At 60.2% G+C, this 53,148-nt stretch carries 52 protein-coding genes, 5 tRNA genes and 1 pseudogene (1 of these 58 running past the window's edge); 37 read left to right on the forward strand and 21 right to left on the reverse strand.

The annotated features are described in order from the left end of the window. Both BFQ04_RS09690 and algW read right to left on the reverse strand, forming a co-directional pair. Positions 1-989, reverse strand: partial view of a TonB-dependent siderophore receptor gene (locus BFQ04_RS09690; protein ID WP_065950623.1) — the 5' end (the start) only. Its footprint begins 1,108 nt before the window's first position; only the first 989 of its 2,097 coding nucleotides appear in the window; the start codon lies at positions 987-989; its stop codon lies off the left edge, out of view. Positions 990-1,100: 111 nt separating this feature from the next. Then, positions 1,101-2,261 (reverse strand): Do family serine endopeptidase AlgW, encoded by a 1,161-nt coding sequence (gene algW, locus BFQ04_RS09695; RefSeq protein WP_057725862.1) that lies wholly within the window; start codon positions 2,259-2,261, stop codon positions 1,101-1,103. A 101-nt stretch (positions 2,262-2,362) separates the two neighbouring features. On the opposite strand from algW, the gene BFQ04_RS09700 reads away from it, so the two are divergent. From BFQ04_RS09700 to cysN, 4 genes are all read left to right on the forward strand, one after another. Next, positions 2,363-3,121, forward strand: a complete 759-nt coding sequence (locus BFQ04_RS09700; protein ID WP_065950624.1) for a Nif3-like dinuclear metal center hexameric protein — start codon at positions 2,363-2,365, stop codon at positions 3,119-3,121. Positions 3,122-3,368: 247 nt separating this feature from the next. Next, complete coding sequence (cysD, locus tag BFQ04_RS09705; RefSeq protein WP_017529888.1) at positions 3,369-4,286, forward strand: sulfate adenylyltransferase subunit CysD; 918 nt, start codon at positions 3,369-3,371, stop codon at positions 4,284-4,286. Between the two features lie 104 nt (positions 4,287-4,390). Then, positions 4,391-4,732, forward strand: coding sequence for a four helix bundle protein (locus BFQ04_RS09710; RefSeq protein WP_065950625.1), 342 nt, complete (start codon positions 4,391-4,393; stop codon positions 4,730-4,732). A gap of 53 nt (positions 4,733-4,785) precedes the next feature. Next, the gene (cysN, locus tag BFQ04_RS09715) at positions 4,786-6,684 is read left to right on the forward strand and encodes a sulfate adenylyltransferase subunit CysN (protein WP_065950626.1); all 1,899 of its coding nucleotides are present in this window, start codon (positions 4,786-4,788) and stop codon (positions 6,682-6,684) included. Between the two features lie 51 nt (positions 6,685-6,735). Here the strand turns inward: cysN and BFQ04_RS09720 are convergent, their stop codons facing one another. From BFQ04_RS09720 to BFQ04_RS09730, 3 genes are all read right to left on the reverse strand, one after another. Continuing rightward, positions 6,736-7,635 carry an acyltransferase gene (locus tag BFQ04_RS09720; RefSeq protein ID WP_065950627.1) on the reverse strand — a complete coding sequence of 300 codons (900 nt, stop codon included), beginning with the start codon at positions 7,633-7,635 and terminating at the stop codon, positions 6,736-6,738. After that, on the reverse strand, positions 7,636-9,735 hold the full coding sequence (gene pta, locus BFQ04_RS09725) for a phosphate acetyltransferase (RefSeq protein ID WP_065950628.1): 2,100 nt from the start codon (positions 9,733-9,735) through the stop codon (positions 7,636-7,638). A 79-nt stretch (positions 9,736-9,814) separates the two neighbouring features. Beyond that, the gene (locus tag BFQ04_RS09730; protein WP_065950629.1) at positions 9,815-10,105 is read right to left on the reverse strand and encodes a DUF3565 domain-containing protein; all 291 of its coding nucleotides are present in this window, start codon (positions 10,103-10,105) and stop codon (positions 9,815-9,817) included. Here BFQ04_RS09730 and BFQ04_RS09735 point away from each other — a divergent pair. After that, positions 10,104-10,589, forward strand: a complete 486-nt coding sequence (locus tag BFQ04_RS09735; RefSeq protein WP_065950630.1) for an FKBP-type peptidyl-prolyl cis-trans isomerase — start codon at positions 10,104-10,106, stop codon at positions 10,587-10,589. The two genes, BFQ04_RS09730 and BFQ04_RS09735, sit on opposite strands and share 2 nt — an antisense overlap. Positions 10,590-10,860: 271 nt before the next feature. Here BFQ04_RS09735 and rpsT read toward each other — a convergent pair whose 3' ends face one another. Continuing rightward, entirely contained in the window at positions 10,861-11,139 is a 279-nt protein-coding gene (rpsT, locus tag BFQ04_RS09740; RefSeq protein ID WP_003171647.1) for a 30S ribosomal protein S20, read from the reverse strand. Between the two features lie 253 nt (positions 11,140-11,392). Here rpsT and murJ point away from each other — a divergent pair, with 253 nt between their 5' ends. The 6 genes from murJ (at position 11,393) to ispH (ending at position 18,872) form a co-directional block, all read left to right on the forward strand. Next, positions 11,393-12,931 (forward strand): murein biosynthesis integral membrane protein MurJ, encoded by a 1,539-nt coding sequence (murJ, locus tag BFQ04_RS09745; RefSeq protein ID WP_065950631.1) that lies wholly within the window; start codon positions 11,393-11,395, stop codon positions 12,929-12,931. Positions 12,932-13,050: 119 nt separating this feature from the next. Then, positions 13,051-13,989, forward strand: coding sequence for a bifunctional riboflavin kinase/FAD synthetase (gene ribF, locus BFQ04_RS09750; RefSeq protein WP_065888011.1), 939 nt, complete (start codon positions 13,051-13,053; stop codon positions 13,987-13,989). 14 nt (positions 13,990-14,003) lie between these two features. Further along, positions 14,004-16,835, forward strand: coding sequence for an isoleucine--tRNA ligase (ileS, locus tag BFQ04_RS09755; RefSeq protein ID WP_065950632.1), 2,832 nt, complete (start codon positions 14,004-14,006; stop codon positions 16,833-16,835). Further along, positions 16,828-17,340 carry a signal peptidase II gene (lspA, locus tag BFQ04_RS09760; protein ID WP_065950633.1) on the forward strand — a complete coding sequence of 171 codons (513 nt, stop codon included), beginning with the start codon at positions 16,828-16,830 and terminating at the stop codon, positions 17,338-17,340. Before ileS ends, lspA begins: the two co-directional genes overlap by 8 nt. 7 nt (positions 17,341-17,347) lie before the next feature. After that, complete coding sequence (locus BFQ04_RS09765) at positions 17,348-17,785, forward strand: FKBP-type peptidyl-prolyl cis-trans isomerase (protein WP_175413270.1); 438 nt, start codon at positions 17,348-17,350, stop codon at positions 17,783-17,785. Between the two features lie 139 nt (positions 17,786-17,924). Continuing rightward, the gene (gene ispH, locus BFQ04_RS09770; protein ID WP_065950635.1) at positions 17,925-18,872 is read left to right on the forward strand and encodes a 4-hydroxy-3-methylbut-2-enyl diphosphate reductase; all 948 of its coding nucleotides are present in this window, start codon (positions 17,925-17,927) and stop codon (positions 18,870-18,872) included. Here ispH and BFQ04_RS09775 read toward each other — a convergent pair. Beyond that, positions 18,826-19,407: pseudogene (locus tag BFQ04_RS09775) on the reverse strand (GspH/FimT family pseudopilin). The gene ispH and the pseudogene BFQ04_RS09775 overlap by 47 nt on opposite strands. Before the next feature lie 206 nt (positions 19,408-19,613). On the opposite strand from BFQ04_RS09775, the gene pilV reads away from it, so the two are divergent. The 5 genes from pilV to thiO all read left to right on the forward strand — a co-directional run bounded on the left by pilV (position 19,614) and on the right by thiO (position 22,923). After that, on the forward strand, positions 19,614-20,099 hold the full coding sequence (gene pilV / locus BFQ04_RS09780; RefSeq protein ID WP_065950637.1) for a type IV pilus modification protein PilV: 486 nt from the start codon (positions 19,614-19,616) through the stop codon (positions 20,097-20,099). Continuing rightward, a complete protein-coding gene (locus BFQ04_RS09785; protein ID WP_065950638.1) occupies positions 20,096-20,803 on the forward strand; it encodes a PilW family protein in 708 nt (235 codons plus the stop codon). Before pilV ends, BFQ04_RS09785 begins: the two co-directional genes overlap by 4 nt. A 4-nt stretch (positions 20,804-20,807) precedes the next feature. Continuing rightward, on the forward strand, positions 20,808-21,338 hold the full coding sequence (locus BFQ04_RS09790) for a pilus assembly PilX family protein (protein WP_065950639.1): 531 nt from the start codon (positions 20,808-20,810) through the stop codon (positions 21,336-21,338). Positions 21,339-21,349: 11 nt separating this feature from the next. Then, the gene (locus BFQ04_RS09795) at positions 21,350-21,751 is read left to right on the forward strand and encodes a type IV pilin protein (protein WP_065950640.1); all 402 of its coding nucleotides are present in this window, start codon (positions 21,350-21,352) and stop codon (positions 21,749-21,751) included. Between the two features lie 62 nt (positions 21,752-21,813). Next, the gene (gene thiO, locus BFQ04_RS09800) at positions 21,814-22,923 is read left to right on the forward strand and encodes a glycine oxidase ThiO (RefSeq protein ID WP_065950665.1); all 1,110 of its coding nucleotides are present in this window, start codon (positions 21,814-21,816) and stop codon (positions 22,921-22,923) included. On the opposite strand, the gene BFQ04_RS09805 is transcribed toward thiO, so the two are convergent. Beyond that, a complete protein-coding gene (locus BFQ04_RS09805) occupies positions 22,910-23,143 on the reverse strand; it encodes a PP0621 family protein (protein ID WP_065950641.1) in 234 nt (77 codons plus the stop codon). The genes thiO and BFQ04_RS09805 overlap by 14 nt on opposite strands. A gap of 126 nt (positions 23,144-23,269) precedes the next feature. After that, a complete protein-coding gene (locus BFQ04_RS09810) occupies positions 23,270-24,295 on the reverse strand; it encodes an outer membrane protein assembly factor BamD (RefSeq protein WP_065932408.1) in 1,026 nt (341 codons plus the stop codon). Between the two features lie 149 nt (positions 24,296-24,444). On the opposite strand from BFQ04_RS09810, the gene rluD reads away from it, so the two are divergent. From rluD to BFQ04_RS09845, 7 genes are all read left to right on the forward strand, one after another. Further along, positions 24,445-25,407, forward strand: coding sequence for a 23S rRNA pseudouridine(1911/1915/1917) synthase RluD (gene rluD / locus BFQ04_RS09815; RefSeq protein ID WP_003188422.1), 963 nt, complete (start codon positions 24,445-24,447; stop codon positions 25,405-25,407). Then, positions 25,404-26,129: a peptidoglycan editing factor PgeF gene (gene pgeF / locus BFQ04_RS09820; protein WP_065950642.1), complete on the forward strand. Its 726-nt coding sequence runs from the start codon at positions 25,404-25,406 to the stop codon at positions 26,127-26,129. Before rluD ends, pgeF begins: the two co-directional genes overlap by 4 nt. Positions 26,130-26,264: 135 nt before the next feature. Continuing rightward, entirely contained in the window at positions 26,265-28,829 is a 2,565-nt protein-coding gene (gene clpB / locus BFQ04_RS09825) for an ATP-dependent chaperone ClpB (protein WP_057725840.1), read from the forward strand. A 303-nt stretch (positions 28,830-29,132) separates the two neighbouring features. Then, positions 29,133-29,208: transfer RNA gene (locus BFQ04_RS09830), tRNA-Asn, on the forward strand. A 9-nt stretch (positions 29,209-29,217) separates the two neighbouring features. Beyond that, positions 29,218-29,294, forward strand: a tRNA-Pro gene (locus BFQ04_RS09835). 5 nt (positions 29,295-29,299) lie between these two features. Further along, positions 29,300-29,375, forward strand: a tRNA-Lys gene (locus BFQ04_RS09840). A 94-nt stretch (positions 29,376-29,469) separates the two neighbouring features. Next, positions 29,470-29,546: transfer RNA gene (locus BFQ04_RS09845), tRNA-Pro, on the forward strand. A 116-nt stretch (positions 29,547-29,662) separates the two neighbouring features. Here BFQ04_RS09845 and BFQ04_RS09850 read toward each other — a convergent pair. From BFQ04_RS09850 to BFQ04_RS09860, 3 genes are read right to left on the reverse strand one after another with little or no spacing between them, the layout of a single operon-like run. After that, positions 29,663-30,961, reverse strand: a complete 1,299-nt coding sequence (locus BFQ04_RS09850; RefSeq protein ID WP_065950643.1) for an NAD(P)/FAD-dependent oxidoreductase — start codon at positions 30,959-30,961, stop codon at positions 29,663-29,665. A gap of 60 nt (positions 30,962-31,021) precedes the next feature. Further along, the gene (locus tag BFQ04_RS09855) at positions 31,022-31,195 is read right to left on the reverse strand and encodes a DUF3094 family protein (RefSeq protein WP_065950644.1); all 174 of its coding nucleotides are present in this window, start codon (positions 31,193-31,195) and stop codon (positions 31,022-31,024) included. A 53-nt stretch (positions 31,196-31,248) separates the two neighbouring features. Continuing rightward, entirely contained in the window at positions 31,249-31,878 is a 630-nt protein-coding gene (locus BFQ04_RS09860) for a DUF1780 domain-containing protein (RefSeq protein ID WP_065950645.1), read from the reverse strand. A 304-nt stretch (positions 31,879-32,182) separates the two neighbouring features. Here BFQ04_RS09860 and BFQ04_RS09865 point away from each other — a divergent pair, with 304 nt between their 5' ends. The 3 genes from BFQ04_RS09865 (at position 32,183) to BFQ04_RS09875 (ending at position 35,450) form a co-directional block, all read left to right on the forward strand. Next, a complete protein-coding gene (locus BFQ04_RS09865) occupies positions 32,183-33,097 on the forward strand; it encodes a LysR family transcriptional regulator (protein WP_065950646.1) in 915 nt (304 codons plus the stop codon). Positions 33,098-33,429: 332 nt separating this feature from the next. Continuing rightward, a complete protein-coding gene (locus tag BFQ04_RS09870) occupies positions 33,430-34,542 on the forward strand; it encodes an ornithine cyclodeaminase family protein (protein ID WP_065950647.1) in 1,113 nt (370 codons plus the stop codon). Between the two features lie 17 nt (positions 34,543-34,559). Then, complete coding sequence (locus BFQ04_RS09875; protein ID WP_065950648.1) at positions 34,560-35,450, forward strand: DMT family transporter; 891 nt, start codon at positions 34,560-34,562, stop codon at positions 35,448-35,450. Between the two features lie 40 nt (positions 35,451-35,490). On the opposite strand, the gene BFQ04_RS09880 is transcribed toward BFQ04_RS09875, so the two are convergent. Further along, positions 35,491-36,489: a fatty acid desaturase family protein gene (locus BFQ04_RS09880; RefSeq protein WP_065950649.1), complete on the reverse strand. Its 999-nt coding sequence runs from the start codon at positions 36,487-36,489 to the stop codon at positions 35,491-35,493. A gap of 315 nt (positions 36,490-36,804) precedes the next feature. Between BFQ04_RS09880 and BFQ04_RS09885 the strand changes: the two genes are divergently transcribed. Further along, positions 36,805-37,494 (forward strand): energy-coupling factor ABC transporter permease, encoded by a 690-nt coding sequence (locus BFQ04_RS09885; RefSeq protein ID WP_065950650.1) that lies wholly within the window; start codon positions 36,805-36,807, stop codon positions 37,492-37,494. A gap of 63 nt (positions 37,495-37,557) precedes the next feature. Next, complete coding sequence (locus BFQ04_RS09890; RefSeq protein WP_065950651.1) at positions 37,558-37,773, forward strand: hypothetical protein; 216 nt, start codon at positions 37,558-37,560, stop codon at positions 37,771-37,773. On the opposite strand, the gene yacG is transcribed toward BFQ04_RS09890, so the two are convergent. Genes yacG through BFQ04_RS09910 form a run of 4 tightly spaced genes read right to left on the reverse strand, consistent with a single transcriptional unit; the run spans position 37,770 to position 40,658 of the window. Further along, positions 37,770-37,970, reverse strand: coding sequence for a DNA gyrase inhibitor YacG (gene yacG / locus BFQ04_RS09895; protein WP_003188437.1), 201 nt, complete (start codon positions 37,968-37,970; stop codon positions 37,770-37,772). The genes BFQ04_RS09890 and yacG overlap by 4 nt on opposite strands. Continuing rightward, positions 37,967-38,590, reverse strand: coding sequence for a dephospho-CoA kinase (coaE, locus tag BFQ04_RS09900; protein ID WP_065950652.1), 624 nt, complete (start codon positions 38,588-38,590; stop codon positions 37,967-37,969). The genes yacG and coaE overlap by 4 nt, the downstream gene beginning before the upstream one ends. After that, the gene (locus tag BFQ04_RS09905; RefSeq protein ID WP_065950653.1) at positions 38,587-39,453 is read right to left on the reverse strand and encodes a prepilin peptidase; all 867 of its coding nucleotides are present in this window, start codon (positions 39,451-39,453) and stop codon (positions 38,587-38,589) included. Before BFQ04_RS09905 ends, coaE begins: the two co-directional genes overlap by 4 nt. Continuing rightward, positions 39,450-40,658, reverse strand: a complete 1,209-nt coding sequence (locus BFQ04_RS09910) for a type II secretion system F family protein (RefSeq protein ID WP_065950654.1) — start codon at positions 40,656-40,658, stop codon at positions 39,450-39,452. The genes BFQ04_RS09905 and BFQ04_RS09910 overlap by 4 nt, the downstream gene beginning before the upstream one ends. A gap of 198 nt (positions 40,659-40,856) precedes the next feature. Between BFQ04_RS09910 and BFQ04_RS09915 the strand changes: the two genes are divergently transcribed. The 3 genes from BFQ04_RS09915 to BFQ04_RS09925 all read left to right on the forward strand — a co-directional run bounded on the left by BFQ04_RS09915 (position 40,857) and on the right by BFQ04_RS09925 (position 41,889). Continuing rightward, positions 40,857-41,270, forward strand: a complete 414-nt coding sequence (locus tag BFQ04_RS09915) for a pilin (RefSeq protein WP_065950655.1) — start codon at positions 40,857-40,859, stop codon at positions 41,268-41,270. A gap of 64 nt (positions 41,271-41,334) precedes the next feature. Next, positions 41,335-41,410 (forward strand) — tRNA-Thr (locus tag BFQ04_RS09920). A gap of 173 nt (positions 41,411-41,583) precedes the next feature. Beyond that, a complete protein-coding gene (locus BFQ04_RS09925; protein WP_065950656.1) occupies positions 41,584-41,889 on the forward strand; it encodes a DUF6388 family protein in 306 nt (101 codons plus the stop codon). A gap of 15 nt (positions 41,890-41,904) precedes the next feature. Here BFQ04_RS09925 and BFQ04_RS30385 read toward each other — a convergent pair whose 3' ends face one another. After that, a complete protein-coding gene (locus BFQ04_RS30385; protein ID WP_371914494.1) occupies positions 41,905-41,973 on the reverse strand; it encodes a hypothetical protein in 69 nt (22 codons plus the stop codon). Next, the gene (gene nadC, locus BFQ04_RS09930; protein WP_065950657.1) at positions 41,970-42,818 is read right to left on the reverse strand and encodes a carboxylating nicotinate-nucleotide diphosphorylase; all 849 of its coding nucleotides are present in this window, start codon (positions 42,816-42,818) and stop codon (positions 41,970-41,972) included. Before nadC ends, BFQ04_RS30385 begins: the two co-directional genes overlap by 4 nt. A 243-nt stretch (positions 42,819-43,061) precedes the next feature. On the opposite strand from nadC, the gene BFQ04_RS09935 reads away from it, so the two are divergent. From BFQ04_RS09935 to BFQ04_RS09955, 5 genes are all read left to right on the forward strand, one after another. Continuing rightward, positions 43,062-45,218: a DUF1631 domain-containing protein gene (locus BFQ04_RS09935; RefSeq protein WP_065950658.1), complete on the forward strand. Its 2,157-nt coding sequence runs from the start codon at positions 43,062-43,064 to the stop codon at positions 45,216-45,218. 61 nt (positions 45,219-45,279) lie between these two features. Continuing rightward, entirely contained in the window at positions 45,280-45,843 is a 564-nt protein-coding gene (gene ampD / locus BFQ04_RS09940) for a 1,6-anhydro-N-acetylmuramyl-L-alanine amidase AmpD (RefSeq protein WP_065950659.1), read from the forward strand. Beyond that, positions 45,840-46,676, forward strand: a complete 837-nt coding sequence (gene ampE, locus BFQ04_RS09945; protein WP_065950660.1) for a regulatory signaling modulator protein AmpE — start codon at positions 45,840-45,842, stop codon at positions 46,674-46,676. Before ampD ends, ampE begins: the two co-directional genes overlap by 4 nt. A gap of 1,469 nt (positions 46,677-48,145) precedes the next feature. Then, positions 48,146-48,850 carry a methyl-accepting chemotaxis protein gene (locus tag BFQ04_RS30390; RefSeq protein WP_371914495.1) on the forward strand — a complete coding sequence of 235 codons (705 nt, stop codon included), beginning with the start codon at positions 48,146-48,148 and terminating at the stop codon, positions 48,848-48,850. Between the two features lie 125 nt (positions 48,851-48,975). Next, positions 48,976-49,404, forward strand: coding sequence for a hypothetical protein (locus tag BFQ04_RS09955; protein ID WP_065950662.1), 429 nt, complete (start codon positions 48,976-48,978; stop codon positions 49,402-49,404). Here the strand turns inward: BFQ04_RS09955 and BFQ04_RS09960 are convergent. Both BFQ04_RS09960 and cra read right to left on the reverse strand, forming a co-directional pair. Further along, positions 49,351-50,127, reverse strand: coding sequence for a TatD family hydrolase (locus BFQ04_RS09960; protein ID WP_065950663.1), 777 nt, complete (start codon positions 50,125-50,127; stop codon positions 49,351-49,353). The genes BFQ04_RS09955 and BFQ04_RS09960 overlap by 54 nt on opposite strands. Before the next feature lie 2 nt (positions 50,128-50,129). Continuing rightward, positions 50,130-51,125 carry a catabolite repressor/activator gene (gene cra / locus BFQ04_RS09965; protein WP_065950664.1) on the reverse strand — a complete coding sequence of 332 codons (996 nt, stop codon included), beginning with the start codon at positions 51,123-51,125 and terminating at the stop codon, positions 50,130-50,132. A 293-nt stretch (positions 51,126-51,418) separates the two neighbouring features. Between cra and fruB the strand changes: the two genes are divergently transcribed. Beyond that, a partial coding sequence (fruB, locus tag BFQ04_RS09970) for a fused PTS fructose transporter subunit IIA/HPr protein (RefSeq protein ID WP_139111910.1) occupies positions 51,419-53,148 on the forward strand: 1,730 nt, incomplete at its 3' end.

A 53,148-nucleotide genomic window follows, 5' to 3' on the forward strand; every position in this document is an offset into this window, starting at 1 on the left:
GTGTGGCCATCGGCATTCAGCGCACGGCTTTCCGACGCGTCGCCCCACAGGCTGCCTTGTTTGTAATGACTGGCCAGGCGCAGCTTCCAGGCATCGTTGAGGTGATGCTCGAGTGCCGCCTGGATGCGGTTGTTGTGGTTGCGGATATTGCCGTCGTCGGGCTCGCCGAGGAACGTGGAGCGGGACATGCCGGTGTTGGCGACCATGCCGCGGTCAAACGTGGAGTTGTGGCGCACGAACTCGCTTTCCACCAGCAGGCTGGTGTCCGGGTCCAGTTGCCAGCTGAAGGACGGTGCGACGAACACTCGCTTGGCGTCCACGTGATCGCGAAAACTGTGGTTGTCTTCAACCGCCAGGTTCACGCGTGACAGCACGCGGCCCTCATTGTCCAGCGGCGTATTCAGGTCCAGTGCGGTGCGGTAGCGATCCCAGCTGCCCGCGCTGGTTTGCAACGTGGTGAAGGCCTCGGGCTGGGGTTTCTTGCTGACGATGTTCACTGTGCCGCCTGGGTCGCCACGCCCGTACAGGCTGGCCGCAGGCCCCTTGAGCACTTCGATGCGTTCGATGTTCGCCGCGTCCGGCGTGCTCGGGTAGCCGCGGTTGGCGCTGAAGCCATCCTGGTAGAACTCGGAGGTGGTGAAGCCGCGCACGCTGTATTGGTAAAGGGTCAGGCCGCCGAAATTGTTTTGCTTGGAGACGCCGCCGGCAAACTCCAGGGCGCGTTCCACGCTGGTGCTGCCCAGGTCCTTGAGCACCGTGGCGGGAATCACGCTGATTGATTGCGGGATATCGCGCAGGGCGGTATCGGTCTTGGTGGCGCTGGCGGAGCGGGTCGCGCGGTAACCCTGCACCGGGCCGGTCGCCGACTCATAGGCGTCGGTGGTGACGCTGATGGTGTCCAGTTCCAGGGTGTTTTCTTCGGCGTAGGCAGGGTCGAGCAGCAAACCCAGGGTCAGCCCGGCCAGGGGCGCAAACTTTCGAGACGGCATGATAGAGCGTTCCAATGTCGATATTGAAACAATATAACATGTCTAATGAGAAGGATTGCTAGGTAATATCAATGCACCAGCGCCCACTGACGGGCACTGGTGCGCTGCCGCTTATTCCTCTTCCTTCACCGGCGCCGTGGCCGGCGGCGGGCGCAGGCCGATTTCCGCCGACAGCTTGATTTCCTTGCCGTTGCGCATCACCTGGATCGCCACCTTGTCGGTCGGCTTGATCCGCGCCACCTGGTTCATCGACTTGCGGCCATCACCGGCGGGTGCGCCGTCGATGCTGAGGATCACATCGCCCAGTTGCAGGCCGGCTTTCTGCGCCGGCCCGTCGCGGAAGATCCCCGCGACCACGATGCCCGGGCGTCCGGTCAGGCCGAACGACTCGGCCAGCTCTTTGGTCAAGGGCTGGACTTCAATGCCCAGCCAGCCGCGAATCACCTGGCCGTGTTCAATGATCGACTTCATCACCTCCATCGCCAGCTTCACCGGAATCGCAAAACCGATACCCTGGGAGCCGCCGGACTTGGAGAAAATCGCCGTGTTGATGCCTGTCAGGTTGCCGTTGGCGTCCACCAGCGCGCCGCCGGAGTTGCCGGGGTTGATCGCCGCGTCGGTCTGGATGAAGTCTTCGTAGCTGTTAAGGCCCAGTTGGTTACGCCCGGTGGCGCTGATGATGCCCATGGTCACCGTCTGGCCGACGCCGAACGGGTTGCCGATGGCCAGCGCCACGTCACCGACGCGCAGGCCGTCGGAGCGGCCGAGGGTGATCGACGGCAGGTCCTTCAGGTCGATCTTCAGTACCGCAAGATCGGTTTCCGGATCGCTGCCCACGACGCGGGCCAGGGTCTCGCGGCCGTCACGCAGGGCCACCACGATCTGGTCGGCGCCGGTGGTCACGTGATTATTGGTGAGGATGTAGCCTTCGGGGCTCATGATCACCCCGGAACCGAGGCTGGACTCCATGCGGCGCTGCTTGGGCCCGTTGTCACCGAAATAGCGGCGGAACTGCGGGTCTTCGAACAGGGGATGTGCCGGCTTGTTGATGACCTTGGTGGTGTACAGGTTGACCACGGCGGGGGCGGCGATGACCACGGCGTCCGCATAGGTCACCGGGCCTTGCACCACGGTACTGGTTTGCGGGGCCTGCTGCAGGTTCACATCCAGGCTGGGCAGGCCCACCCACTGGGGATAACGCTGAATGATCAGCATCGCGATCAGCACGCCAGCCAGCAATGGCCATCCAAAAAAACGCAGTGCCTTGAGCATCAAGTAAGTCCTGACAGGTTGCAGGGGGCGCGGGAGCGCCCATAATGTCGCGCATTATACGAGGCTGTGACGCCTGCGAACCGGATATTTAGGAGTCTTTTATGGCCGTCCCCCTTACCACCCTCGTCGAGGAAGCGGACCGCTACCTTGGCAGCCTGAAAATCGCCGACTACTGCCCAAATGGCCTGCAAGTCGAGGGCCGGCCCCAGGTGATGCGCATCGTCAGCGGCGTCACCGCCAGCCAGGCCCTGCTGGACGCCGCCGTCGAAGCCCAGGCCGACCTGATCCTGGTGCACCACGGGTATTTCTGGAAGGGTGAAAACCCCTGCGTCACCGGCATGAAGCAGCGCCGCCTGAAAACCTTGCTCAAGCACGACATCAGCCTGCTGGCCTACCACCTGCCATTGGACCTGCACCCAGAGGTAGGCAATAACGTGCAGCTTGCCAGGCAACTGGACATCACCGTCGAAGGCCCGCTGGACCCCGGCAATCCCAAAATCGTTGGCCTGGTCGGCTCGCTTGCCGAGCCGCTGTCACCGCGCGACTTTGCCCGTCGCGTGCAGGACGTGATGGGCCGTGAGCCACTGTTGATCGAAGGCGGCGAGATGATCCGCCGCGTCGGTTGGTGCACCGGAGGCGGCCAGGGTTACATCGACAACGCGATTGCCGCGGGCGTCGACTTGTTCATCAGCGGCGAAGCGTCCGAGCAGACCTTCCACAGCGCCCGCGAAAACGACATCAGCTTCATCGCCGCCGGCCATCACGCCACCGAGCGCTATGGCGTACAGGCACTGGGCGATTACCTGGCGCGACGCTTTGCCCTTGAACATCTGTTCATCGATTGCCCCAACCCGATCTAAACCTGTCGCAGGGCACAATGTGGGAGGGGGCTTGCCCCCGATTGCGGTGTGTCAGTCAGCACCTATTTCACTGTTCCACCGCTATCGGGGGCAAGCCCCCTTCCACACTCGAGGCCAAACTCAGGGGTATATTCATATACCGTTTCGATCTAGTTGGCGCCCTGAATAGAAGCAGGTGCTGTGCTAGCATGCCCCGCTCGAACACGGCCCGCTGGCCGTCCACAAGATCGTTTTTCCGTGAGTAGCCATGGTCGACAAACTGACGCATCTGAAACAGCTGGAGGCGGAAAGCATCCACATCATCCGCGAGGTCGCCGCCGAGTTCGACAACCCGGTGATGCTCTACTCGATCGGTAAAGACTCCGCCGTGATGCTGCACCTGGCACGCAAGGCCTTCTTCCCGGGCAAATTGCCGTTTCCGGTGATGCACGTCGACACCCGCTGGAAATTCCAGGAGATGTACAGGTTCCGCGACAAAATGGTCGAGGAGCTGGGCCTGGACCTGATCACCCACGTCAACCCTGACGGTGTGGCGCAGGGCATCAACCCGTTCACCCACGGCAGCGCCAAGCACACCGACATCATGAAGACCGAAGGCCTCAAGCAGGCCCTGGACAAGCATGGTTTCGACGCAGCGTTCGGCGGTGCCCGTCGCGATGAAGAGAAATCCCGTGCCAAAGAGCGCGTGTATTCATTCCGCGACAGCAAGCACCGCTGGGACCCGAAGAACCAGCGCCCGGAGCTGTGGAACGTCTACAACGGCAACGTCAACAAGGGCGAGTCGATCCGCGTGTTCCCGCTGTCCAACTGGACCGAGCTGGACATCTGGCAGTATATCTACCTGGAAGGCATCCCGATCGTGCCGTTGTATTTCGCCGCCGAGCGCGACGTGATCGAGAAGAACGGCACGTTGATCATGATCGACGACGACCGCATCCTCGAGCACCTGTCCGACGAAGACAAAGCCCGCATCGTCAAAAAGAAAGTCCGTTTCCGCACCCTTGGCTGCTACCCGTTGACGGGCGCGGTGGAGTCCGAAGCCGAGACGCTGACGGACATCATTCAGGAAATGCTCCTGACGCGAACTTCCGAGCGCCAGGGCCGGGTCATCGACCACGATGGCGCAGGCTCGATGGAAGATAAAAAACGTCAAGGGTACTTTTAAGCTTCGAGTTACAAGCGGCAAGCTGCAAGTTAAAGGCGGTATGCGTAATTTTGCAGTTTGGTGCTTGCAGCCGGTTGTTGCGAGCCGCTATTGAGTGACTCGTAATGGATTTCGAGAAGTTGGTTGTTTGGCAGAGAAGCAAATGTCTGGCGGTGGGAATTTATCGAGAGTTTGCGCAGTGTCGGGATTTTGGTTTCAAGGATCAGATTACGCGCTCGGCACTTTCGGTGCCCTCCAACATTGCTGAAGGCATGGAGCGTTGCAGTGCCAAAGAGAAGGTCCGTTTTCTTTGGATTGCTAAGGCTTCTTGTGGAGAGTTGCGTACGCAGATTCTCATCGGCAGCGACATCGCTTACATCGCTCAACCGCTGGCTGCCAACTGGATTACAGAAACTCGCGAGCTGTCTAAAATGCTCTGCGCCCTGATCAACAAAATTTCTGACTAGCTGTACGCCGACAAGCTTGCCGCTTGAAGCTTACAGCTCGGAGCTTGAACCCAATGAGCCATCAATCTGATTTGATCAGCGAGGACATCCTCGCCTATCTGGGCCAGCACGAGCGCAAGGAAATGTTGCGCTTCCTGACCTGTGGCAACGTCGACGACGGCAAGAGCACCCTGATCGGACGCCTGCTGCACGACTCCAAGATGATCTACGAAGATCACCTGGAAGCCATCACCCGCGATTCGAAGAAATCCGGCACCACCGGCGATGACATCGACCTGGCCTTGCTGGTCGACGGCCTGCAGGCCGAGCGTGAGCAAGGCATCACCATTGATGTCGCCTACCGCTACTTCTCCACCGCCAAGCGCAAATTCATCATCGCCGACACCCCAGGCCACGAGCAGTACACCCGCAACATGGCCACCGGTGCGTCCACCTGTGACCTGGCGATCATCCTGATCGACGCCCGCTACGGCGTGCAGACCCAGACCCGGCGCCACAGCTTCATCGCCTCGCTGCTGGGCATCAAGCACATCGTGGTTGCCGTCAACAAGATGGACATCAACGGCTTTGACCAGAGCGTGTTCGAGTCGATCAAGGCCGATTACCTGAAGTTTGCCGACGGCATCGCCTTCAAGCCGAGCACCCTGGCCTTTGTGCCGATGTCGGCGCTCAAGGGTGACAACGTGGTGAACAAGAGCGAGCGGTCGCCCTGGTACACCGGCCAGTCGCTGATGGAGATCCTCGAAACCGTCGAGATCGCCAACGACCGCAACTACACCGACCTGCGTTTCCCGGTGCAGTACGTCAACCGCCCGAACCTGAACTTTCGTGGTTTTGCCGGCACCCTGGCCAGCGGCATCGTGCACAAGGGCGACGAAGTCGTGGTGCTGCCGTCGGGCAAGAGCAGCCGCGTCAAATCCATCGTCACGTTCGAGGGCGAGCTGGAGCACGCAGGTCCCGGTCAGGCGGTGACGCTGACCATGGAAGACGAGATCGATATCTCCCGTGGCGACCTGCTGGTACACGCCGACAACGTGCCGCAAGTGACCGACGCCTTCGACGCCATGCTGGTGTGGATGGCCGAAGAGCCGATGCTGCCGGGCAAGAAATACGACATCAAGCGCGCCACCAGCTACGTGCCGGGTTCCATCACCAGCATCGTGCACCGTGTGGACGTGAACACCCTGGCCGAAGGCCCGGCCAGTTCCCTGCAGTTGAATGAAATTGGTCGGGTCAAGGTCAGTCTCGATGCCGCCATTGCGCTGGATGGCTATGACAGCAACCGCACCACGGGCGCCTTCATCGTTATCGACCGTTTGACCAATGGCACTGTGGCTGCGGGCATGATCATCGCGCCACCGGTCAATCATGGCGGTTCTGCGCAGCACGGCAGCCTCGCGCATGTGGCTACCGAAGAACGTGCCCTGCGCTTCGGCCAGCAGCCGGCCACCGTGTTGTTCAGCGGCCTGTCCGGCGCCGGCAAGAGCACCTTGGCTTATGCGGTCGAGCGCAAGCTGTTCGACATGGGGCGTGCGGTGTTTGTACTGGACGGCCAGAACTTGCGTCACGACCTGAACAAAGGTCTGCCGCAGGACCGCGCCGGGCGTACCGAAAACTGGCGCCGCGCCGCTCACGTGGCGCGCCAGTTCAACGAGGCTGGCTTGCTGACCCTTGCTGCGTTCGTCGCCCCGGATGCCGAAGGCCGTGAGCAGGCGAAGGCGTTGATTGGTGCTGACCGTCTGCTGACCGTCTATGTGCAGGCTTCGCCGCTGGTGTGTGCCGAGCGTGATCCGCAAGGCTTGTACGCTGCCGGTGGCGATAACATCCCGGGCGAGTCGTTCCCGTACGACGTGCCGTTGAATGCCGATCTGGTGATCGACACCCAGAGCCTGTCGCTGGAAGACAGCGTCAAGCAGGTGCTGGAGCTGTTGCGCCAGCGTGGCGCGATCTAAGCCAGTACTCGGTCAAATGTGGGAGGGGGCTTGCCCCCTCCCACATTTTGATTATCTTTTGTCTGGGAAATCGGTGTGCAGCTTGTCCAGCAATGCATCCTTGTCTTCCCACAGCTGGTTGATCCAGCCCTGGAACGCCAACCGATACTCCCCATCCTGCTCATAATTCTTGCCAATAAACTCGGCCGGAATCCGCACTTCTTCGAACTGCACCACCACGTCCTTCACATTCCCGCACAGTAAGTCCCAATACCCCGGACGCCCGCCAGGGTAGTGAATGGTCACATTCACCAGTGACTTCAATTGCTCACCCATGGCATCCAGCACAAACGCGATTCCGCCGGCCTTGGGCTTGAGCAGATAGCGAAACGGTGAATTCTGTTGCGCATGCTTGCCCGGCGTGAACCGCGTGCCTTCGGCGAAGTTGAAGATGCCCACCGGGTTGTCGCGAAACTTCGCACAGGTCTTGCGCGTGGTTTCCAGGTCCTTGCCTTTCTTTTCCGGGTGTTTTTCCAGGTACGCCTTGCTGTAGCGCTTCATGAACGGAAAGCCCAGGGCCCACCACGCCAGGCCAATCACCGGCACCCAGATCAGTTCCTGTTTGAGAAAGAACTTCAGCGGGCGAATCCGCCGATTGAGTACGTATTGCAGCACCATGATGTCGACCCAGCTCTGGTGGTTGCTGGTCACCAGATAGGAATGCTGATAATCCAGGCCTGCAAGGCCGCTCAGGTGCCAGCGTGTGCGCCGTACCAGGTTCATCCAGCCCTTGTTGTTGGTGACCCAGGCCTCGTGGGTGTGATTCATCAGCCATTCGCTGAAGCGCTTGGCGAAGGGCAGCGCCTTGAACAGCGCGACGATAAACAGGAACGAGCACAGCAGGATCGTGTTCAGCGCCAGCAGCAGGGAAGCGATTACCCCGCGCACGGCGGCAGGTAGAAAATCCAGCATTTAGATATCCATAGGTCGGTTGGCGGCTTGGATCGCGGTGAGGGCGATGGTGTATACGATGTCGTCCACCTGGGCGCCGCGTGGCAGGTCGTTGACCGGTTTGCGCAAGCCTTGGAGCATCGGCCCCAGGCTTACGCAATCGGCGCTGCGCTGCACGGCTTTGTAGGTGGTGTTGCCAGTGTTCAGATCGGGGAACACGAATACCGTGGCCTTGCCGGCGACCTGGCTGTTGGGCGCCAATTGCCGGGCCACGCTTTCGTTGGCGGCCGCGTCGTATTGCAGCGGGCCGTCGATCAGCAGTGAGCTTTGCTGTTCGTGGGCGAGCAGGGTGGCCTCGCGGACTTTTTCCACTTCTTCGCCACTGGCCGAATCGCCGCTGGAATAACTGATCATCGCCACGCGCGGGGCGATGCCGAACGCGGCCGCCGAGTCGGCGCTTTGCAAGGCAATTTCCGCCAGCTCCGCAGCGCTGGGGTGCGGGTTCATCACACAGTCGCCGTACACCAGCACTTGCTCGGGGAACAACATGAAGAACACCGACGACACCAGGGTGCAGCCCGGTGCTGTTTTAATCAGCTGCAGGGCCGGGCGGATGGTGTTGGCGGTGGAATGGATAACGCCGGAGACCAGGCCGTCCACTTCGTCCAGGGCGAGCATCATGGTGGCGATCACCACGGTGTCTTCCAACTGCTGCTCGGCCATCGGTGCGTTCAGGCTCTTGCTCTTGCGCAGTGCCACCATTGGCTCGACGTAGCGCTGGCGGATCAGGTCCGGGTCGAGAATCTCCAGGCCTTCGGGCAAATCGATGCCGTGGGCGCGAGCGACGGCTTCCACGTCCGCCGGCTTGGCCAGCAGCACGCAGCGCGCGATGCCCCGTGCCTGGCAGATCGCGGCGGCCTGCACGGTCAGCGGCTCGCTGCCTTCGGGCAACACGATGCGTTTATTGGCGGCCTGGGCGCGCTGGATCAACTGGTAGCGGAATACCGCAGGTGACAGGCGCATCTCCCGTGGCGTGCCGCAGCGTTGGTGCAGCCAGCGCGCATCGAGGTGGCTGGCGACGAAGTCGGTGATGATCTCCGCACGTTCGCGGTCATCGATGGGGATTTCCTTGTTGAGGCTATTGAGCTGGTTGGCGGTGTCGTAGGAACCGGTGCTCACCGACAGCACCGGCAACCCGGCCTGGAACGCACCGCGGCACAGGTCCATGATGCGCGGGTCGGGCAGGGTGTCGCTGGTCAGCAGCAGGCCGGCCAGCGGCACGCCGTTGATTGCAGCCAGGCTGACGGCGAGGATGATGTCGTCGCGATCGCCGGGTGTCACCACCAGCACGCCGGGCTTGAGCAGCTCCACGGTGTTGCGCATGGTGCGGGCGCAGATGATGATCTTGGTCATGCGCCGGGTTTCGTAGTCGCCGGCATTGAGAATCTGCGCGCCCATCAGGTCGGCCACGTCGCGGGTACGCGGCGCGTTGAGTTCGGGCTGGTAGGGAATGCAGCCGAGCAGGCGGAAATCCCCGCTGCGCAACAACGGCGAGTGCTCTTTGAGACGCGCCGAGAAGGCCTCCATGCTTTCGTCGGTGCGCACTTTGTTGAGGATCACGCCGAGTACTTTCGGGTCTTTCGGGCCGCCGAACAATTGCGCCTGCAGTTCCACGCGCCCGGACAGTTCGGTAAGCACTTCGTTTTCCGGGGCCGAGACCAGGATTACTTCGGCATCCAGGCTCTTGGCCAGGTGCAGGTTGACCCGGGCCGCATAACTGGCGCTGCGGGTCGGCACCATGCCTTCGACGATCAGCACATCCTTGCCCACGGCGGCTTGCTGGTACAGCGTGATGATTTCTTCGAGCAACTCATCCAGCTGGCCGTCGCCGAGCATGCGCTCGACATGGGCCAGGCCCAGGGGGTGGGGCGGTTTCAGGCCGTGGGTGCGCGCCACCAGTTCGGTGGAGCGCTCAGGGCCGGTATCGCCAGGATGTGGCTGGGCAATCGGTTTGAAAAAACCGACTTTCAGCCCGGCTCGTTCCAGGGTACGCACCAGCCCAAGGCTGATGGAGGTCAGGCCCACACCAAAATCGGTGGGCGCGATAAAAAAAGTCTGCATGCGAATTCTCTGGAGGTGCATGGCTGGGGTGGCGCTCTATGCTTGAGCGCCTACCGCGAATCAGGCGCCAAGGTTATCGTTATTCGTGCTGTTGCGCACACCAGCCGCAGGCAAAGGCTTGGCCTATTTTTTCAAGGCGTAGCGCGGGGTCGAGCACCCAGGCGCGCGACTGCCACGGCGGCTGGTGGCGCAGATGCTGGGTGTGGCCGCAGGACAGCTCGGCGACCCAGTGCAGGTCGTCGTCCTGGTGGAATCCGGTTATCGTCGAGACCGTTGGTCGGCCCCGTCCGTCCGGGTTCTGTTCGCTTTCGGGCAAATCCTTGTTTAGACTTGTCCGTTCTTCATTCTTATGCAAAAGGTCTCGCCCCATGACGATCGCCGCTAACAAGGCTGTCTCCATCGACTATACCCTGACCAACGACGCTGGTGAGGTCATCGACAGCTCAGCCGGCGGCGCGCCGCTGGTCTACCTGCAAGGCGCGGGTAACATCATCCCAGGCCTGGAAAAGGCGCTGGAAGGCAAGGCGGTTGGTGATGAACTGACCGTTGCCATAGAACCTGAAGATGCCTACGGCGAATACTCCGCCGAACTGGTCAGCACCTTGAGCCGCAGCATGTTCGAAGGTGTTGATGAGCTGGAAGTCGGCATGCAGTTCCACGCTTCCGCGCCGGACGGCCAAATGCAGATCGTGACCATCCGCGATCTGGACGGCGACGACGTGACCGTTGACGGTAACCACCCTCTGGCTGGCCAGCGCCTGAACTTCCAGGTGAAGATCGTTGCCATTCGCGACGCTTCCCAAGAAGAAGTGGCTCATGGCCACGTCCACGGTGAAGGCGGTCATCACCATTGATTGTGGTTTGATCAATCGGTAGCAAAAACGCCCCGACTGGTTCGGGGCGTTTTTTTATCTGAAATTCACCGCAATCCAAATGTGGGAGGGGGCTTGCCCCCGATGGCGGTGTGTCAGTCAAAGTATTTTTTACTGATACACCGCTATCGGGGGCAAGCCCCCTCCCACATTTTGATCTGTGTATTCCAGAAAACAAAAATGCCCCGGACCTTTCGGTACGGGGCATTTCTTAACTGTACGCAACCTGAGGTCGCGTGGCAGTTGTTACCACTTAGGCTGCAGCAGCAACGTTCAGAGCCTTGATGTGGCCATTCAGGCGGCTCTTATGACGAGCGGCCTTGTTCTTGTGGATGATGCCTTTATCGGCCATACGGTCGATAACTGGCACGGCCAGAACGTAAGCAGCTTGAGCTTTTTCAGCGTCTTTGGTGTCGATGGCTTTAACTACATTCTTGATGTAGGTACGAACCATGGAACGCAGGCTGGCGTTGTGGCTGCGACGCTTCTCAGCCTGTTTTGCACGTTTTTTGGCGGAAGGTGTGTTGGCCACCGTCGAGCTCCTCGAAAGACTTTTTAGGAAATAGCAAACAAAATAGGCCGCGAATCATGCCGATGACTTGATGGGTTGTCAAGGGCGGCTGATGCGAACTGCTGAGTGGTCGATCTGAAGAGGCGGGTGATTTATTTCCGGCGCTTGACCTGTAAACTCGCGAGCTTTGGCGCTGTGCTGTTGCAGGCGCGCAGTATCGCATAAGTAGGCGCTTTGTTCGCCTGCTCTTTATCTATAGGCGCAAACTCTTTCAATGAATCTGCTCAAATCGTTGGCCGCCGTCAGCTCTATCACGATGATTTCCCGGGTTTTGGGGTTTGTGCGTGACACCCTGCTGGCACGCATTTTTGGCGCCAGTATGGCCACGGATGCCTTCTTCATTGCCTTTAAACTGCCCAACCTGTTGCGCCGGATTTTCGCCGAAGGCGCGTTTTCCCAGGCCTTCGTGCCGATCCTGGCCGAATACAAGACGCAGCAGGGGGAGGAGGCGACCCGCACCTTTATCGCCTATGTCTCGGGCCTTCTGACGCTGGTGTTGATGCTGGTGACCGTGCTCGGCATGCTCGCCGCGCCCTGGGTGATCTGGGCCACGGCTCCCGGCTTTGCCAATACCCCGGAAAAGTTCGCACTGACCACTGATCTGCTGCGCGTGACCTTTCCTTATATATTGCTGATCTCGCTGTCATCGCTCGCCGGGGCGATTCTCAATACCTGGAACCGTTTCTCGGTGCCGGCCTTCGTGCCGACGCTGCTTAATGTCAGCATGATTATCTTCGCGCTGTTCCTTACGCCGTACTTCGATCCGCCGGTAATGGCCCTGGGGTGGGCCGTCCTGGCTGGCGGCCTGGCACAATTGCTCTACCAACTGCCGCATTTGAAAAAGATCGGCATGCTTGTACTGCCCCGGCTGAACCTCAAGGACACCGGCGTCTGGCGCGTGATGCGCAATATGCTGCCGGCGATCCTCGGCGTGTCGGTGAGTCAGATCTCCCTGATCATCAATACGGCATTCGCGTCGTTGCTGGTGTCCGGTTCGGTGTCGTGGATGTACTACGCCGACCGCCTGATGGAATTGCCGTCCGGCGTGCTAGGGGTGGCCTTGGGCACCATTTTGCTGCCGACCCTGGCGCGCACCTATGCGAGCAAGGACCGCCAGGAATACTCGCGCATTCTCGACTGGGGCCTGCGCCTGTGCTTCCTGCTGGTGCTGCCATGCTCCCTGGCCCTGGGAATCCTGGCCGAACCCCTGACAGTCTCGCTGTTTCAATACGGGCAATTCGATGCGCACGACGCCCTGATGACCCAGCATGCGCTGGTGGCGTACTCCGTGGGTTTGCTCGGCATTATCGTGATCAAAGTGCTGGCGCCGGGCTTCTATGCCCAACAAAACATCCGCACACCGGTGAAGATCGCGATTTTCACACTGGTCGTCACGCAACTGCTCAACCTGGTGTTTATCGGCCCGCTGGCCCATGCCGGCCTGGCGCTCGCGATCAGTGCCGGTGCCTGTATCAATGCCGGCCTGCTGTTTTATCAACTGCGCAAGCAGCAGATGTACCAGCCGCAGCCTGGCTGGGGGGCGTTCACCCTCAAGTTGCTGGTGGCGGTCGCCGCGATGTCGGCCGTGTTGATTGGGCTGATGCACGTGATGCCGGCCTGGGACCAGGGCCATATGCTGGAGCGCTTCATGCGCCTGGGCGTGCTGGTAGTGGCTGGCGTGGTGGTGTACTTCGGGATGTTGCTGCTGCAGGGTTTCCGCCTGCGCGATTTCAATCGCAAGTCGCTGGGGTAGAGAGTTTGCCGCGATAAAACGGCTGTTTTATCGAATCGATCCATTTGGCCTGCGGTGTTGCCTGTCGTCCGGGGCCGGGTGTGGTTATAATCGACCACTTTATGAGCAAGAAGCGCGTTATGCAGCTGGTTCGAGGTCTCCACAACCTGCGCCCCGAGCACCGGGGCTGCGTCGCCACTATTGGCAACTTTGACGGTGTTCACCGTGGCCACCAGGCTATCCTGGCCAGGCTGCGCGAGCGTGCGGTCGAGTTGGGCGTGCCCAGCTGCGTGGTGATTTTTGAGCCGCAGCCGCGGGAGTTCTTCACCCCGGAAACGGCACCGGCCCGGCTGGCCCGCCTGCGAGACAAGCTGCAACTGTTGGCTGAAGAAGGCGTAGACCGCGTCCTCTGCCTGGCTTTCAACCAGCGTCTGCAAAGCCTTAGCGCTGCCGAGTTTGTCGACCGCATCCTCGTCGATGGCCTCGGCGTGCAGCATTTGGAGGTCGGCGACGACTTTCGTTTCGGTTGCGACCGCGTCGGCGATTTCGATTTCCTGCAACACGCCGGCGTCAACCAGGGTTTTACCGTCGAAGCCGCGCAAACCGTCGAACTGGACGGCCTGCGCGTGAGCAGTACCCAGGTGCGTAACGCCCTGGCCGCTGCCGACTTCGCCTTGGCCGAGCGTTTGCTCGGTCGCCCGTTCCGCATTGCCGGGCGGGTACTGCACGGCCAGAAGCTGGCGCGCCAACTGGGTACGCCAACCGCCAACGTGCAACTCAAGCGCCGTCGTGTGCCGCTGACCGGGGTTTACCTGGTGAGTGTCGATATCGACGGCCAATCGTGGCCGGGAGTCGCCAACATAGGCGTCAGGCCCACGGTTGCAGGTGATGGCAAGGCCCACCTGGAAGTTCATCTTTTGGATTTTGCCGGTGACTTGTATGACCGGCGTTTAACGGTGGTTTTCCACCAGAAGCTGCGTGAAGAGCAGCGTTTCGCCTCCCTTGAGGCGTTGAAAACGGCGATCAATGCGGATGTCGCCGCCGCCCGTGCACTAGCCGCACCTAGCGCCCATCGCTAACCGAAGAGCCTTAAATGACCGACTATAAAGCCACGCTAAACCTTCCGGACACCGCCTTCCCAATGAAGGCCGGCCTGCCACAGCGCGAACCGCAGATCCTGCAGCGCTGGGACAGTATTGGCCTGTACGGAAAGTTGCGCGAAATTGGCAAGGATCGTCCGAAATTCGTCCTGCACGACGGCCCTCCTTACGCCAACGGCACCATTCACATCGGTCACGCGCTGAACAAGATTCTCAAGGACATGATCCTGCGTTCGAAAACCCTGTCGGGCTTCGACGCGCCGTATGTCCCGGGTTGGGACTGCCACGGCCTGCCGATCGAACACAAAGTCGAAGTGACCTACGGCAAGAACCTGGGCGCGGATAAAACCCGCGAACTGTGCCGTGCCTACGCCACCGAGCAGATCGAAGGGCAGAAGTCCGAATTCATCCGCCTGGGTGTCCTGGGCGAGTGGGACAACCCGTACAAGACCATGAACTTCAAGAACGAGGCCGGTGAAATCCGCGCCCTGGCCGAAATCGTCAAGGGCGGTTTCGTGTTCAAGGGCCTCAAGCCCGTGAACTGGTGCTTTGACTGCGGTTCGGCCCTGGCCGAGGCGGAAGTCGAGTACGAAGACAAGAAGTCCTCGACCATCGACGTGGCCTTCCCGGTTGCCGATGAGGCCAAGCTCGCCGAGGCCTTTGGCCTGGCATCGCTGGCCAAGCCGGCGGCCATCGTGATCTGGACCACCACGCCATGGACCATCCCGGCCAACCAGGCGCTGAACGTGCACCCCGAGTTCACCTACGCGCTGGTGGACGTTGGCGATCGCCTGCTGGTGCTGGCCGAAGAAATGGTCGAGTCGTGCCTGGCGCGTTACGAGCTGCAAGGTTCGGTGATCGCCACCACTACCGGCTCCGCGCTGGAACTGATCAACTTCCGTCATCCGTTCTACGACCGCCTGTCGCCGGTGTACCTGGCTGACTACGTCGAACTGGGTTCCGGCACCGGCGTGGTTCACTCCGCGCCTGCCTACGGTGTGGACGACTTCGTGACCTGCAAAGCCTACGGCATGGTCAACGACGACATCCTCAACCCGGTGCAGAGCAATGGCGTGTACGCGCCGTCGCTGGAGTTCTTCGGCGGCCAGTTCATCTTCAAGGCCAACGAGCCGATCATCGACAAGTTGCGCGAAGTCGGTTCGCTGTTGCACACCGAAACTATCAAGCACAGCTACATGCACTGCTGGCGCCACAAGACCCCGTTGATCTACCGCGCCACCGCGCAGTGGTTTATCGGCATGGACAAAGAGCCGACCCGCGGCGAAACCCTGCGCATACGCTCGCTCAAGGCCGTCGAAGGCACCAAGTTCGTCCCGGCCTGGGGCCAGGCGCGCCTGCACTCGATGATCGCCAACCGTCCGGACTGGTGCATCTCCCGCCAGCGTAACTGGGGCGTGCCGATCCCGTTCTTCCTGAACAAGGAAAGCGGCGAACTGCACCCGCGCACCGTCGAACTCATGGAGGTCGTGGCCCAGCGCGTTGAGCAGGAAGGCATCGAAGCCTGGTTCAAGATGGACGCTGCCGAACTGCTCGGTGATGAAGCGCCGCAGTACGACAAGATCAGCGACACCCTCGACGTATGGTTCGACTCGGGCACCACCCACTGGCACGTGCTGCGCGGTTCGCACCCGATGGGCCACGAGACCGGCCCGCGTGCCGACCTGTACCTGGAAGGTTCGGACCAGCACCGTGGCTGGTTCCACTCGTCGCTGCTGACCGGTTGCGCCATCGACAACCACGCGCCGTACCGGGAGCTGTTGACCCACGGCTTCACCGTCGACGAAAACGGCCGCAAGATGTCCAAGTCGTTGAAGAACGTGATCGAGCCGAAAAAGATCAACGAGACCCTGGGCGCCGATATCATGCGTCTGTGGGTCGCTTCGACCGATTACTCGGGCGAGATCGCCGTCTCCGACCAGATCCTGGCCCGCAGCGCCGATGCCTACCGTCGCATCCGTAATACCGCGCGCTTCCTGCTGTCGAACCTGACCGGTTTCAACCCGGCCACCGACCTGCTGCCGGCCGAAGACATGCTCGCCCTCGACCGTTGGGCCGTGGACCGCGCCCTGTTGCTGCAGCGCGAGTTGCAGGAACACTACGGCGAGTACCGCTTCTGGAATGTCTACTCCAAGATCCACAACTTCTGCGTGCAGGAGCTCGGTGGTTTCTACCTCGACATCATCAAGGACCGCCAGTACACCACCGGTGCCAACAGCAAGGCGCGCCGCTCGGCGCAGACCGCGCTGTACCACATCAGCGAAGCGCTGGTGCGCTGGATCGCGCCGATCCTCGCGTTCACCGCCGACGAATTGTGGGAGTACCTGCCGGGTGAGCGTAACGAGTCCGTCATGCTCAACACCTGGTACGAAGGCTTGACCGAACTGCCGGCCGACTTCGAACTGGGTCGCGAGTACTGGGAAGGCGTGATGGCCGTGAAGGTTGCGGTGAACAAGGAGCTGGAAGTGCAGCGCGCGGCCAAGGCCGTGGGTGGCAACCTGCAAGCCGAAGTCACCCTGTTTGCCGAGGACGGCCTGACCGCCGACCTCGCCAAGCTGAGCAACGAACTGCGCTTTGTGTTGATCACCTCCACCGCAAGCCTGGCCCCCTTCGCCCACGCTCCGGCAGATGCCGTGGCGACCGATGTGCCGGGCTTGAAGCTCAAGGTGGTCAAGTCGGCCTTCCCTAAATGCGCCCGTTGCTGGCACTGCCGTGAAGATGTCGGCGTGAACCCCGAGCATCCGGAAATCTGCGGTCGTTGCGTTGATAACATCAGCGGCGAAGGCGAGGTTCGTCACTATGCCTAACTCTGCCAGTCGTTTCGGGCGTCTTGGCTGGCTTGTATTGAGCGTGCTGGTCCTGGTCATCGACCAGGTCAGCAAGGCTCATTTCGAAGGCAGCCTGGAGATGTTCCAGCAAATCGTGGTGATCCCGGATTACTTCAGTTGGACCCTGGCCTACAACACCGGCGCGGCTTTCAGCTTCCTCGCCGATGGCGGTGGCTGGCAGCGCTGGCTGTTCGCGCTGATCGCCGTGGTGGTCAGTGCGGTGCTGGTGGTCTGGCTCAAGCGCCTGGGCCGTGACGACACCTGGCTGGCGATCGCGCTGGCCCTGGTGCTGGGCGGCGCGCTGGGTAACCTGTACGACCGCATTGCCCTGGGCCATGTGATCGACTTCATCCTGGTGCATTGGCAGAACCGCCATTACTTCCCGGCGTTCAACTTCGCCGACAGCGCTATCACTGTCGGTGCAATCATGCTGGCGCTGGACATGTTCAAGAGCAAGAAAACCGGAGAGACCGTCAATGACTGATCAGGTATTGGCTGAGCAACGCATCGGCCAGAACACGGAAGTCACTTTGCATTTCGCATTGCGCCTGGAGAATGGCGACACGGTCGACAGCACCTTCGACAAAGCCCCTGCTACCTTCAAGGTCGGTGACGGCAACCTGTTGCCGGGGTTTGAAGCGGCTCTGTTCGGCTTCAAGGCCGGCGATAAGCGTACCCTGCAGATTCTGCCGGAAAACGCCTTCGGCCAGCCCAACCCGCAAAATGTGCAGATCATCGCGCGTTCGCAGTTCGAAGGCATGGACCTGTCGGAAGGCCTGCTGGTGATCTTCAATGATGCGGCGAATACGGAATTGCCCGGTGTGGTCAAAGCCTTCGATGACACGCAAGTGACCATCGACTTCAACCATCCGTTGGCCGGCAAGACACTGACCTTTGACGTCGAGATCATCAACGTCAAAGCGCTCTAACTGACGATTTCAGCCTATTGTAGGAGCGAGCTTGCTCGCGAAGGTCTTCAACGATAATCCTGGCATCCTGCATGATCGCGGTGCCTGTGAAATTTTCGCGAGCAAGCTCGCTCCTACATGGCAAGACACGAGGCACAGCATGCAAATCAAACTCGCCAACCCCCGTGGCTTCTGTGCCGGTGTGGACCGGGCGATCGAAATCGTCAACCGCGCCCTGGAAGTTTTCGGGCCGCCGATTTACGTGCGGCATGAAGTCGTTCACAACAAATTCGTGGTTGAAGATCTGCGTGCTCGCGGCGCCATCTTCGTCGAAGAACTCGACCAGGTGCCTGACGATGTCATCGTTATCTTCAGTGCCCACGGTGTTTCCCAGGCGGTGCGCACCGAAGCGTCCGGCCGTGGCCTGAAAGTGTTCGATGCCACATGCCCGCTGGTGACCAAGGTGCACATCGAGGTGGCGCGCTACAGCCGTGATGGTCGTGAGTGCATTCTGATCGGCCACGCCGGTCATCCGGAAGTCGAAGGCACCATGGGCCAGTACGACGCCAGCAATGGCGGCGCCATCTATCTGGTGGAAGACGAAAAAGACGTCGCCAACTTGCACGTGCAGAACCCGGAGCGCTTGGCGTTCGTTACCCAGACTACCTTGTCCATGGACGACACCAGTCGCGTTATCGATGCGCTGCGCACGCGATTCCCGGCCATTGGCGGCCCACGCAAAGACGACATCTGCTACGCCACGCAAAACCGCCAGGACGCGGTCAAGCAACTGGCCGATGAGTGTGATGTAGTGCTGGTGGTCGGCAGCCCCAATAGCTCCAACTCCAATCGCTTGCGAGAGCTGGCCGAGCGTATGGCGACACCGGCGTACCTGATCGACGGCGCCGAGGATATGCAGCGTAGCTGGTTCGACGGCGTCGAGCGCATCGGCATCACGGCGGGCGCCTCGGCCCCGGAAGTCCTGGTGCGTGGCGTCATCCAGCAATTGCACGCCTGGGGGGCCACCGGCGCCGATGAATTGGCGGGGCGCGAAGAAAATATTACGTTTTCGATGCCCAAGGAACTGCGGGTGCGCTCGCTGCTCTGAACCCCTGGCGGCTTGATTAACCACGGCATAACGCCTGCTCGGTCTTGTCACTGCGCAGGCTGACACGCCCGCTCGGCGCCAGCACCACCTGATACAGGCTCTGCGCGTGCATCGTGTCGCACACATGCACGGTGCCGGCACGAAACCCGCCGCCGGCAAACACCGGTTCTCCCAAAGCGTTGAAACGGACCTGGCTGCTGACCGGGCCATTACCTGCCATCGGCACCCGCCCGCTGTCCTGTCGCTCCAGTAGCACCGGATTCTCGTCATCCAGATGGCCGCGACCACTGATATCCAGGATCACCCGCCACCCTTGGCTCCAGTCTTGCTCCCGCGCGTGGATGACCACTGCACGACTGCGTGTGATCGCCTCCGTGCGCGCATAACGCAGCCCGTCGGCCAGTGACTGGGCCACGCTTTGTTGCTGCTGCGATGCCAGCAACCCCTTGAAGCCGGGTAGGGCCAGTTGCGCCAGGACGCCCGTCACGACCAGCCCCAGCAGTAATTCAATCAAGGTGAACCCTCGTTGTGTCATGTGCGCCCCTCCGTGGATGCGGGTTGATCTTCAAGTGACAGGCATAGGTATAGCGTTTGGGCCCTGATGTTGAATGATGGCCTTTACGTCCAATGTATTTCCCTTTGTTCCGATAGCGGCAGCCGCCAAAAACCGGCGCTAGTCTTGGGGGCGTGCAGCAGGGTTCTGCTGTTTTTCTAAGGCCTTCGACATGGATGACGACGGTAATGCCTTTCTGCCGGAACACCTTATTTCTACGCGCAGTTCTTCGACCTCAATCCGGCATGACCCTGATCGAGGTACTGGTAGCGGTACTGGTCCTGGCTCTCGGGCTGCTGGGGGCCGCGGCTATCCAGCTCAACGCGCTCAAATACACCGACAGTGCACGGATGACCAGCCAGGCCAGTTTCATTGCCTACGACATGCTCGATCGAATTCGCGCCAATGCCGGGGTCGATTACGCCTGGGCCCAAGCCGAGCGCGCGCCGCCCAGCACCTCGACCGCCAGCGTGCGCGACCTGGACTTGCATGATTTCGAGGCCAATATCACAGGTTTTGCCGGCAAGGACGCCAAAGGTGCCGTGGCGGTCAGCGGCAATGAAGTCACTATCAGCATCAGTTGGGCGGACACCCGGGCGGCGAGCAGCCTGGGTGCGCGGCAAACCTTCACCCTGACCAGCCGTATCGCCAATGGCCAAGGCAGCTTGCAATGATCCGTCCTGCACGTGGTTTCGGGTTGGTGGAGTTGCTGCTGGCGCTGGCTGTCGGGCTGGTGCTGATCCTTGGCGCAAGCCAGGTGCTGATCGGTTCGCGGCTGACCCAGGCCAGCCAGCAGGCCGCTATGGTGCTGCAGGATGATGCCCGATTCGTCCTGAGCAAGTTGGTCCTGGATATTCGCCAGGCAGGCATGCTGGGGTGTTTGGCCCCGGCTTTTATCGACAATGCCCCGGCGACCTTTGATCGGCCGATTGACTGGGAAATGTCGGCAAGCGCGACGTCACTGACGCTGGTGACCGCCAATGCCGGCGACGGTGCCGGCAAGCCAGACTGGACGGTGGTGTCCGGCTGCAAGGACGCGGCACAGGCTCACGCCGGCGCACCGCCTGTGATCGCGCCCGGCCAGATTCGGTTTGCCATCCGTGAGCTCACCTACACCTATGAGGCGGGGCAGTTGAAGATCAGTACCCCGTCGGTACCGGCCAAGGCAGTGCTGATAGATAACGTGCAGGCCTTCGAGATCAGTTTCGGGGTAGCGGCCAGGCCTGAATCGACGGACGTGGCGCGCTACGACAGCCACCCGGCCGACGCATCGTTGATCCGCAGCGTGCGCATCCGCATGACCCTGCGTGACCCGACCGGACGAGTGAAGGATCAGGCCTACAGCGTCGTGGCCGCACTGCGCAACCGGCTGGCGTAGGACGATGATCTCGATGGGGGGGAACGCTGTGCGCCAGACCGGGATGGTATTGCTGATCAGCCTGGTATTTCTGCTGTTGTTGTCACTGGTGGGGTTGTCATCAATGCAGGGCGCGATCTCTCAGCAGAAGGTCGCCAGTAGCCTGTGGCAACGTAATCAATCGTTCCAGACGGCCGAAAGTGGCCTGCGGCTGGGGGAGTCGGCGGTGCGCAGGGGCGGGCTTGCGCTGCCACTTTGCCACTCGATCATCAACTGCGCGCCGCCCGCTGATGCATTTTCGGTGGTTGGCCCTGGGCCAAATCCGGTCTCGGCGGTGAATTGGGTGGCGTTCAAGGACGGAGTGTATGGCGTTCAATCCCTGGGGGTGGGGATGGGCCTGGCGCATTTACCGCCGCTTACCCCGGCCGCGCTCTTCCGGGTGACGGCCGTGGGGCTGGGTGGCCAGTCGCGCACGGTGCTTGAGACCGTGTATGCGCGGGTGGGGGAGGGCGACGGCGCGAGGTTTCGGCGAGTCTTATGGCGGCAACTTCAATAAGGAGCAATTCAATGGGCATGGATAGCCAGGGCTTTACCCTGATCGAATTGTTGATCGCGGTGGCGATCATCGCGTTGCTGGCCGGGATCGCTTACCCCGGATATACCGGCCAGGTGAAAAAGGTGTATCGGGTGCAAGTCGTCGCGCTGCTGAGCGAGCACGCTCAACATCTGGAGCGTTTTTACACTCGCAACGGCACTTTTATTGATGCAAGCGGCGTCAGTACAGGCAATGATCACTATAGAATCAGCGCCGTATTGAACCCTCATGATTTTGTCCTGCTCGCCACGCCTGCCGCGGACTCAGTCATGGCGGACGACGCCTGCGGCCAATTCAGCTTGACCAGCACCGGTGTGCGAAGCAATCCGGGAGCGACGCCGCAAATGCCGCTCAAGGCATGCTGGGGGCAGTGATGAGAGTGCTGGATGAATGGGCGCCGGGCGCGCTTTTCCCTTTTTATCGGCTGGATCAAATGATGGCTAAGCAACAGCGAGTAGTGATTGTCGGCGGCGGAGTGATTGGTTTGTTGACCGCATACAACCTGGCTGACCGGGGGCAAGCGGTCATATTGCTGGAGCGCGGCGGGCTTGGGCAGGAATCTTCCTGGGCTGGCGGCGGGATCGTTTCGCCGTTGTATCCATGGCGTTATAGCCCGGCGGTGACCGCCTTGGCTCATTGGTCCCAGGATTTCTACCCGCAACTGGCACAGCGGCTGTTCGCCTCGACCGGCGTCGATCCTGAGGTCCACACCACAGGTCTGTATTGGCTCGATCTGGATGACGAAGCCGATGCCCTGGCCTGGGCTGCGCGTGAGGGCAGGCCCTTGAGCAAAGTGGACGTATCGGCTGCCCACGATGCAGTTCCGGCGCTGGGTGGCGGTTATTCGCAGGCGATCTACATGGCCGATGTGGCCAATGTGCGCAACCCGCGCCTGGTCAAATCCCTCAAGGCGGCGTTGTCGGCGCTGCCCGATGTGACGATTCACGAGCAGTGCGAAGTCGATGGATTTATTTTGCAGGGCGACACCGTGGTAGGCGTGAATACGAGCGCCGGCGCCATGACGGGTGATCAGATCGTGCTCGCAGCCGGTGCCTGGAGCGGGGATTTGCTGGGAAAACTAGGCTTGGCACTGCCCGTTGAGCCGGTCAAGGGTCAGATGATCCTCTACAAATGCACGTCTGACTTCTTGTCGAGCATGGTCCTGGCTAAAGGGCGCTATGCGATCCCGCGGCGGGATGGGCATATTTTGATTGGCAGCACCCTGGAACACGAGGGATTCGACAAAACGCCGACTGAAAACGCGCTGGAAAGTCTCAAGGCCTCTGCGCAGGAGCTGCTTCCCGCCCTGGCGGACGCCGAGGTGGTGGGGCACTGGGCGGGGTTGCGGCCCGGCTCGCCGGAAGGTATCCCGTATATCGGCGAGGTACCCGGCTTCAAGGGCCTGTGGCTCAATTGCGGGCATTACCGCAATGGCCTGGTGCTTGCCCCGGCGTCCTGCCAGCTGTTTGCCGACTTGCTGCTGGGGCATGCGCCGATTATCGACCCGGCACCTTACGCGCCCGCCGGTCGAGTCAGCGCTGGATAGACTTCGGCCCCTGCTGCAGATGCGCCTGGGTGCAATACCATTGCTGGCCCAGGCTCAGCGCCCGATCCTGCGGCACGTGTACACCGCAATGGGCGCAACGCACCATCAAGGCGGCATTGGGTTCGCCGGTGCGCGCTTGCCTGGCGGCAGGGCTTTTGAATTTGCGCCAGAGCCATACCGCTGCGGCAATGACGGCGATCCAGAACAATAGACGAAGCATGATGGGCAGTTTCTCGATAAGGAATGCGCCAGTTTAGCCAAGGTCGCCGTGGGCGCACAGCGCAATAAATACTCGCCCATGAAAAAGGGAGCTCCTGAGAGCTCCCTTTTGCGTTGCGTCAAACGGTCAGTCGAACACACCGAAGGTCATGTAGCTGAACCACGAGCGGTCCTGGTTGTTACCCAGGGCTTGCGGCTCTTCTTCTTCGATCACATCGCCGTTCTCGTCGTGCGGCTTGAGGTCCGAAGGAATCGCGTCCTTGGCGTCCTGGTATTGCTTGATCACGTCCTGGTTGGCGCGTGTTTCGCCTGGCGGCAGCGGTGGGCGGGACTCGATCAGGCCCAGGGTGTACTTGCTCAGCCACGAACGGTTGTCGGCTTCGTCAACCTGAGGCACGAACTGGCCGTCTTTCAGGCTCGGGTGGTCCGGGTAGTTGAGCTTCAGGGTTTCCAGGCTGGTGGTCGCCAGCTGATCCAGGTGCAGGCGCTGGTAAGCCTCGGTCATCACGGCCAGGCCGTCACCCACGGAAGGGGTTTCCTGGAAGTTTTCCACCACATAGCGGCCACGGTTCGCAGCGGCTACGTACGCCTGACGGGTCAGGTAGTAATGGGCCACGTGGATCTCGTAGGAAGCCAGCAGGTTGCGCAGGTAGATCATGCGCTGCTTGGCGTCCGGCGCGTAGCGGCTGTTCGGGTAGCGGCTGGTCAGCTGGGCGAACTCGTTGTAGGAGTCGCGGGCGGCGCCCGGGTCGCGCTTGGTCATGTCCAGCGGCAGGAAGCGCGCCAGCAGGCCAACGTCCTGGTCGAACGAGGTCAGGCCCTTCATGTAGTAGGCGTAGTCCACGTTCGGATGCTGCGGATGCAGGCGGATAAAACGCTCGGCGGCGGACTTGGCAGCTTCCGGCTCGGCGTTTTTATAGTTGGCGTAGATCAGCTCGAGCTGGGCCTGGTCGGCATAGCGTCCGAACGGATAGCGCGACTCCAGTGCCTTGAGCTTCGCTGTGGCGCTGGTGTAGCTATTATTATCCAAGTCTGTCTGAGCTTGCTGGTACAGCTCGACTTCGCTCAGGTTTTCGTCGACGACGTCCTTTGTTGACGAGCAAGCAGCAGTCATGGCGAGGATGGCGATCAGCAGCAGGTGTTTCACTTGCATGGCGGCTTGCGTCCCTATGACGGCCGCTGTCTTGGGCGGGGCCGTCCTGTTATGATGAGCGCCCCGTTGAAAGCCTCGGGGCAAAAGACGCCGTATTTAACCACAAGCGCGCAGCCGAAACCAAAGGCTGTGCCACGCCTAGTCTGAGCATGTCCGATAAAATTGAACTTCGCGCAGAGGTGCCGTCCGAATTGGGCGGCCAACGCCTCGATCAAGTCGCCGCACAATTATTCGCTGAGCACTCGCGCTCGCGCCTTTCCGCCTGGATCAAAGACGGCCGCCTGACTGTGGATGGAGCGGTTATCCGCCCGCGAGACATAGTTCATGGCGGTGCGATTCTTGAGCTGACTGCCGAGCAGGAAGCGCAGGGAGAATGGGTCGCCCAGGACATCGAGCTGGATATCGTCTATGAAGACGATGACATCCTGGTCATCAACAAACCCGCAGGCCTGGTGGTTCACCCGGCGGCCGGGCACGCTGATGGCACCTTGCTCAATGCCCTGTTGCACCACGTGCCGGACATCATCAACGTGCCGCGCTGCGGCATCGTGCACCGTCTGGACAAGGACACCACCGGCTTGATGGTGGTGGCCAAGACCATTCAGGCGCAGACGCAACTTGTTACTCAATTGCAGAGTCGCAGCGTCAGCCGGATCTACGAATGCATCGTGATCGGGGTGGTGGTGGCGGGTGGCAAGATCAATGCACCCATTGGTCGCCACGGCCAGCAGCGCCAGCGCATGGCGGTGATGGAGGGCGGCAAGCAGGCCGTCAGCCACTATCGCGTGCTGGAGCGTTTCCGTTCCCACACCCATGTGCGGGTCAAGCTGGAAACCGGTCGTACCCACCAGATCCGCGTGCACATGGCCCACATCAACTTCCCGTTGGTCGGCGATCCGGCCTACGGTGGTCGCTTCCGCATTCCGCCTGCGGCCAGCCAGACCATGGTTGAATCGCTCAAGACGTTCCCTCGCCAGGCGCTGCATGCACGCTTCCTGGAGCTGGATCATCCGACGAGCGGTAAGCGCATGAGCTGGGAATCACCGCTTCCAGACGATCTGGTCTGGCTGTTGTCGCTGCTCAAGCAGGATCGTGAGGCGTTTGTCGGATGAGTGACTGGCTGCTGCCTGACTGGCCCGCGCCGTCTCAGGTCAAGGCCTGCGTCACCACTCGTGCGGGCGGCGTCAGTGTGGCGCCGTTCGACAGCCTCAACCTGGGCGATCATGTGGAGGACAGCCTTGAGGCCGTCCTCGAAAATCGTCGTCGCCTTACCGAAGCGTTCGATATCCAGCCGGCCTGGTTGCGCCAGGTCCACGGCACCACGGTGGTCGAGGCCGATCCGGGCCGGATCGCCGAAGCCGATGGCAGTTGGACCAGCACGCCGGGTATCGCCTGCACCTCGATGACGGCTGATTGCCTGCCTGCATTGTTCTGTAATCGAGCGGGCACCCGTGTCGCGGCGGCTCATGCCGGTTGGCGTGGGTTGGCGGCGGGGGTGCTGGAGAAGGCTTTCGAAAGCCTTGAGAGCAAGCCCGCCGACGTTCTGGTCTGGCTCGGTCCGGCCATTGGCCCGCAGGCCTTTGAAGTCGGTCCCGAGGTGCGTGACGCGTTCATGCAGCAACTACCGGCGACTGCCCAGGCCTTCGTTCCCAGCGGTAATCCCGGCAAGTTCATGGCTGACATCTATCAGCTCGCTCGCCTGCGCCTTGCCGTGCGGGGTATTACCGCCGTCTACGGTGGCGGTTACTGCACCGTGACCGACCCGCGTTTCTTTTCCTATCGACGCAGCCCCCGTACGGGCCGATTCGCCTCCCTTGTCTGGCTTGACCGCTAGACTGTCCTGATCTGTATCAACCATCCACTGCTTGAATCCCGCAGAATCCACCCCATCTATAGGGGTATCTGGCAGGTTTCTTCATTCAGGATGTGTTTGTTCATAGCTCCGGCCTGCTCAAAAGGAAGGTGACTAATGCGTATTGATCGTTTAACCAGCAAATTGCAGTTGGCCTTATCGGACTCCCAGTCCCTGGCGGTCGGTCTCGACCACCCGGCGATTGAACCGGCGCACTTGATGCAGGCGCTCCTCGAGCAACAAGGTGGTTCTATCAAGCCCTTGTTGATGCAGGTGGGCTTTGACGTCAACAGCCTGCGCAAGGAGTTGAGCAAAGAGCTCGACCAACTGCCGAAAATCCAGAACCCTACCGGCGACGTGAATATGTCGCAGGACCTGGCGCGGCTGCTGAATCAGGCCGACCGCCTGGCCCAGCAAAAAGGTGACCAGTTCATCTCCAGCGAACTGGTGCTGCTCGCCGCCATGGACGATAACAGCAAGCTCGGCAAGTTGTTGCTGGGCCAGGGCGTGAGCAAGAAAGCCCTGGAAAACGCCATCAACAACCTGCGTGGCGGCGAGGCGGTGAATGACCCCAACCATGAGGAGTCGCGCCAAGCCCTGGATAAATACACCGTTGACCTGACCAAGCGCGCCGAAGAGGGCAAGCTTGACCCGGTTATCGGCCGTGACGACGAAATCCGCCGCACTATCCAGGTGCTGCAGCGTCGCACCAAGAACAACCCGGTGCTGATCGGTGAGCCTGGCGTGGGTAAAACCGCCATCGCCGAGGGCCTGGCCCAGCGCATCATCAATGGTGAAGTGCCGGACGGCCTCAAAGGCAAGCGCCTGCTGTCCCTGGACATGGGCTCGTTGATCGCCGGCGCCAAGTTCCGTGGCGAGTTCGAAGAGCGTCTGAAATCCCTGCTTAATGAATTATCGAAGCAGGAAGGGCAGATCATTCTGTTTATCGACGAACTGCACACCATGGTCGGCGCGGGCAAGGGCGAAGGGTCCATGGATGCCGGCAACATGCTCAAGCCCGCCCTGGCGCGAGGCGAGTTGCATTGCGTCGGTGCAACCACGCTTAACGAGTACCGTCAGTACATAGAAAAGGATGCGGCGCTTGAGCGACGTTTCCAGAAAGTTCTGGTGGAAGAGCCCAGCGAAGAAGACACCATCGCCATCCTGCGTGGCCTGAAAGAGCGCTATGAGGTTCACCATAAGGTCGCGATTACCGATGGCGCGATCATTGCGGCGGCCAAGTTGAGCCATCGCTATATCACCGATCGCCAGTTGCCCGACAAAGCCATCGACCTGATCGACGAGGCAGCCAGCCGCATCCGCATGGAGATCGATTCCAAGCCGGAAGTACTCGACCGCCTGGACCGCCGCCTGATTCAACTGAAGGTCGAATCCCAGGCGCTGAAAAAAGAAGAGGATGAGGCGGCGAAGAAACGCCTGGAGAAACTCCAGGAAGAAATTGTGCGCCTGGAGCGCGAGTATTCGGACCTCGAAGAAATCTGGACCTCGGAAAAAGCCGAAGTGCAGGGCTCTGCGCAGATCCAGCAGAAGATCGAGCAGTCGCGCCAGGAGCTGGAAGCCGCGCGCCGTAAAGGCGACCTGAACCGCATGGCCGAGTTGCAGTACGGGGTGATCCCGGACCTGGAGCGCAGCCTGCAGATGGTCGACCAGCATGGCCATAGCGAGAACCAGCTGTTGCGCAGCAAGGTGACCGAGGAAGAAATCGCCGAGGTGGTCTCCAAGTGGACCGGTATCCCGGTGTCGAAGATGCTTGAAGGCGAACGCGACAAGCTGCTGAAGATGGAAAGTCTGCTGCATCAACGCGTCATCGGTCAGGAAGAGGCCGTGGTGGCGGTGTCCAACGCGGTACGACGCTCCCGCGCCGGGTTGTCCGACCCGAATCGCCCGAGTGGTTCGTTCATGTTCCTTGGGCCCACCGGCGTGGGTAAGACCGAGCTGTGCAAAGCCTTGGCTGAATTTCTGTTCGATACTGAAGAGGCCATGGTGCGCATCGACATGTCCGAGTTCATGGAGAAACACTCGGTGGCTCGCCTGATCGGTGCGCCACCAGGCTATGTGGGCTATGAAGAGGGCGGTTACCTGACCGAAGCCGTGCGGCGCAAGCCCTACTCGGTGATCCTGCTGGATGAGGTCGAGAAGGCGCATCCGGATGTGTTCAACATCCTGCTGCAAGTGCTGGAGGACGGCCGCCTGACCGACAGCCACGGACGTACGGTGGATTTTCGCAACACGGTGATCGTAATGACCTCCAACCTGGGCTCGTCGCAGATCCAGGAGCTGGTAGGTGATCGCGAGGCCCAGCGGGCCGCTGTCATGGACGCGCTGACCACGCACTTCCGGCCGGAATTTATCAATCGGGTGGATGAAGTGGTGATCTTCGAGCCGTTGGCGCGGGATCAGATAGCCGGCATTACCGAGATCCAGCTGGGACGCTTGCGTGCACGTCTGGCCGAGCGCGAGCTGGCCCTGGAGCTGAGCAGCGAGGCGTTGGACAAGCTGATCGCGGTGGGCTACGACCCGGTGTATGGCGCGCGGCCGTTGAAGCGTGCGATCCAGCGCTGGATCGAGAACCCGCTGGCACAGCTGATCCTGTCGGGCAGCTTTATGCCGGGCACCAGCGTCGAGGCGACGGTGGAGAACGACGAAATCGTCTTCCATTAAGCCCCGCGGCCAGTGCCATAAGAGAAGGCCCCGCATTGCGGGGCCTTTTTTTTCGATAGGGCGTTGAACTGTAAGGCAAAGGCTTGTAAAGTGCGCCCCGCAGCAACGTCAGCCCACGGGTTTCTTCTCCCCAAGAAGAAATCAGAAAGAAGCGCAAATCATTGTCTTAAAAGCAATTTAAAGGGTTGACAGGGGTTTTTAAGATTGTAGAATAGCGCGCCTCAGAGACGCTAACGTAGCGATACGGACAGGGTCGAAGAGAAGGTTACATGGCGGTAAATGTTGTACTTTGAAATATGTAGTTCCGTGATAGCTCAGTCGGTAGAGCAAATGACTGTTAATCATTGGGTCCCAGGTTCGAGTCCTGGTCACGGAGCCAATTTCAAACCGGGGTATAGCGCAGTCCGGTAGCGCGCCTGCTTTGGGAGCAGGATGTCGGGAGTTCGAATCCCCCTACCCCGACCATATTTGGGTCGTTAGCTCAGTTGGTAGAGCAGTTGGCTTTTAACCAATTGGTCGTAGGTTCGAATCCCACACGACCCACCATTTTTGAGACCAGCTCACGCTGGAATCAGATCTTAAGATCAGAGGCCAAAAGCGCTGATCGAGGAAGGCGACTGAAAGGTCGCCTTTTTATTACCGGGGTATAGCGCAGTCCGGTAGCGCGCCTGCTTTGGGAGCAGGATGTCGGGAGTTCGAATCCCCCTACCCCGACCATATTAAAAATCCTCGTATCGAAAGATACGGGGATTTTTTTTGCCTGCGCAAAACTTATTAACGGTGAAGATCAAATGTGGGAGAGGGCGTGCCCCCTCCCACAATGTTTTATGTTGTCAGTGCAGTTTCAGGCGCGGCTCGGTCCCGCGTCCGATCTTGCTGCCCAGCATCAGCATCGCCGTGCGGAAAAAGCCATACAGCGCCATCTGGTGCATCCGGTACAGCGACACGTAGAACATCCGCGCCAACCAGCCCTCGAGCATCACACTGCCGGTCAGGTTACCCATCAAGTTACCCACCGCAGAAAAGCGCGACAGCGAGATCAGCGACCCGTAGTCGGTGTATTTGTAGGTCGGCAGCTCCTTGCCTTCAATCCGCAGCTTCAGCGACTTGGCGAGTAACGAAGCCTGTTGGTGAGCGGCTTGCGCGCGTGGCGGAACATTACGGTCGGTGCCCGGTTGCGGGCAGGCGGCGCAATCGCCGAAGGCAAAGATGTTTTCGTCGCGGGTGGTCTGCAGCGTCGGCAGCACCTGAAGCTGGTTGATGCGGTTGGTCTCCAGGCCATCGATGTCCTTGAGAAAGCCCGGTGCGCGGATCCCGGCGGCCCAGACTTTGAGGCTGGCCGGGATCACTTGGCCGCTGCTGGTGATCAGCGCGTCGGCGGTCACCTCGCTGACGGCCGAGTTGGTCAGCACGGTCACCCCGAGTTTCTCCAGGGTTTTATGCACAGGCCCGCCAATCCGCTCCGGCAGCGCGGGCAATACCCGTGGGCCGGCTTCGATCAGGGTGATGTGCATGTTTTCCGGCTTGATGCGGTCCAGGCCGTACGCCGCCAGCTCATGGGCGGCGTTATGCAGTTCAGCGGCCAGTTCAACGCCGGTGGCGCCGGCGCCGACGATGGCGACGCTGATCTGTTCAACCGTATCGGTCTGCCCGGCGTGGGCGCGCAGGTAGTGGTTGAGCAATTGTTGATGAAAGCGTTCGGCCTGTTTACGGGTGTCAAGGAACAGGCAATGTTGCGCGGCGCCCTCGGTGCCGAAATCGTTAGTGGTGCTGCCCACTGCAATGACCAGGCTGTCGTAGCCGAGTACGCGCGCGGGCACCAGTTCCCGGCCTTCTTCGTCGAGGGTGGCGGCCAGTTGGATTTTTTTCTGTTCGCGGTCAAGCCCGCTCATACGCCCCAGTTGGAACTCGAAGTGGTTCCATTTCGCCTGGGCGACGTAATTGAGTTCGTCTTCCGAAGAGTTCAGCGAGCCGGCCGCTACTTCGTGCAGTAGCGGCTTCCAGATATGCGTCAGGTTGGCGTCCACCAGCGTGATGCTGGCTTTGCCGCGTTTGCCCAGAGTCTTACCCAGGCGGGTCGCTAGCTCCAGGCCGCCGGCACCGCCGCCGACGACAATAATACGATGGGTCATGGGGATATCTCGCAAGGCTAAAAGAAATCGGAGCAGTTACCCCCGCGAGCGCCAGGCAGCTCATAGCGTCAGGTAACTCAAAAGGCGGCTCAGCAAACCGAGCCCGATCACCACCACCAGCACCACACAGAGGAGCAGCCAGGGCCTGAAAGGCTTGCGCTCGACTCTGTGCTGGGAGAGTTGCAGGTACTCTTCGACATGCTGTTGGTCATCGGGTTTCAGGCGGCTGGTCATAAAGGCCTCGTCAGGTAGACGTTGCAAAAGGGCGTCACGTTACAGCCTGTGGATCAAAGGCTGATGCCCACATCGAACACTATGCTGCGGCCCAGGTTGTTGCGCAAGAAATCCGGCGCGTCCGGATGAGCGAACAGTACCCGCGCAAAGGTAGGCCCCACCAGTGACAGGGAGCGCCAGCCCTGGCGCAGATATTCGGTTGGCGGCGGAAAGTGGCTGTTGAGGTCCAGCACTTCGCGCTTGAGGCTGGTGAAGGCGATGAGGTCCAGCTCCCCCAGGTCCATGCCGCGTTCTTTGTAGTTATGCGCTTTCTTGCGCAGTGTCGGTGCCAGGCGCAACAGGAACTCATGGGCGGGTATCCGCCTTGGCTTGGCTTCGCGCCGCACCAGTTGGCTCAAGGAGAAAGCGCTGCGCCTGCGCAGCAATTCGTCGCGCCATTCGTCGTTCAGGCGGCGGCCTTCGTCCAATACAAAGAACACTTCAAAACTGGCGTCGCGAAACAGCACGTCCGGCGGCTCGGTGCCTGCGGCGTGGAACTCTTCGACACGATAGGGCACGTTCAAGCCTTGCAGCAGGCGCTGGCAGACCCAACGCTCACGCTCCCATTTGCGGGCATTGGACAGGAACGCGTTGGCTTGTTCGGCTGCTACGGTGAGCAACCGCAAATAATCTGAGTCGTCCATCTGCGTAGCTTAGCGTTCAAATGATGACCGCAGGAAGACTCGCTGCGACACCGCCGATGCCTGGCAGGCGATGCACCGGGTGCGCGGCGATGGTGCGGCGCATTGGCGCAAGTATTCAAGGCGTTACGTCATGCACTTAAACAGTGCGCGAAGTTGCATGAGACAGATAAAAGACCACTGCGTATATCGCATAACGGCGCCTGTGCGTTTGGCGATGAACTTAGTTTGGGGACGTCTAGGCAACACCGGTGGCTTGGGTTAGAGTCGAGACAGTGAATTTTCTATGGATAGATAAGAAACGACCATGAAGACCCCGCCACTGAATGCTGTAAAAGCGTTTGAAGCAGTCTCTCGGCATTTGAGTGTAACTAAGGCTGCAGTGGAGCTATGCGTCACTCAAGGGGCGGCCAGCCAGCAGATCAAGAATCTTGAAAACTACGTAAACTGCCCACTGTTCATTAGGGATGCCAAGGGGCTGACGCTGACTGACGCCGGACAGCGGCTCGCTGGCGTAGCGCAGAAAGCACTGGGCGAATTGGCCGCTGTCGCCGAAGAAATTATCGGTACTCAAAGAACGACGCTTTCCATCTCCGCCCCGCCTTCATTCGCCGTAAAGTGGCTCATTCCAAACTTGAACAAGTTTTACGAACAACATGTGGATCTCAATGTTGTGATTGATGCGTCTTGCGAGGTGAGGAGTTTTCGCAGTGATGGAATCGATGCCTCAATCAGGTTCGGCAAGGGTGAGAACCTCCCACCCAACAGCACGGTGCTTGGCTGTTCAGATATTATTATTGTTGGCAGCCCTGCCTATATAAATAAATCACCGGCGATCAAGCATCATGCCGATCTGTATGAGCACAAGTTAATCAGTTACGAATCAAAAACTGAGGACCACAGAAAACTGCATAAAAGCTGGAGGGGCGTCTTCAGTGAACTGGGTTTATCCCTGGACCTCAGCAAGACCGCATTGATCTTTACCGAGGGGCATATGGCGTTAACCGCGGCCATACATGGACAGGGATTGGCGTTAATAGAATCTATCCTGGTCGAACATGAGTTACGCAGTGGTCAGTTGGAAAAAGTCTTGGGGACTCGCTTTCCTGGCAATAATTGCTATACCTTCCTGAAACCCGAGTACTCTCAGAAAATGCAGGCACTGGACAAGTTCGAAGCCTGGTTGACCCGTTCGCTGGCCGGTTCGCTGAGAAGCTTATGAACCCAGGGCCGCAGCGCAGGGTATTGGCCGCCCGGATCCGCTGCCGTTAGCCCTTTAGTAAATCTAATGCCCCCTGAAGAAATACTCCATCGACTCTGTTCCAAGAGTCTCGTATTTTTTGAAACAGGCGTAGGCTTGATTAAATAGCCTTTGACTTACCTGCGTGATCGCCTGAATCAAATCGCGTCAACAGTGTGCGGGTGTTCATGCCATACACCGCCTATCCCTCTATTTAAAATAACGTTCGGCGTTTTCGTTGAATCAATCACTCGACAGCATTTGGCGCCCGCCTAAGTTCTGAATCAACGCTTGCAGCCTATAGGAGCGACACCGTGGCACAACGAGCAACCATTATCCTCTCGGAGGAAAATATCGGTGAAATTGCCGCCGCAGTCGGCCTCGACACCTTGATGGACGAAACGATTGCCAGGTTACGTCATGCACTTACGCTTTTTGGTAATGGCGAAGTGGAGATCCAACCGCGTACCGGATTTGTCTATGAAACGCCGGAGATGGGCCTGATTGAATTCATGCCCGCATACCGCCGCGACCAGAACGTTGCGCTCAAAGTGGTTGGCTACCATCCGGGCAATCCCTTCAATCGCGGTATGCCGACGGTCATGGCGACCAACTCTTTATATGACGTCAGGGACGGTCACCTTATCGCTGTGGTTGACGGCGTATTCGCGACAGCGGTGCGGACGGGGGCGTCATCGGCCGTTGCATCAAAATTGCTGGCCCACCCTGAAAGTAAAACGCTGGGACTGATCGGCGCCGGCGCCATGGCCGTGACCCAGGCCCATGCGCTCAGCCGAATGTATGATTTTGACGCGGTTTTGGTACACGACATAGATCCGACAGTGGAGGCTACGTTTGCCAAGCGCGTAGCGGCCTTGGGCATTACCCCGACCATTGCTTCCAAGGAAAGGGTGCTGGCCGAGTCCGACATTATTTGCGTGGCGACCTCTATCGGGCTTGATGCCGGGCCGGTTGTCCATGCGGGCGGCATGAAACCGCATGTGCATATCAATGCCGTAGGGGCCGACACGCCAAGAAAATATGAGTTATCGACGCAATTGCTGAAAAGCTCGTTCGTGGTTCCTGATTACCTGGAGCAGGCGTTGAACGAGGGTGAATGTCAGCAATTGACTGAGGAGGAACACAGTTGTATCGGTCCTGAATTACACAAGATCGTCAAAGCGCCGCAGGACTATGCTCACTACCAGATGAAGCCAACCATTTTCGACAGCACCGGCGTTTCGTTGGCGGATCAGATCATGACTGAAGTCTTGATCGACCAGGCGCAGGCGCTCGGACTGGGCCAGCACATTCTGATTGAAGCCGGTTGTGATGACCCTATGAACCCTTACCGCTTTTCGAATTTCACCCACGGTCTGCATGTGGTTGAAAGCGCAGCACCCGATCGTTCCATAAAGTCAGCGTGAGTGAAAAAGGACAGGCCATGAGCAGCGTGCATGCAGTCGATCGAAAAACACTTTACGTCGCAGTCTGCTTTGGGCTGCTGTCAGCGTTCATCTGGGGCGCCTGGCCTGTCCTTTCCCGTTTTGGTGTGCAAAAAACGCTGTCGGCTTATGACATAGCCGCCCTGCGTTTCATGGTTGCCGGGTTGATCCTGCTGCCTTTTGTTCTGAAGAAAGGAACCGGAACCCTCGGTTTGCCGAAGACGCTGGTTCTTACGGTGGGCCAGGGTATTCCCCACGTACTGCTTGGTATCATCGGGCTGGCTTATGCGCCAGCCGGGCATGCCGGTGTGCTTATTCCCAGTGCGATGATTGCGGTTTCCACCCTTGGAGGCTGGTTCATACTGCGCGACCGACCAGAGAAGGCCGTACTGATTGGAATTCTGGTGGTCATGGCTGGGGCTGCTCTCTCGGGCTGGCGGAGTATGACGGACAGTGGAGGGCAGGTCTGGCTGGGGGATCTGTTGTTCATTGCGGCCGGCGCGTTGTGGGGGGTTTATACCATTGCCTCGCGCGCATGGGATGTCGATGCCTTCCAGGCCACGGCGCTGGTGTCCGTAGTCTCCATGCTGCTGTACCTGCCTCTGTATGTCCTGTGGGGAACGCCGGGTATTCTGGCTGCTCCGTTGTCCGAAATCGTGTTCCAGGGACTGTTTCAAGGCGTGTTTGCCGCCATTGTCGCGCTGTTGTTCTATACCAAGGCCGTGACCGTGTTGGGCGCTACACGCGGCTCTATTTTCGGTGGGCTGGTCCCGTGCATCGCCAGTGTGCTGGGAATCTTCGTTCTTTCCGAGGTGCCCAGCACACTTGAAGTCGTCGGCGTAATCCTGGCGAGCGCAGGGATGATCTATGTCTTCGGGTATCGGAAATAATCTATGTTTCCCTGCGACGCCCGTCAGCCAGGTCGGGCGGTCATTGACTGGCGCGGTTGAATGGCTTGAGCTCGCCGGACATGACCTTGCGATAAAACGTCCAATAATCCGGTTCGATCACCTCCATGCTGGCACGAGAGCAGTCATGTAGCGTCTGGCAACGACCCATGGGCACGCTCGCCAGACTGTGGTGTGCGGTGTGCAGGTTGTTTGCATTTGTATACCAACGGGCCAACGGGGATGCTTCGATGCTTCGGGTATTCCTGTTGAAGTTCGGTTCGGTGTAGGCATCGAGGCCGAAGTGCTCCGGTAGCTCGATCAGGTAGTGGGCGGGCTCGGCAATCAACACCATTGGGATGAGCCAGGCCAGCACAAGAAACCATGAGCCGGTCAATAAGGTGAAAACGACGGCCGCAGCAACGATGAAAAAATACGCGCAATATTCCTGCCTCGTATGCTTTTGCGCTTTGCTGTCTTCTATATCCTGCAATTTTGCTCCGGTGAGGCTTTTGAACATGAGCGCGCCCACGCGAATGAATCTGCCTGGATTGAGGGCCGCACTTGCCAGCTTCCAGGGGCTGTCCATGCCTTTTTCCGGGTAATTGAAAAACTCACTGTTTTGTGGAGTGCCCAGATGCCGGTGATGGCGAAGATGGTGATATTTATAGTGGGAAAAAGAGTTAAGCATGAACAGGCCGCAGATAAATCCCAACCCCCGGTTCAACCGTTGTGATTTAAAGGCGTGTCCATGCAGCAGTTCATGTTGTAGCTCGGTAAAGTGAGCGTAAACCAACCCCAGGATGATCATGCTTAAGCTTGCGGCATACCAGGGCAGATCAATCGTGCCATTTTCTTCCAGCAGTAGCCCGGTCATGGCGAGTGCAATGATCAATACCGCGTTGATATAAATGAGCGAGGTACGTAGCGGTGTGCGCTTCATCAGTGTGTGTTTTAAAGTCGCATCGAGTTTCGTCGCGCCGCGGTCACTCGCTACCACGTGTTTATCGATTAAAAGCGGGTAAGTAATGCTGTCTGTCATAGATGCGCCCAGTACTCACAAGAGGCCTTGTTTTCCTGCTCCTTCGATTGGTTTAAAAGACCTCAAGGTTTTATTTGAAGGTGACAGCGGCTGCAATGGAGTAATACTACGGCTGGTATTAGTTTCTCTATCGATCAATAGCGCAATGCGGTACCGGCTTTTTCGCGTGCCTGCCTCTAACTCGTTACTCGGCAACTCGAACGTTGGCGATGTAGACTGACCACCCGGCAATGACTCTGGAAACGAGGCGTTTATGCGCAGGATCAACGCAGCCAGGCCCGTGACAGGTCGCGAGGCGGTGAGGCAGGTGAAACGGTGATCGGCGCGGCGGTGCTGGCGCCGCAAACGCTCGGCATCGGCTGGTTGTTGTATGCCCCGGTGGTGATCTGGGCGATTTTGCGTGCGCCCTGGATCGAACTGTTTGCTGATCGACGGCGCCAGCATTTGCTGTTCGGCACGGTGTTCGCGCTGTTCATGTTGTGGCTGGTGCGACGGGATTTCGATACGGGGGTGTCCTACCACTTTATCGGCATGACCGCAGTGACCCTGCTGCTGGATTGGCCGCTGGCAATCGTTGGTGGGTTTGTCGCGCAGTCGGGGTTGGTATGGCTGGGGCGGCAGGACCTCGCCGCTGTCGGCATCAATGGCCTGTTGCTGATTGGTCTTCCGGTACTCATTACCGAGTTTTGCGCGCGACTCGTGGAGCGGGCGCAACCGCGAAACCCCTTTGTGTATATCTTCTGTTCCGGCTTTTTCGCTGCGGCGCTGTCGGCATTGCTTTGCCTGTTGGTCGGGCTGGGGCTGCTGTGGTTGGACGGGCGATTTGCGATGCCGCAATGGCTGGGCGATTTTGTCGGCTACCTGTGGCTGATCATCTTTCCCGAAGCCTTTATCAACGGCATGGTGATCAGTGCCCTGGTGGTGTTCTGCCCTGAATGGCTGGAGACTTTCAACCGCACCCGCTACCTCTCGGCGCCGTGGAAGGACGACGATTCGCGGCGTTGATCCAGATCAAAAAGCGCATGAGTGCACAGGCCCATGCTCTGCGAAATTTCAGGAGCACCAATCATGAGTGTGTACGAATGGGCACGGCAGGAGTTGCGCAGAAGCCAGGATGCAGCGCAGGAAATCGGTTTTGATCCGGGCTTGACCCTGCGCGCCATGCTCAGCGCGGTGGTGCAGCAGAGCAAGGGCGTTCGCAGCTTTGAAGACTTGGCCGACGAGTTGCAATACCTTGCGGAAAACCTCGACGACCAGCAGGCGTACGCCTTTATGCGGCCTTAATGGCGCGGCGGCAGGTCTTCGGAAAACAACTCGTCTTCGGCGTCCGGGGCCACCGGGATTTTGTGTTCTTCAGCGGCCCAGGCACCCAGGTCGATGAGTTTGCAGCGGTCCGAGCAGAACGGCCGGTTGAGGTTGGTCGCTTTCCATTCCACGGGTGCGCCGCAGGTTGGGCAATCGACGGTCAAGGGTTGGCTCATGATCGGCCTCCACGCAAAGTAAGGTAAAAGTGGTGCAGTCGCTCGACCTCGCCGTGCAGCCAGGCAAGGTCCTGGTCATTGACCAGTACGTCATCGGCATGGTTCAGGCGGTCTTCGCGGCTCGACTGGGCTTTGAGAATGGCCTGCACCTGTTGCTCGCTGATGCCGTCGCGCTGCAGGGTACGCTGAATCTGCAGTGATTGCGGCACGTCGATCACCAGGATGCGTTGGGTCATGCTGTATTGGCCGGACTCGATCAGCAGCGGTGACACCAGAATCGCGTAAGGCGACTGGGCGCGTGCCAGGTGATCGCGAATTTCGTCAGCGATCAGCGGGTGCAACAGGCCTTCGAGCCAGCGACGTTCTTCGGGTACTTCAAAAATCAATTTGCGCAACGCGGCGCGGTCCAGTTGGCCGTCCGCCTGCAGCACACCGCTGCCGAAATGCTCGGCAATGCGCGCCAGCGCCGGCCGGCCGGGCTCGACCACCCAGCGGGCGGCATGATCGGCGTCGACCAGGTCGACACCCAGCTTGGTGAAGTGCTCGGCCGCAGCGCTTTTACCGCTGCCGATACCGCCTGTGAGGCCGAGAATCCAGGGTGTTGCAACAGAAGTGGTCATGTGAAACCGACAGACTGCAAATAGAAGTCGGTTATTTGACCACCCCAGAGCAATGCAATCCAGCCGGCAATTGCCAGGCAGGGTCCAAATGGGATGGGTGCCGACACGTGCGTCTTGCGCCAGCGCATCAGCAGCAGCCCGGCAGACACGCCGAGCAGTGACGCCATCAGCAGCGTTATCGGCAGTATCTGCCAGCCGCCCCAGGCACCCAACAGCGCCAATAGCTTGAAGTCGCCATGGCCCATGCCATCCTTGCCGGTGACCAGCTTGAACAGCCAGAACACGCTCCACAGGCTCATGTAGCCCAGCACCGCGCCCCATAACGCATCGGGCAATGTTACGAGCAGGCCCAGGCTGTTGAGGACAAGCCCCAACCATAGCAACGGCAGCACCATGGCATCCGGCAGCAGTTGATGATCCACATCGATCAGGCTCATGCCCAGCAGCCCCCAACTCAGCAGCATCACCGCACCCGCCTGCCAGCCAAAGCCGTAGTGCCAGGCAACGGTGGCGGATATCAGCGCACATGCCAGTTCGGTGAGGGGGTAGCGCGCGCTGATGGTTGCACGGCAGTGGGTGCAACGTCCCTTGAGCATCAGGTAGCTGAGCAGGGGGATATTCTCCCAGGGGCGAATCGGCTGGTCGCAGTGTGGACAGCACGAATTCGGGCGCATCAGGTTATAGACCGGCCCCGCTGGCGCAGCAGGCAGGCCGAGGATCTCATGGGCCTGGGCGCGCCATTCGCGCTCGAGCATCTTGGGCAGGCGCCATACCAGCACATTGAGAAAACTGCCAACGATCAGGCCCAGCACCAGCGCCATGCCGACAAATGCCCAGGGCTGCTCGCCCAGCAACGCGCTCAAAATGCCGAACCCAGTTGAAATACCGGCAGGTACATTGCAATCACCAACGCGCCGACGATGCTCCCCAGTACTACCATGATCAGCGGTTCCATCAAGCTGGTGAGGTTATCGACGAGGGTCTCTACGTCGGCCTCGTAATGGTCCGCGACTCTTTCCAGCATGTGGTCCAGGGTGCCGGACTCTTCGCCGATTGCCGTCATCTGGATCGCCATGCCTGGAAACAGGCCGCTGGCGGCCATGGACTGATTCAACTGCATGCCTGTGGATACATCGTGGCGCATATGTTCGATTGCCTGTTTGAAAGGGTCATTGCCGACGGCGCCGGCCACTGAGCCGAGCGCCTGCACCAGGGGAACACCTGCTGCAAAGGTGGTTGAAAGCGTGCGGGCGTAGCGGGCGACGGCAGCTTTGTTCATTAGTTTGCCTGCCAGGGGTACTTTCAACAAACCTGCCTGCAGCCGGTAGCGAAACTGCGCAGAACCACGGTAGGCGTGGCGCAGCCCGCCGATGGCCGTGCCCAGGCCCAGCACCAGTATCCACCAGGCCTGTTGCAGAAAATCGGAGAGGGCGATGACCCCCAGGGTAAAACCGGGCAATTGACTGTCGACTCCGGCGAACAGGTGCTGGAACTGCGGCACCACCTGTATCAACAACACTGCGCTGACGAGGCCGGCCACCACCAGCACTGCAAGAGGGTAGGTCAGGGCTTTTTTGATTCTGGTTTTGAGGCGTTGGCTTTTTTCCAGCTGAATGGCCACGCGCTCCAGCAGTGTTTCCAGGGCTCCGGCCTGTTCACCGGCGGCAATCAGGTGGCAGTACAGGTCATCGAAGTAACGGGGGTATTGGCGCAGCGTGCTGGTCAGGCTGTTACCGGCGGCGACGTGTTGCTTCAGCCCCTTGACCAGCTCGCGCAGTGGGCGGTTTTCGACGCCCTCGCTGATGATGTCGAAGGCTTGCAGCAGCGGGATACCGGCCTTCAACAGCGTCGCCAGCTGGCGGGTGAACAGCGCGATATCCGCCGGCAGTATCGGCGCCGCCAGGCTTGGCAGGCCTGACGATTGCTTGCGCACATGTTCGGGGCAGATTCCTTGCTGGCGCAGTCGTGCCTTGATCCATGCAGGGTCATGCCCCGAGATTTTCCCGCACACCCTGCGGCCGTTGCGGTTGATGCCCTGCCAGGCATAGATCGTCGAGGTGTCGTTCATGTCGCGTTCGCACATGCAGATTAAGAATTTACAGCTTAGCCAGCGGGCGGATACAGGCAGGCGGGTGTTGGGCGATAAAATGTCAGATAGTGCTTCTGGTATGCGATTGGCCGCGCAGGGATGAGTACACTGGCGCCGCTGCACAATACGGGGCGCAGGATGCGCCTTGTCATGGTTCTATTCTGGAGAGTGAAAGTGATGCGTCAGAAAGGCTTTACCTTGATCGAGTTGTTGATCGTCGTGGCAATCATCGGCATTTTGGCCACGATTGGCTTGCCCATGTACACCAAGCACCAGGCCAAGGCCAAGTTCACGGCGGGGTTGGCCGAAATCAGCGCGTTGAAGGCCGGCTACGAAGATGTCATTAACCAGGGCGCTGTGCCCACGGTGCCGTTGATTGGCGGCAAGAGCCCCACTGCCAATTGCAAGGTCGATGTGACAGCAGATGTCACCACGGGCAGCGGCTCCATCAGCTGTGAAATCCTTGATGCACCTGCGCCCGTACTGGGCAAGACCATCACCTTGACGCGCAGCGCCACCAGCGGCTGGACCTGTGTCACCACGGCCGAGGCGCAATACGTCGCCAAGGGTTGTGGCGCCAACGGCGCATGACGGCTGCCGGGCGGTGAGCGAGCCGGTTGCCGCATGCCCAATGCGGTGCTAGCTTTAGCCCACTGCCCGTGTAGCTCAGCCGGTAGAGCAGCGCACTCGTAACGCGAAGGTCGCAGGTTCGATTCCTGTCTCGGGCACCAAGGCAACACTGTTTCAAAGGCATGTTTCAAAGGCATGTTTCAAAGGCACTGTTTTCAGATGATCCACAGAATGGTTCTGAAGGCCAGACGAGCCGGTATTCGCGCCTGCTCTTTGTATCTGCGCAACCTTGATGACCCAGATGCATCCCCATTCCTCGATCTAAGAGAACGACATGACCACGACTGAGATGACCCAGGAAGCACGGCACGAAGAAGCGCTCAAGAAGTATCTTGATGATATGCCGCAGCTTAAAGAAGAGATCAAGGACCTGAGCGCTGACGACCAGCGTGATCAGATTCAGTGGGCATTCGAGGACGAGGCGGAGAGCCAGAACCTCCAGCCTTGGGAACTGACCCTCAAGTACACCTCTACCCCGGAAGAGTTCGAAGTCGCACGCCTGGTCTTGCACAAGGAGGCCGCCGAAGTGCTGGGTGTCGAATGGGAAGAGTACTGCGAGATGAATAATCTTGTAGTTTGAGATCAGCTTCAAGCTTCAAGCCGCAAGGGACGCGACACCCTCTTGCAGCTTGCAGCTTGCAGCTTGCAGCTTGCAGCTGCTCAAATACTCAACCGCATCGACAAATCCACAGCCTTCACATCCTTGGTCAGCGCACCAATGGAGATGTAGTCCACGCCCGTCTCGGCGATGGGCAGCAGGGTACTTTCATTGATCCCGCCGCTGGCTTCCAGCCTGGCCTTGCCCGCGTTCAACCGCACGGCTTCGCGCATGTCGTCCAGGCTCAGTTCATCGAGCATGATGATGTCGGCGCCCGCCGCCAATGCTTCGCGCAACTCCTGCAGGCTTTCCACTTCGACCTCCACCGGCTTGCCCGGGGCGATTTTGTGGGCCGCGCTGATGGCCTGGGCAATGCCCCCGCATGCGGCGATATGGTTTTCCTTGATCAGGAAGGCGTCATACAGCCCGATGCGATGATTGTGGCAACCGCCGCAGGTCACTGCGTATTTCTGCGCCAGGCGCAGGCCCGGCAACGTCTTGCGAGTGTCCAGCAGCTTGACCTGGGTGCTGGCGACGAAATCCGCCAGGTATCGGGCACGGGTGGCGACGCCTGACAGCATCTGCAGGAAATTCAGCGCACTGCGTTCACCGGTGAGCAGCGAACGCGCCGGCCCTTCAAGGTGAAACAGCGGCTGGTTGGGGCTGACACGTTCACCATCGGCCACTTGCCAATGCACGGCGACGCGGGGGTCCAGTTGGCGGAAGACCGTATCCACCCAGGCGGTCCCGGCAATAACGGCCGCATCGCGGGTAATGATCGTGGCCTTGGCCAGCCGTTCGGCCGGGATCAGCTGTGCGGTGATATCACCACTGCCGACGTCTTCCAGCAGTGCGCGGCGCACGTTGGCTTCGATTTCGGCGGCGAGGTCGGCAAGACGCAGGTTCGGCATAACAGTCTCCACAGACAAAGTGCCGCGATTATAGGGGCTGTGTGGACTGGAACCCAGACTCGTCACTCATTTACCGCGCAGGGCAGAGTTTACTGGCGCAACGGCCCTGATTTGCCGATAATCTCGCGCCTTGCGATTGGCGTCATAGCTTTGACGTCCTGATGGTGGCCGGTACTCGCAGCGCCCAGCAGGCCTGCTTCCGTTCCTTGCCCATCTCAACACCCGCCGTTTCAGGAGGCCAGGATGCACAATGACGGGAAGGTGGTGCCTATCAAACAGGCACAGGCCACGCCATCGCCGCTCGCACGTCTACCGGTGGTGGTGCTGCAGGTGCGTGACAAAGCGGCGCAGCAGTTGCAACAGGGATTGCAGGAACTGTTCGATAACGCCGACGACACCCTGTTTGAAATGGCCGACAAGGCCCGCAGCACGGTTGACCAGCATATTTTCTTTCAGGCCATGCGCGACCTGCGCCTCAAGCGCAAGAACTTCGAGCGCGTGCTCATGGAGCAACTGTTTGCCGCCTTCGCCAATCTGAGCCAGGCCGATAGCGGCGGGTTGCATCCGGTGCCTGTGGTGTCCTATGAGATGGCCGGCGCTACCCGGGCTGATGACCGGGAAAAGGCCGTGGCACTGCAGGCAATGCTCGGTCGGGTACGGCACCGTGATGGCCTGGCGCTCGGGCAACTGAGCGCGCGCTTGAGTGAAGTGTTGGGCAGGCCTTTGACCGACCATGAGAACCCTCTGGGCCCTGCACGGCTTTGCCAGTTTTTTCTGCAGGCGGGCCGCAGCCTGGGGGTGGAGATCCGGGTCAAGCTGATCATGCTCAAGCTCTTCGAGAAATACGTGCTCAGCGATGCCGACCAACTCTATGGCGAAGCCAATCAACTGCTGGTTGCCACCGGGGTCCTGCCTGAACTCAAGAGCGTGCCCTCCCGTCGTGCGGGTGGACGCGCGTCGCGTGAGCTTCAACACCAGGCTCGTCCGCCGGCCACCGACCCTCCTTGTGACGAAAGCGGCCAGCAAGCCTTTACCGCCTTGCAAGCCTTGCTGGTGGCGGTGCGCGGCAGCGTAGCGCCGACCCTTGAAGCCAGTGCGCAACCGCAACCCATCGCCAGCCGAGACCTGCTGCGCCTGCTGTCGCATTTGCAGCAATACGTACCGGAGCCTGGGGCTGAGGACGATTTCGACCTGCGCAACCAGCTCGAACAGTTGCTGACCCGAGTCAGCGTCAAGAGCGGCAAGTCGCGGGTGGTGGAGGCGGCTGACGAGGATGTGATCAACCTCGTCGCGCTGCTTTTTGAGTTCATCCTCAATGACGCCAGTGTGCCCCACGCCTTCAAAGCCCTGATCGCTCGCTTGCAGATCCCGATACTGAAAGTCGCCCTGCTGGACAAGAGCCTGTTCAGTTACCCCGGGCACCCGGCACGCCGCTTGCTCAATCAGATCGCCAGTGCCGCCATGGGTTGCAGCCCGCACAATGGCTATCAGAACGACAGCCTGTACCTGCGTATCGAACAGGTCATCCAGCGCTTGTTGAATGAGTTCGTCGAAGATCCGGCGATTTTTTCGCAGTTACTGGCGCCATTCAGCACGTTCATCAATGAAGAGCAGCAGCGCAGTGCGTTGCTCGAACAGCACACCCGTGACGTCGAGGAAGGGCGCCTGCGTACCGAGGTCGCGCGCCAGCGCGTGGCACAAGCGCTGAACCGGCGGTTATCGGGCAAGGTCCTGCCGCCATTCGTGGTGCAGTTTCTGCAACACACCTGGAGCCAGGTGCTGTTGCTGGCCAATCTCAAGCACGGCGAACACTCGGTGCAGTGGCAGGCCGGGCTGCGCACCATGGATGAATTGATCTGGAGCGTCGGCCTGCACGAAGACACCGAGGCGGGCCGGCATCTGCTGGAGCAATTGCCAGGGTTGCTCAAGTCGTTGCGCGCCGGGTTGGCCGGTGCGGCGTTCGATCCTTTCAGCACTCGGGAATTTTTTTTACGCTTGCAGACCGTACATGTTCAAACATGCAAAGGCGAGGGCGACGACGGGCTGATTGAAGTCCGCGAGCCCTTCGTTCTCGGCACCCAACTGTCGGACGCCATCGAAGCCTGGCCGCATGATGACCCGGACCTGCTCAAGGTTCGCCCATTACGGGTCGGTGGTTGGGTGGAGTTCCAGCAGGACGACGACACGATATTGCGGTGCAAGCTCACGGCGATCTTGGCGCCGAACCATCGTTATATTTTCGTCAGCCGCACGGGGCTCAAGGTCCTGGAGCAAACCCCCGGGCAATTGGCTGCGGCTTTTAAGCGCGGCGCCCTGCGCAGCCTGGACGAGGGTTTGCTGTTCGATCGCGCGCTGGCGGCGGTGATTGGCAACCTGCGTCAACTCAATCGCGGCAAGTGATCGCAACCGCAGGGCGGAACGCGGCATACTGGTAACACTTTGTCTCAGTCAAGGAGCCTGTATGCAGTTGGACCCCGTCAGCGGTTGGTTCGAGGGCATTCGTCATTGCCCTTCGCCCAACTTCAACGAGCGCCCGGCAGGCGAGGTATCGTTGTTGGTGATACATAACATCAGCTTGCCCCCGGCGCAGTTTGCCACCGGTAAAGTGCATGAGTTTTTCCAGAATCGCCTGGATGTAACGGAACACGCCTACTTTGAGGGGATCGTCCACCTACGGGTTTCTGCGCATTTTCTGATTGAACGCGACGGTGCAGTGACGCAGTTTGTGGCGTGCCAGGACCGGGCCTGGCATGCGGGCGTTTCCAGCTTTGAAGGCCGGGATACCTGCAACGACTTTTCGTTGGGAATCGAGCTGGAAGGCACAGACGATCTGCCGTTCACCGACGCCCAGTACCAGGCGCTGATTGAGCTGACGCGCCAGTTGCTCCCAGCTTACCCTGCGATTACCCCCCAGCGTATCTGCGGTCACAGCGACATCGCCCCAGGCCGCAAAACCGATCCGGGCCCGGCTTTTGATTGGAAGCGCTTTCGTAGCGCGCTGCAGGATGGAGGACACAAACTATGAGTTTTCTGGTGCTGGTACTGGCAGTGTGGATCGAGAAGTTCTCGGCCTTGCGCCAGCGGTTGCAGCGCGACGGCGGCTGGCTGCGCGAGCTGGCCAGGCTTGAATCGAGCCCGCGCATGGCCAAGCGGCCCTGGCTGATCCTGCTGGCGCTGGTGGTGCTGCCCGTGGCGCTGCTGGGCTTGTTGCTGCTGGTGCTGGAGCCCGTGGCCTATGGTTTGTTGGCGTTGCCGGTGCATGTGCTGGTGGTGATCTACAGCCTGGGCCGTGGCGATCTGTTGGCCGCGTTGGGGCCGTTTCGTGATGCCTGGCGGCGGGGTGATCTGCAAGCCGCCGAGCATGTGGCCGAACGTGACCTGAACCTGGGTGCCGACAGTGGCGAGCAACTGCTCGAGCGGGTTCAAGGCCATTTGCTGTGGCAGGCGTACCAGAGCTTTTTCGCGGTGATTTTCTGGTATTTCCTGCTGGGCCCGGTGGCCGCTCTGGCCTATCGCCTGCTGGCGCTGGCCAGTGAGCACAGCCAGAATCCCCTGGTGGCCGAACGCGCCACGCACATGCGCCACGCCTTTGACTGGCTGCCGGTGCGCCTGCTGGCGGCGAGCTTTGCCCTGGTGGGCAATTTTGTCGGGGTCAGCCGGGTCATGCTCCACGAATTGCTCAGTTGGGATATCAGCGCTGCACAGCTGGTGGAAAAAGTCGGCCTGGCCGCTGCGCAGATACCGCCTCCGGTGGTGGGCGCCGAAGGTATCACCAGTCTTGATCAGCTGTGGGAATTGCTGCTGCGTGCGGCGGTGCTGTGGTATGCCGGTTTTGCAATCTGGACGGTGTTGCCCTGAGACAGCCGGCAGGGGCAACCCCTGCCGTTAACCTTACGTTACAAAACTCCCCTTCAAATTGAGCTATACAGACAGAATGCCAAATAGTGGCTATCTGCCGCCGCCCTGCGCCTCAATAAAAATAAAAGTAAGGGAGATCACCTGTGAAGCGCTTGCTCTATCCCGCCGTCGCGTTGATGAATCGCCTGAGTTTCGGCCTGAAGTTCAGTCTGATCAGCGTGCTGTTCCTGCTGCCGATGCTGGCGACCAACTATTTTCTGGTGCGTGACGCCTGGGCTGAGTTCCAGGGCACCCGTATTGAGCTGCAGAGCCTCGATCTGCTGGGCAGCAGCCTGGTGGTGCGTCGCGAGCTGGAAGCACTCAATAACCAGGTGCAGATCAACGCGACCCTCGGCCAGTCCGGCAAGGCCGGCGACCTTGAAGCCAGGATCGGCGCCCTGGAGCAGAGTGTGCTCGGCCGTGTGCAGGGACTCAGCGCGATGGCAACCCAGCCCGAACAAGTCGCAGCTTTCGATGCCAAGCGTGATGAGCTGATCGCTGCGTTCAAGGCTCAGCAACAGGAAACGTCACTGCTCAACAAAACTGCATTGATCGGCAAATTGCTCAACCAGGCCCAGATACTCAGCCAGATCATCGCCAGTCAATCCGGCTTGAGCCGAGATTCGCAGAGCGATCTGCGCCAACTCAGCGAACTGATCACCGCCGTCACCCCACACGTCACGCAGTTGCTCGGGGAAGGGCGTGCGATGGGCGCGTACTCCCTGGGCCAGGGCTTTATCAATTCATCTTCCAGCACACGCTTTGACGAGCTGCTGCAGCAATTGGAAAAACTCCAGGGCGAATACGGCTTGAAGCTGCAGGATGCGCTCGGCGCCAGCAGTGCCGCGCAGGCGGCGCTTGATACCGTAGCGCAAGCCAGCCGGGCCAGCCTCAAGCAGGGCGCTGAATTGTTCGAAGAACGGGTGGTGGTGGCTGAAACCCTGGACACACCGTGGCAGGGCTTTTATGACGACGTCAGTCAACTGATGGCCAAAACCTATCAACTCGATGACGCCTCCCTGGCATTCCTCAAGCAGCAACTGGAACAACGCCTGGCGCAAAAGCGCCTGCACATGATGCTGCTGGTCACGGCGCTGGTGGCGGTATTTGCGCTGATTTTCTACTTGTATGCAGGCTTCTATGCTTCCACGCGTGCGACCTTGCGCAGCCTTGGGGCGATGATGGATAAAGTGGCGGCCGGCGATATGACGGTCAGTTTCGTTGCAGAAAGTCGCGATGAACTGGGGGATCTGGGCCAGGTATTCAATGGCACCGTGGCCAAGATCCACGACCTGATCGAGCGCGTCGGGCACACGGTCGGCCAGGTCGAGCTGCAAGCCGGGCAAGTCCAGGCGGTCTCGGCACAGAGCAACCAGGCGGTGTCCGGCCAGCGCAGCCAGATCGAGCAAGTGGCCACAGCGATGAACCAGATGTCATCCACCGCCCAAGAGGTGGCGCGCAGCGCCGCAGCCGCTGTCAGCAGCGCCCACAGTGTCAACGATGAAACCGTCAACGGCCGCGCGTTGGTGCAGTCCCAGCAAGGCAGCATCGCGCGCCTGGCGTCGGAGATCGATGAGTCGGTGCGGGTGATCAACCAGTTGGCTGTCGACAGCCAGTCCATCAGCAGCGTGTTGGACGTCATCAAAAGCATCGCCGGGCAAACCAATTTGCTGGCACTCAACGCGGCGATCGAGGCCGCGCGCGCCGGTGAGCAGGGGCGCGGTTTTGCCGTAGTGGCCGACGAGGTGCGTACGCTGGCGCGGCGTACGCAGCAGTCCACCGAAGAAATCGAGCAGATGATCGGGCGCCTGCACAGTGGCGTCGGCGCAGCGGTCAAGGCCATGGGCGCCAGCCATGACATGGCCAATGGCACGGTAGGGCAGTCGGAGAAAGTCCAGCAAGCCTTGGAGAATATTCTCGGTGCGGTAGGAATGATCGTCGATCAGAACCAGCAGATCGCCGCCGCCGTGGAGCAGCAAACGGCCGTCGCCCACGAGATTGATCAGAATATCGTCGCGATCAATCGTGCGGGTGAGCACGCCGCCCAGGGCGCCGACCAGACCGAAGCGGCCAGCCATCAGCTGTCGCAGCAGGTCACTCAATTGAAGCTATTGATTGGCGCGTTTCGCGTGTAGGAATTCTCGGTGGGATTTAACTCGGTAGGGCGTGGCACTTGTCCTGATTTCGCTGATGGCCTTTCAATGCGCCGTGAATAGGTGGAATTTGTATCATCTGGTCACGGTCTCAAGGAGGCACGGCGATGGCCGCTGTCATCGGCATCAAAGGGCATTGCGCCCACTGCGACATGACGTTTGAACTCAAACCCTGGCAACTGAACGCCATTGCCATCGACGAGCCCTTTGTCTGTACCTATTGCCATGCGTGCCTGCAGCTGTGTTGTCGAAAACAGCTGCGTCGATTTCGTGCCCTGGACCAATGGGCGCTGGTGCCGCCCGGCATGATCATGCTGACGTGCGCGACCCTCCTGGTGGCGCTGTTTGCAGAGTGGCTGGGACTGCTCAGTGTGATCGGGCAATTCAACATTTCGTTGACGACGCTGTTGATCCACTTCCTGGTGCTGCGCTACGTGCGTCATCGGCGAAGGATGACCTTGAACCTGCAAGCCGTCAGCCGGTTACCACTTGAACAGCTCGCACGCGTTGCGTGTGCTCGCCTCAGCCAGCCGTGAAGCGCTGATGCCCATCCGCTCGGCCAGGGCGCTGCAGATAGCCGGCAAGTGGTGGGGGCTGTTGCGCCGGCCCGGATACATGGCGGGGGCCATATCCGGCGCGTCCGTCTCCAGCACCACGGCTTCCAGCGGCAATTGAGCCAGCACCTTGTGCATGCGCAAGGCCTGCGGCCAGGTGGCGGCACCGCCCAGGCCCAGCTTGAAGCCGAGCTTGATGTACTCGCGGGCTTCTTCCCGGCTGCCGGCGAACGCATGAATAATGCCGCCACGCGGCAGGTGAATGCGCTTGAGCGTGGCGATCACCGCCGCGTGACTGCGGCGTACGTGGAGCAAGGCCGGCAGGGCGAAATCCACCGCGAGTTTCAACTGGGCTTCGAACAGCGCTTGCTGGCGCTCACGGTCCAGGTGTTCAAGAAAGTAATCCAGGCCGATTTCACCCACGGCGCACAGTTGCCGGTGGCCCTGCAGGCGCGCCAGCCAGTCGCCCAATTCCAGCAGGTCGGCAGGGCGATGCTCATCCAGATACACCGGGTGCAGGCCGAAGGCGGCGAACAAGCCTTCATCCTCCACCACCAGATCCCACAACCGCTGCCAATTGCGCTGATAAACCCCGAGCACCACCATGCGCCGCACACCGAGTTGACGGCTGTGGGCGAGGACCTGCGGACGATCATCGTCGAAGTCCGCGAAATCCAGGTGGGTGTGGGTGTCGATCAGCTCCACGCTCAGGCCTCGTGAATACGCTGCTTGAAGGTCCGGCTGATGCCGTGCACACCGGGCTGGTAATGTTCTTCTTCAATGGCCGCCAGGGCCAGGCGCAGGGCGGTGTCGGCGATCAGTTGATGCTGCTGGGCCATGGCGTTGACCGGCAGCGGCAGGAAGTCCAGCAACTGCGTATCGCCGAAGGTGCCCAGGCGCAGTGGCCGAGATTTGAGCGGGAAGTCGTGAAGGGCGTCAAACACGCCTTGCAGCAGCACGTAGGACGTGGTCACCAGAGCGTCAGGCAGATGCCCCAGGCGCTGCAGTAATTGCTCCATCAGCTGTCGCCCGCAGTCGCGGCTGAAGGCTTCGCCCTGTTCGATGATCACCTCACCGGTAAAGCCTTGCAGGGCTTCACGGAAACCCGCGGCACGTTCCTGGCTGATGCTCAGCTCCGGATGTGCGCCGATCAGCGCGATTTGCTTGGGCAACGGTTGCAGCAGGCTGCGGGTAAGCTGGTGACAGGCTTGACGGTCGTCGCTGACCACCGAGCAGAACTGGCTGGACTCCATGACCCGGTCGATGGCGATCACCGGCAAGCCTTTGGCCTGCAGTTCGCGATAGCTGTCATCCTCGGCTGGCAGGCAGCTGGCAACGAACAGCGCATCGCAGCGCCGCGCGCGGAACAGTTGCAGCAACTGGCGCTCGCTGTCAGCTTCATCGTCGGAGCTGGCGATCAGCAATTGATAGCCGCGCGCCCGTGCGCCTTGTTCGAGCAACTTGGCAATGCGTGCGTAACTGGGGTTCTCCAGGTCCGGCAGGATAAAGCCCAGGGTGCGCGTGTGCCGGCTGCGCAATCCGGCCGCTTGGGGATTAGGCGTAAACCCGTGGGCCTGGACCACGGCCCGCACCCGCTCCACCGTCGCGTTGCTGATACGTTGCTGTTCGGCCTTGCCATTGATGACATAGCTGGCGGTGGTCACGGACACACCGGCCAGACGTGCGATATCACTGAGTTTCAAACCGGGTTTCCTTGTTTTTTTGAGCGTGCCCCGACATTTTGTCCAATCGTAACCGATTCCAGCCTACGACCAATGTCCCACAGCAGGCGCCGAGTGGCCCTTCAAGCTTGCGCAATTAACGCGTAATCTGCCATAAATTCTAGATTAAACGTTTCAGCAAGGGTATTTTTACGATTTTCGCCGCTGAGTGGCTACTGCCAACTGACCGCTCAGTCAGTTAATTTTGAACACCGCTAAGCTGATTTATTCAAAACAATACCTAGTGCGCACCTCGCACTAACTAGGAGAACGGCATGCTCGAGCTCACTGTAGAGCAGATATCCATGGGCCAGGTGGCAGTGGATAAATCTGCGGCCTTGCACCTGCTCGCTGAAAAACTGGTGGCCGATGGCCTGGTTGCCGAGGGTTATCTCAGTGGCTTGCAAGCCCGTGAAGCCCAAGGCTCGACCTTTCTTGGCCAAGGCATCGCCATTCCTCACGGCACCCCGGAAACCCGCGACCAGGTATTTTCCACTGGCGTGCGTCTGTTGCAGTTTCCCGAGGGCGTGGACTGGGGCGACGGCCAGGTCGTGTACCTGGCGATCGGGATTGCCGCCAAATCCGATGAACACTTGCGCCTGCTGCAATTGCTGACCCGCGCCCTGGGTGAGACCGACCTCGGCCAGGCGCTGCGCCGCGCCGGTTCCGCCGAGGCGTTGCTGAAACTGCTTCAAGGCGCGCCGCAGGAACTGGCACTGGATGCACAGATGATCAGCCTCGGCGTGTCGGCCGATGATTTCGAGGAACTGGTGTGGCGAGGCGCGCGCCTGTTACGCCAGGCCGATTGCGTGAGCAACGGGTTTGCCGCCGTGTTGCAGCAAGTCGATGCACTGCCCCTGGGCGATGGCCTGTGGTGGTTGCACAGCGAGCAGACGGTCAAACGCCCGGGTCTGGCGTTCGTCACGCCGGACAAACCCATGCGCTATCTGGGCCAGCCGCTCAATGGCCTGTTCTGCCTGGCCAGCCTGGGCGAAGCGCATCAGGCGTTGCTCGAGCGCCTGTGTGCCTTGCTGATCGAAGGGCGCGGCCAGGAATTGGGCCGCGCCACCAGCAGCCGTGCCGTGCTTGAAGTGCTGGGTGGCGAACTGCCGCCCGACTGGCCCAGTGCCCGCATCACCCTGGCCAACGCCCACGGCCTGCATGCACGCCCGGCGAAGATCCTCGCGCAACTGGCGAAAAGTTTCGACGGCGATATTCGCGTGCGCATTGTCGATGGCCCGGTCGGTACGGTGTCGGTTAAAAGCCTGAGCAAGCTGTTGAGCCTCGGCGCGCGGCGTGGCCAGGTGCTGGAATTCGTCGCTGAGCCGGCGATCGCTGGCGATGCGCTGCCAGCCCTGTTGACCGCGATTGAAGAAGGCCTGGGCGAAGACGTCGAGCCGTTGCCGACCGTCAGCGCCCAGCCCGCCACCGTCGACATCGAGCCAGTCATCAGCGCGCCGCTGTCCGGTAGCCAGATCCAGGCAATTGCCGCCGCGCCCGGTATCGCCATCGGCCCTGCGCATATCCAGGTGCAACAGGTCTTCGACTATCCACTGCGCGGTGAGTCCTGCGGTGTCGAGCGCCAACGCCTGCAGGCTGCGCTGAGTGATGTTCGTCGCGATATCGAGGGCCTGATCGAACGCAGCCAGTCCAAGGCGATTCGCGAGATCTTCATCACCCACCAGGAAATGCTCGACGACCCCGAGCTTACCGACGAAGTCGATACTCGCCTCAAGCAAGGCGAAAGCGCCGAAGCGGCCTGGATGAGTGTGATCGAAGCGGCCGCCAGGCAGCAGGAGTCGTTGCAGGATGCCTTGCTCGCCGAGCGCGCCGCCGACCTGCGCGACATCGGCCGCCGCGTGCTGGCGCAACTGTGCGGCGTCGACACCGCGCAGGAACCCAATGAACCCTACATCCTGGTGATGGACGAAGTCGGCCCTTCGGACGTCGCGCGCCTGGACCCGGCCCGTGTCGCCGGCATCCTCACGGCGCGGGGCGGCGCCAC

The organism is Pseudomonas sp. 37 R 15 (assembly GCF_900004865.1).
Classification (GTDB): Bacteria; Pseudomonadota; Gammaproteobacteria; order Pseudomonadales; family Pseudomonadaceae; genus Aquipseudomonas; species Aquipseudomonas fluorescens_AM.

Excerpts from the sequence above, each read along its gene's own strand:
- BFQ04_RS09915 (WP_065950655.1), top strand. The coding sequence starts at position 40,857 with ATGCGTCAGAAAGGCTTTACCTTGATCGAGTTGTTGATCGTCGTGGCA.
- BFQ04_RS09790 (WP_065950639.1), top strand. The coding sequence starts at position 20,808 with ATGATCTCGATGGGGGGGAACGCTGTGCGCCAGACCGGGATGGTATTG.
- BFQ04_RS09860 (WP_065950645.1), bottom strand. The coding sequence starts at position 31,878 with ATGGACGACTCAGATTATTTGCGGTTGCTCACCGTAGCAGCCGAACAA.
- ampD (WP_065950659.1), top strand. The coding sequence starts at position 45,280 with ATGCAGTTGGACCCCGTCAGCGGTTGGTTCGAGGGCATTCGTCATTGC.
- ileS (WP_065950632.1), top strand. The coding sequence starts at position 14,004 with ATGACCGACTATAAAGCCACGCTAAACCTTCCGGACACCGCCTTCCCA.
- BFQ04_RS09955 (WP_065950662.1), top strand. The coding sequence starts at position 48,976 with ATGGCCGCTGTCATCGGCATCAAAGGGCATTGCGCCCACTGCGACATG.
- BFQ04_RS09735 (WP_065950630.1), top strand. The coding sequence starts at position 10,104 with ATGACGATCGCCGCTAACAAGGCTGTCTCCATCGACTATACCCTGACC.
- clpB (WP_057725840.1), top strand. The coding sequence starts at position 26,265 with ATGCGTATTGATCGTTTAACCAGCAAATTGCAGTTGGCCTTATCGGAC.
- pgeF (WP_065950642.1), top strand. The coding sequence starts at position 25,404 with ATGAGTGACTGGCTGCTGCCTGACTGGCCCGCGCCGTCTCAGGTCAAG.
- murJ (WP_065950631.1), top strand. The coding sequence starts at position 11,393 with ATGAATCTGCTCAAATCGTTGGCCGCCGTCAGCTCTATCACGATGATT.
- ispH (WP_065950635.1), top strand. The coding sequence starts at position 17,925 with ATGCAAATCAAACTCGCCAACCCCCGTGGCTTCTGTGCCGGTGTGGAC.
- BFQ04_RS09890 (WP_065950651.1), top strand. The coding sequence starts at position 37,558 with ATGAGTGTGTACGAATGGGCACGGCAGGAGTTGCGCAGAAGCCAGGAT.
- BFQ04_RS09850 (WP_065950643.1), bottom strand. The coding sequence starts at position 30,961 with ATGACCCATCGTATTATTGTCGTCGGCGGCGGTGCCGGCGGCCTGGAG.
- ribF (WP_065888011.1), top strand. The coding sequence starts at position 13,051 with ATGCAGCTGGTTCGAGGTCTCCACAACCTGCGCCCCGAGCACCGGGGC.
- coaE (WP_065950652.1), bottom strand. The coding sequence starts at position 38,590 with ATGACCACTTCTGTTGCAACACCCTGGATTCTCGGCCTCACAGGCGGT.
- rluD (WP_003188422.1), top strand. The coding sequence starts at position 24,445 with ATGTCCGATAAAATTGAACTTCGCGCAGAGGTGCCGTCCGAATTGGGC.
- BFQ04_RS09805 (WP_065950641.1), bottom strand. The coding sequence starts at position 23,143 with ATGCTTCGTCTATTGTTCTGGATCGCCGTCATTGCCGCAGCGGTATGG.
- cysN (WP_065950626.1), top strand. The coding sequence starts at position 4,786 with ATGAGCCATCAATCTGATTTGATCAGCGAGGACATCCTCGCCTATCTG.
- cysD (WP_017529888.1), top strand. The coding sequence starts at position 3,369 with ATGGTCGACAAACTGACGCATCTGAAACAGCTGGAGGCGGAAAGCATC.
- BFQ04_RS09710 (WP_065950625.1), top strand. The coding sequence starts at position 4,391 with ATGGATTTCGAGAAGTTGGTTGTTTGGCAGAGAAGCAAATGTCTGGCG.
- BFQ04_RS30390 (WP_371914495.1), top strand. The coding sequence starts at position 48,146 with ATGTCATCCACCGCCCAAGAGGTGGCGCGCAGCGCCGCAGCCGCTGTC.
- nadC (WP_065950657.1), bottom strand. The coding sequence starts at position 42,818 with ATGCCGAACCTGCGTCTTGCCGACCTCGCCGCCGAAATCGAAGCCAAC.
- algW (WP_057725862.1), bottom strand. The coding sequence starts at position 2,261 with ATGCTCAAGGCACTGCGTTTTTTTGGATGGCCATTGCTGGCTGGCGTG.
- BFQ04_RS09700 (WP_065950624.1), top strand. The coding sequence starts at position 2,363 with ATGGCCGTCCCCCTTACCACCCTCGTCGAGGAAGCGGACCGCTACCTT.
- BFQ04_RS09855 (WP_065950644.1), bottom strand. The coding sequence starts at position 31,195 with ATGACCAGCCGCCTGAAACCCGATGACCAACAGCATGTCGAAGAGTAC.
- BFQ04_RS09810 (WP_065932408.1), bottom strand. The coding sequence starts at position 24,295 with ATGCAAGTGAAACACCTGCTGCTGATCGCCATCCTCGCCATGACTGCT.
- pilV (WP_065950637.1), top strand. The coding sequence starts at position 19,614 with ATGCCTTTCTGCCGGAACACCTTATTTCTACGCGCAGTTCTTCGACCT.
- BFQ04_RS09935 (WP_065950658.1), top strand. The coding sequence starts at position 43,062 with ATGCACAATGACGGGAAGGTGGTGCCTATCAAACAGGCACAGGCCACG.
- thiO (WP_065950665.1), top strand. The coding sequence starts at position 21,814 with ATGGCTAAGCAACAGCGAGTAGTGATTGTCGGCGGCGGAGTGATTGGT.
- BFQ04_RS09730 (WP_065950629.1), bottom strand. The coding sequence starts at position 10,105 with ATGGGGCGAGACCTTTTGCATAAGAATGAAGAACGGACAAGTCTAAAC.
- BFQ04_RS09910 (WP_065950654.1), bottom strand. The coding sequence starts at position 40,658 with ATGAACGACACCTCGACGATCTATGCCTGGCAGGGCATCAACCGCAAC.
- BFQ04_RS09875 (WP_065950648.1), top strand. The coding sequence starts at position 34,560 with ATGAGCAGCGTGCATGCAGTCGATCGAAAAACACTTTACGTCGCAGTC.
- pta (WP_065950628.1), bottom strand. The coding sequence starts at position 9,735 with ATGCAGACTTTTTTTATCGCGCCCACCGATTTTGGTGTGGGCCTGACC.
- BFQ04_RS09865 (WP_065950646.1), top strand. The coding sequence starts at position 32,183 with ATGAAGACCCCGCCACTGAATGCTGTAAAAGCGTTTGAAGCAGTCTCT.
- BFQ04_RS09795 (WP_065950640.1), top strand. The coding sequence starts at position 21,350 with ATGGGCATGGATAGCCAGGGCTTTACCCTGATCGAATTGTTGATCGCG.
- BFQ04_RS09785 (WP_065950638.1), top strand. The coding sequence starts at position 20,096 with ATGATCCGTCCTGCACGTGGTTTCGGGTTGGTGGAGTTGCTGCTGGCG.
- ampE (WP_065950660.1), top strand. The coding sequence starts at position 45,840 with ATGAGTTTTCTGGTGCTGGTACTGGCAGTGTGGATCGAGAAGTTCTCG.
- BFQ04_RS09925 (WP_065950656.1), top strand. The coding sequence starts at position 41,584 with ATGACCACGACTGAGATGACCCAGGAAGCACGGCACGAAGAAGCGCTC.
- BFQ04_RS09880 (WP_065950649.1), bottom strand. The coding sequence starts at position 36,489 with ATGACAGACAGCATTACTTACCCGCTTTTAATCGATAAACACGTGGTA.
- BFQ04_RS09720 (WP_065950627.1), bottom strand. The coding sequence starts at position 7,635 with ATGCTGGATTTTCTACCTGCCGCCGTGCGCGGGGTAATCGCTTCCCTG.
- lspA (WP_065950633.1), top strand. The coding sequence starts at position 16,828 with ATGCCTAACTCTGCCAGTCGTTTCGGGCGTCTTGGCTGGCTTGTATTG.
- yacG (WP_003188437.1), bottom strand. The coding sequence starts at position 37,970 with ATGAGCCAACCCTTGACCGTCGATTGCCCAACCTGCGGCGCACCCGTG.